The organism is Rhizobium sp. 10PS4 (genome assembly GCF_032464805.1).
Taxonomy (GTDB): domain Bacteria; phylum Pseudomonadota; class Alphaproteobacteria; order Rhizobiales; family Rhizobiaceae; genus Rhizobium; species Rhizobium laguerreae.
This window is the reverse complement of the sequence record NZ_JAWDIW010000009.1, coordinates 114,503-172,173: the sequence shown is the minus strand read 5'-3', so window position 1 is coordinate 172,173 and position 57,671 is coordinate 114,503. Positions and strand designations below refer to the sequence as shown.

At 61.1% G+C, this 57,671-nt stretch carries 49 protein-coding genes and 1 tRNA gene (2 of these 50 running past the window's edge); 26 read left to right on the top strand and 24 right to left on the bottom strand.

Translation table 11 applies throughout. The features are described 5' to 3' along the window. Nucleotides 1–3,192: the 5' portion of a pyruvate carboxylase gene (pyc, locus tag RWJ89_RS18630; RefSeq protein WP_316031242.1), read on the bottom strand. The gene continues 273 nt to the left of window position 1, outside the view; the window shows 3,192 of its 3,465 coding nt (coding positions 1–3,192); it begins with the start codon at nt 3,190–3,192; the stop codon falls past the left edge of the window. 217 nt (nt 3,193–3,409) lie between these two features. Continuing rightward, on the bottom strand, nt 3,410–4,165 hold the full coding sequence (locus RWJ89_RS18625) for a helix-turn-helix transcriptional regulator (RefSeq protein WP_316031241.1): 756 nt from the start codon (nt 4,163–4,165) through the stop codon (nt 3,410–3,412). A 318-nt stretch (nt 4,166–4,483) separates the two neighbouring features. Between RWJ89_RS18625 and RWJ89_RS18620 the strand changes: the two genes are divergently transcribed. Both RWJ89_RS18620 and RWJ89_RS18615 read left to right on the top strand, forming a co-directional pair. Beyond that, nucleotides 4,484–6,247, top strand: coding sequence for a glucan ABC transporter ATP-binding protein/ permease (locus RWJ89_RS18620; RefSeq protein WP_026265511.1), 1,764 nt, complete (start codon nt 4,484–4,486; stop codon nt 6,245–6,247). A 406-nt stretch (nt 6,248–6,653) separates the two neighbouring features. Then, nucleotides 6,654–7,007 (top strand): VOC family protein, encoded by a 354-nt coding sequence (locus RWJ89_RS18615; RefSeq protein WP_316031240.1) that lies wholly within the window; start codon nt 6,654–6,656, stop codon nt 7,005–7,007. A gap of 49 nt (nt 7,008–7,056) precedes the next feature. Here the strand turns inward: RWJ89_RS18615 and RWJ89_RS18610 are convergent, their stop codons facing one another. From RWJ89_RS18610 to RWJ89_RS18550, 13 genes are all read right to left on the bottom strand, one after another. Next, nucleotides 7,057–8,295, bottom strand: coding sequence for an OpgC family protein (locus RWJ89_RS18610; protein ID WP_131665141.1), 1,239 nt, complete (start codon nt 8,293–8,295; stop codon nt 7,057–7,059). Nucleotides 8,296–8,395: 100 nt separating this feature from the next. Beyond that, on the bottom strand, nt 8,396–16,915 hold the full coding sequence (locus RWJ89_RS18605) for a GH36-type glycosyl hydrolase domain-containing protein (RefSeq protein ID WP_316031239.1): 8,520 nt from the start codon (nt 16,913–16,915) through the stop codon (nt 8,396–8,398). Between the two features lie 640 nt (nt 16,916–17,555). Continuing rightward, entirely contained in the window at nt 17,556–17,720 is a 165-nt protein-coding gene (locus RWJ89_RS18600; RefSeq protein ID WP_316031238.1) for a hypothetical protein, read from the bottom strand. A gap of 127 nt (nt 17,721–17,847) precedes the next feature. Then, nucleotides 17,848–18,036, bottom strand: a complete 189-nt coding sequence (locus RWJ89_RS18595) for a hypothetical protein (RefSeq protein ID WP_020052143.1) — start codon at nt 18,034–18,036, stop codon at nt 17,848–17,850. Between the two features lie 162 nt (nt 18,037–18,198). Beyond that, on the bottom strand, nt 18,199–18,948 hold the full coding sequence (locus RWJ89_RS18590) for an ABC transporter ATP-binding protein (protein ID WP_221946120.1): 750 nt from the start codon (nt 18,946–18,948) through the stop codon (nt 18,199–18,201). Next, nucleotides 18,945–19,778, bottom strand: a complete 834-nt coding sequence (locus tag RWJ89_RS18585; RefSeq protein WP_020052145.1) for an ABC transporter ATP-binding protein — start codon at nt 19,776–19,778, stop codon at nt 18,945–18,947. Before RWJ89_RS18585 ends, RWJ89_RS18590 begins: the two co-directional genes overlap by 4 nt. After that, nucleotides 19,775–20,710 (bottom strand): ABC transporter permease, encoded by a 936-nt coding sequence (locus RWJ89_RS18580; RefSeq protein ID WP_025396434.1) that lies wholly within the window; start codon nt 20,708–20,710, stop codon nt 19,775–19,777. The genes RWJ89_RS18585 and RWJ89_RS18580 overlap by 4 nt, the downstream gene beginning before the upstream one ends. Further along, on the bottom strand, nt 20,707–21,774 hold the full coding sequence (locus RWJ89_RS18575; RefSeq protein WP_316031237.1) for an ABC transporter permease: 1,068 nt from the start codon (nt 21,772–21,774) through the stop codon (nt 20,707–20,709). Before RWJ89_RS18575 ends, RWJ89_RS18580 begins: the two co-directional genes overlap by 4 nt. Before the next feature lie 18 nt (nt 21,775–21,792). Beyond that, nucleotides 21,793–23,436, bottom strand: a complete 1,644-nt coding sequence (locus RWJ89_RS18570) for an ABC transporter substrate-binding protein (protein WP_131665136.1) — start codon at nt 23,434–23,436, stop codon at nt 21,793–21,795. A 37-nt stretch (nt 23,437–23,473) separates the two neighbouring features. Then, nucleotides 23,474–24,532: a dipeptidase gene (locus RWJ89_RS18565; RefSeq protein ID WP_316031236.1), complete on the bottom strand. Its 1,059-nt coding sequence runs from the start codon at nt 24,530–24,532 to the stop codon at nt 23,474–23,476. Between the two features lie 230 nt (nt 24,533–24,762). After that, entirely contained in the window at nt 24,763–25,788 is a 1,026-nt protein-coding gene (locus tag RWJ89_RS18560; RefSeq protein WP_131665134.1) for an ABC transporter permease, read from the bottom strand. A gap of 34 nt (nt 25,789–25,822) precedes the next feature. Further along, nucleotides 25,823–27,364: a sugar ABC transporter ATP-binding protein gene (locus RWJ89_RS18555; protein ID WP_168255994.1), complete on the bottom strand. Its 1,542-nt coding sequence runs from the start codon at nt 27,362–27,364 to the stop codon at nt 25,823–25,825. Nucleotides 27,365–27,432: 68 nt separating this feature from the next. Next, a complete protein-coding gene (locus RWJ89_RS18550) occupies nt 27,433–28,362 on the bottom strand; it encodes a sugar ABC transporter substrate-binding protein (RefSeq protein WP_077977970.1) in 930 nt (309 codons plus the stop codon). Nucleotides 28,363–28,737: 375 nt separating this feature from the next. On the opposite strand from RWJ89_RS18550, the gene RWJ89_RS18545 reads away from it, so the two are divergent. Then, nucleotides 28,738–29,235 (top strand): DUF1993 domain-containing protein, encoded by a 498-nt coding sequence (locus tag RWJ89_RS18545; RefSeq protein WP_316031235.1) that lies wholly within the window; start codon nt 28,738–28,740, stop codon nt 29,233–29,235. A gap of 15 nt (nt 29,236–29,250) precedes the next feature. Here the strand turns inward: RWJ89_RS18545 and RWJ89_RS18540 are convergent, their stop codons facing one another. Together RWJ89_RS18540 and galE are read right to left on the bottom strand one after the other, a co-directional pair. Further along, a complete protein-coding gene (locus tag RWJ89_RS18540; protein WP_316031234.1) occupies nt 29,251–30,795 on the bottom strand; it encodes an alkaline phosphatase family protein in 1,545 nt (514 codons plus the stop codon). Continuing rightward, on the bottom strand, nt 30,773–31,756 hold the full coding sequence (gene galE / locus RWJ89_RS18535) for a UDP-glucose 4-epimerase GalE (RefSeq protein ID WP_077977975.1): 984 nt from the start codon (nt 31,754–31,756) through the stop codon (nt 30,773–30,775). The genes RWJ89_RS18540 and galE overlap by 23 nt, the downstream gene beginning before the upstream one ends. A gap of 275 nt (nt 31,757–32,031) precedes the next feature. On the opposite strand from galE, the gene RWJ89_RS18530 reads away from it, so the two are divergent. Further along, the gene (locus tag RWJ89_RS18530) at nt 32,032–32,676 is read left to right on the top strand and encodes a ThuA domain-containing protein (protein WP_316031233.1); all 645 of its coding nucleotides are present in this window, start codon (nt 32,032–32,034) and stop codon (nt 32,674–32,676) included. 156 nt (nt 32,677–32,832) lie between these two features. After that, nucleotides 32,833–33,402 carry a GNAT family N-acetyltransferase gene (locus RWJ89_RS18525; RefSeq protein WP_316031232.1) on the top strand — a complete coding sequence of 190 codons (570 nt, stop codon included), beginning with the start codon at nt 32,833–32,835 and terminating at the stop codon, nt 33,400–33,402. Nucleotides 33,403–33,435: 33 nt separating this feature from the next. Here the strand turns inward: RWJ89_RS18525 and RWJ89_RS18520 are convergent, their stop codons facing one another. Then, nucleotides 33,436–33,690, bottom strand: a complete 255-nt coding sequence (locus RWJ89_RS18520) for a DUF2934 domain-containing protein (protein ID WP_025396445.1) — start codon at nt 33,688–33,690, stop codon at nt 33,436–33,438. A 201-nt stretch (nt 33,691–33,891) separates the two neighbouring features. Between RWJ89_RS18520 and RWJ89_RS18515 the strand changes: the two genes are divergently transcribed. From RWJ89_RS18515 to RWJ89_RS18500, 4 genes are all read left to right on the top strand, one after another. Beyond that, the gene (locus RWJ89_RS18515) at nt 33,892–35,328 is read left to right on the top strand and encodes a DUF6880 family protein (RefSeq protein WP_316031231.1); all 1,437 of its coding nucleotides are present in this window, start codon (nt 33,892–33,894) and stop codon (nt 35,326–35,328) included. A 37-nt stretch (nt 35,329–35,365) separates the two neighbouring features. Further along, on the top strand, nt 35,366–35,926 hold the full coding sequence (locus RWJ89_RS18510; RefSeq protein ID WP_316031230.1) for a DsbA family protein: 561 nt from the start codon (nt 35,366–35,368) through the stop codon (nt 35,924–35,926). 299 nt (nt 35,927–36,225) lie between these two features. Then, a complete protein-coding gene (locus tag RWJ89_RS18505; RefSeq protein ID WP_316031229.1) occupies nt 36,226–37,857 on the top strand; it encodes an ArnT family glycosyltransferase in 1,632 nt (543 codons plus the stop codon). Between the two features lie 21 nt (nt 37,858–37,878). Continuing rightward, nucleotides 37,879–38,010, top strand: a complete 132-nt coding sequence (locus tag RWJ89_RS18500) for a hypothetical protein (protein WP_316031228.1) — start codon at nt 37,879–37,881, stop codon at nt 38,008–38,010. 117 nt (nt 38,011–38,127) lie between these two features. Here RWJ89_RS18500 and RWJ89_RS18495 read toward each other — a convergent pair. After that, a tRNA-Ser gene (locus RWJ89_RS18495) sits at nt 38,128–38,217 on the bottom strand. A 305-nt stretch (nt 38,218–38,522) separates the two neighbouring features. On the opposite strand from RWJ89_RS18495, the gene rplU reads away from it, so the two are divergent. The 4 genes from rplU (at nt 38,523) to RWJ89_RS18475 (ending at nt 40,510) form a co-directional block, all read left to right on the top strand. Beyond that, complete coding sequence (rplU, locus tag RWJ89_RS18490) at nt 38,523–38,840, top strand: 50S ribosomal protein L21 (RefSeq protein WP_003543907.1); 318 nt, start codon at nt 38,523–38,525, stop codon at nt 38,838–38,840. Between the two features lie 33 nt (nt 38,841–38,873). Beyond that, nucleotides 38,874–39,143, top strand: coding sequence for a 50S ribosomal protein L27 (gene rpmA / locus RWJ89_RS18485; protein WP_003543909.1), 270 nt, complete (start codon nt 38,874–38,876; stop codon nt 39,141–39,143). Between the two features lie 126 nt (nt 39,144–39,269). After that, the gene (locus RWJ89_RS18480; RefSeq protein WP_131665123.1) at nt 39,270–39,926 is read left to right on the top strand and encodes a GNAT family N-acetyltransferase; all 657 of its coding nucleotides are present in this window, start codon (nt 39,270–39,272) and stop codon (nt 39,924–39,926) included. Next, the gene (locus RWJ89_RS18475) at nt 39,923–40,510 is read left to right on the top strand and encodes a GNAT family N-acetyltransferase (protein ID WP_316031227.1); all 588 of its coding nucleotides are present in this window, start codon (nt 39,923–39,925) and stop codon (nt 40,508–40,510) included. The genes RWJ89_RS18480 and RWJ89_RS18475 overlap by 4 nt, the downstream gene beginning before the upstream one ends. 41 nt (nt 40,511–40,551) lie before the next feature. On the opposite strand, the gene RWJ89_RS18470 is transcribed toward RWJ89_RS18475, so the two are convergent. After that, a complete protein-coding gene (locus tag RWJ89_RS18470) occupies nt 40,552–41,418 on the bottom strand; it encodes an endonuclease/exonuclease/phosphatase family protein (RefSeq protein WP_316031226.1) in 867 nt (288 codons plus the stop codon). A gap of 84 nt (nt 41,419–41,502) precedes the next feature. On the opposite strand from RWJ89_RS18470, the gene obgE reads away from it, so the two are divergent. From obgE to modC, 7 genes are all read left to right on the top strand, one after another. After that, entirely contained in the window at nt 41,503–42,591 is a 1,089-nt protein-coding gene (obgE, locus tag RWJ89_RS18465) for a GTPase ObgE (protein WP_222061746.1), read from the top strand. Next, the gene (gene proB / locus RWJ89_RS18460) at nt 42,578–43,747 is read left to right on the top strand and encodes a glutamate 5-kinase (protein ID WP_222061747.1); all 1,170 of its coding nucleotides are present in this window, start codon (nt 42,578–42,580) and stop codon (nt 43,745–43,747) included. The genes obgE and proB overlap by 14 nt, the downstream gene beginning before the upstream one ends. After that, nucleotides 43,740–45,023 carry a glutamate-5-semialdehyde dehydrogenase gene (locus RWJ89_RS18455; protein ID WP_131665119.1) on the top strand — a complete coding sequence of 428 codons (1,284 nt, stop codon included), beginning with the start codon at nt 43,740–43,742 and terminating at the stop codon, nt 45,021–45,023. The genes proB and RWJ89_RS18455 overlap by 8 nt, the downstream gene beginning before the upstream one ends. Further along, on the top strand, nt 44,998–45,660 hold the full coding sequence (locus RWJ89_RS18450; protein ID WP_316031225.1) for a nicotinate-nucleotide adenylyltransferase: 663 nt from the start codon (nt 44,998–45,000) through the stop codon (nt 45,658–45,660). Before RWJ89_RS18455 ends, RWJ89_RS18450 begins: the two co-directional genes overlap by 26 nt. Nucleotides 45,661–46,188: 528 nt before the next feature. Beyond that, nucleotides 46,189–46,980, top strand: a complete 792-nt coding sequence (modA, locus tag RWJ89_RS18445; protein ID WP_316031224.1) for a molybdate ABC transporter substrate-binding protein — start codon at nt 46,189–46,191, stop codon at nt 46,978–46,980. A 261-nt stretch (nt 46,981–47,241) separates the two neighbouring features. Continuing rightward, nucleotides 47,242–47,943: a molybdate ABC transporter permease subunit gene (gene modB / locus RWJ89_RS18440; RefSeq protein WP_316031272.1), complete on the top strand. Its 702-nt coding sequence runs from the start codon at nt 47,242–47,244 to the stop codon at nt 47,941–47,943. Further along, on the top strand, nt 47,940–49,007 hold the full coding sequence (gene modC, locus RWJ89_RS18435; RefSeq protein ID WP_168284508.1) for a molybdenum ABC transporter ATP-binding protein: 1,068 nt from the start codon (nt 47,940–47,942) through the stop codon (nt 49,005–49,007). Before modB ends, modC begins: the two co-directional genes overlap by 4 nt. Here modC and RWJ89_RS18430 read toward each other — a convergent pair whose 3' ends face one another. Continuing rightward, a complete protein-coding gene (locus tag RWJ89_RS18430) occupies nt 49,008–49,385 on the bottom strand; it encodes a winged helix-turn-helix domain-containing protein (protein ID WP_131665115.1) in 378 nt (125 codons plus the stop codon). A gap of 210 nt (nt 49,386–49,595) precedes the next feature. Between RWJ89_RS18430 and rsfS the strand changes: the two genes are divergently transcribed. The 6 genes from rsfS to RWJ89_RS18400 all read left to right on the top strand — a co-directional run bounded on the left by rsfS (nt 49,596) and on the right by RWJ89_RS18400 (nt 55,387). Next, entirely contained in the window at nt 49,596–50,039 is a 444-nt protein-coding gene (gene rsfS / locus RWJ89_RS18425; RefSeq protein ID WP_032999558.1) for a ribosome silencing factor, read from the top strand. A 118-nt stretch (nt 50,040–50,157) separates the two neighbouring features. Beyond that, nucleotides 50,158–50,640 (top strand): 23S rRNA (pseudouridine(1915)-N(3))-methyltransferase RlmH, encoded by a 483-nt coding sequence (rlmH, locus tag RWJ89_RS18420; protein ID WP_316031223.1) that lies wholly within the window; start codon nt 50,158–50,160, stop codon nt 50,638–50,640. A gap of 173 nt (nt 50,641–50,813) precedes the next feature. Continuing rightward, nucleotides 50,814–52,217 (top strand): murein hydrolase activator EnvC family protein, encoded by a 1,404-nt coding sequence (locus RWJ89_RS18415; RefSeq protein WP_316031222.1) that lies wholly within the window; start codon nt 50,814–50,816, stop codon nt 52,215–52,217. Then, entirely contained in the window at nt 52,207–53,529 is a 1,323-nt protein-coding gene (locus RWJ89_RS18410; protein ID WP_020052177.1) for a S41 family peptidase, read from the top strand. The genes RWJ89_RS18415 and RWJ89_RS18410 overlap by 11 nt, the downstream gene beginning before the upstream one ends. Nucleotides 53,530–53,605: 76 nt before the next feature. Continuing rightward, nucleotides 53,606–54,802, top strand: a complete 1,197-nt coding sequence (locus RWJ89_RS18405) for a divergent polysaccharide deacetylase family protein (RefSeq protein ID WP_316031221.1) — start codon at nt 53,606–53,608, stop codon at nt 54,800–54,802. Between the two features lie 51 nt (nt 54,803–54,853). Continuing rightward, nucleotides 54,854–55,387: an RNA pyrophosphohydrolase gene (locus tag RWJ89_RS18400; protein WP_131665111.1), complete on the top strand. Its 534-nt coding sequence runs from the start codon at nt 54,854–54,856 to the stop codon at nt 55,385–55,387. A 134-nt stretch (nt 55,388–55,521) separates the two neighbouring features. Here the strand turns inward: RWJ89_RS18400 and bfr are convergent, their stop codons facing one another. The 3 genes from bfr to RWJ89_RS18385 form a co-directional block, all read right to left on the bottom strand. After that, the gene (bfr, locus tag RWJ89_RS18395; protein ID WP_003543950.1) at nt 55,522–56,007 is read right to left on the bottom strand and encodes a bacterioferritin; all 486 of its coding nucleotides are present in this window, start codon (nt 56,005–56,007) and stop codon (nt 55,522–55,524) included. After that, nucleotides 55,973–56,371 (bottom strand): (2Fe-2S)-binding protein, encoded by a 399-nt coding sequence (locus RWJ89_RS18390; RefSeq protein WP_131665110.1) that lies wholly within the window; start codon nt 56,369–56,371, stop codon nt 55,973–55,975. Before RWJ89_RS18390 ends, bfr begins: the two co-directional genes overlap by 35 nt. A 123-nt stretch (nt 56,372–56,494) precedes the next feature. After that, nucleotides 56,495–57,671 carry the final stretch of an error-prone DNA polymerase gene (locus RWJ89_RS18385; protein ID WP_168284505.1) on the bottom strand. Its footprint extends 2,288 nt past the window's final position, so the window shows 1,177 of its 3,465 coding nt (coding positions 2,289–3,465); its start codon lies off the right edge, out of view; it ends in the stop codon at nt 56,495–56,497.

Genomic DNA, 57,671 nt, shown 5'->3' with positions numbered 1-57,671 from the left:
CGGCACCTTGATGCGGCGCGGCTGCCCGTTGAGCTCGAAGAAGATGGTCACCATGCCCTGGCTGTCGGTGGCGCTCATCGCCTGGTTGACGATGACGAGCGTCTTGCCGCGCTCGATATCGGCAAACAGTTCCTCGCCGTCCTTGAGACCGTAGAAATAGGCGGGCGTCGGCAGCACCGAGACCGGGCCGTAGGTATCGGAGGCGAGCGCGAAGTCGGTGAAGACCTTCGGATACATCAGGTAGGAAGCGAATTCGAAGTCGCTGATCTCGCGCTCGAGTTTCGTCTCGATGACTTTGCGCTCCGCATCGAGATCAGCCTCCTTGAGCAGCGAGCCGGGGCGCACGGTATAGGGCTTGTCGCCCTTCAGCGCCTTCTTCTGCAGTGCTTCGGGCCATCCCGACGGTGGCTGGCCGAGATCGCCCTTCAGCATCGAGACCACCGATTCCGGGAAGGAGACTTCCTTTTCGGGGCTGACGACGTCGGCGACCGTCAGGTCCTGGGACACCATCATCAGCGCCATGTCGCCGACGACCTTGGAAGACGGCGTCACCTTGACGATATCGCCGAACATCTGGTTGGCGTCGGCATAGGCCTGCGCCACCTGATGCCAGCGGGTCTCGAGCCCGAGCGAGCGGGCCTGTTCCTTGAGGTTGGTGAACTGACCACCAGGCATTTCGTGCAGATAGACTTCGGATGCCGGGCCCCTCAGATCGCTTTCGAAGGCGGCATATTGGTTCCGCGCCGCTTCCCAATAGAAAGAGATGCGGCGGATCCATTCCGGATCGAGGCCCGGATCACGCTCCGTGCCGCGCAGCGCCTCGACGATCGAGCCGAGACAGGGCTGCGAGGTATTGCCGGACAGCGCATCCATAGCGGCATCGACGGCATCGACGCCGGCATCGACGGCGGCAAGAACGGTCGCGGCCGCAATACCCGATGTATCATGCGTGTGGAAATGGATCGGCAGGCTGGTCGCCTCGCGTAGCGCCTTGAACAAAACCTTCGCAGCCGCAGGTTTGAGAAGGCCCGCCATATCCTTGAGCGCGATGATATGCGCCCCCGCCTTCTCGAGCTCGACCGCAAGGTCGGTGTAGTATTTCAGATCGTATTTCGGACGGGCCGAGTTCAGTATGTCGCCGGTATAGCAGATCGCCGCCTCGCAGAGCTTGTTCTCCTCGGCAATGGCATCCATCGAGACGCGCATGTTCTCGACCCAATTCAGGCAGTCGAAGACGCGGAAGAGATCGATGCCGCCCCTGGCCGCCTGGCGGACGAAATATTTGACGACATTATCGGGATAATTGGTGTAGCCCACGCCGTTGGCGCCGCGCAGCAGCATCTGCAGCAGAAGGTTCGGCGCGCCCTCGCGGATCAGCGCCAGGCGCTCCCACGGATCCTCGGTCAGAAAGCGCATGGAGACGTCAAAAGTCGCGCCGCCCCAGCATTCGAGCGACAAAAGGTTCGGCAGCGCATGCGCATAGGTGTCGGCAATGCGGGCGATGTCATAGGTGCGCATGCGGGTGGCAAGCAGCGACTGGTGGCCGTCGCGCATCGTCGTGTCGGTCAAAAGCACACGCTTTTCGTTGCGCATCCATTCGCCGAATTTCTTCGGGCCGAGCGTGTCGAGGAGTTGCTTCGTACCATCCTTGACCGCATTGCCGTTGGCGTAGGGAACCACCGGCTCGGCAGCGTTATCAAGCGGCCTCGGCCTGTCCTTGGCCTCGGGATGGCCATTGACGGTGACGTCGGCGAGATAGGTCAGCAGCTTCGTGGCGCGATCCTGGCGCTTCACCTGCTGGAACAGCTCCGGCGTCGTGTCGATGAAGCGCGTCGTGTAACTGTTGTCCCAGAACTTGGGATGGCCGATAATCGCTTCGAGGAAGGTCAGGTTGGTTGCCACGCCGCGAATGCGGAATTCGCGCAGCGCCCGGTCCATGCGGGCGATCGCTTCGGACGGATTGGGAGCCCATGCCGTGACCTTGACGAGAAGCGGATCATAAAAGCGGGTGATGATCGCACCCGAATAGGAGGTGCCGCCATCGAGGCGGATACCGAAACCGGACGCCGAGCGATAGGCGGTGATGCGGCCGTAATCCGGAATGAAATTATGCTCCGGATCTTCCGTGGTGATGCGGCACTGCAGCGCATGGCCATTGAGACGGATATCCTCCTGGCGCGGCACGCCTGATTCCGGCGTGCCGATCGCAAAGCCGTCGAGGATGTGGATCTGCGCCTTGACGATATCAATGCCGGTAACGACTTCGGTCACCGTATGCTCGACCTGAATGCGCGGATTGACCTCGATGAAGTAGAATTTACCGGTATCGGCATCCATCAGATATTCGACGGTGCCGGCACCGATATAATTGGTCGCGGCCGCGATCTTCAGCGAATAGGCGGCGAGTTCCTGGCGCTGCGCCTCCGAGAGATAGGGCGCCGGGGCGCGCTCGACGACCTTCTGGTTGCGGCGCTGGATCGAGCAGTCACGCTCGAAGAGATGCACGACATTGCCGTGCGTATCGCCGAGCACCTGGCTTTCGACGTGGCGGGCGCGCTCGACGAGCTTTTCCAGATAGACCTCGTCCTTGCCGAAGGCCGCCATCGCCTCGCGCTTGGCTTCCGTCACCTCGCGGGCGAGATCCTTTGGATCGCGGATCGCGCGCATGCCGCGCCCGCCGCCGCCCCAGGAGGCCTTCAGCATGACGGGGTAGCCGATCCCGTCCGCCATCTTCGCCACTTCGGCCATGTCCTCCGGCAACGGCCCGGTGGCCGGCACCACGGGAACGCCGACCGAGATCGCCAGGTTCCGCGCTGCGACCTTGTTGCCGAGCTGGCGCATCGTATCGGCCTTCGGGCCGATGAAGATGATGCCGGCCTTGTTGCAGGCATCGACGAATTCGGGGCTTTCCGACAGCAGGCCATAGCCGGGATGGATGGCATCGGCGCCGGAGAGTTTAGCAACGCGGATCACCTCCTCGATCGACAGATAGCTCTCGATCGGGCCCATCTCCTTGGAAAGATGCGGACCGCGGCCGACCTGGTAGCTCTCGTCCGCCTTGAAGCGGTGCAGCGCCAGCTTGTCCTCTTCCGCCCAGATCGCCACGGTTTTTATTCCAAGCTCGTTGGCCGCGCGGAACACGCGAATGGCAATTTCGGAGCGATTGGCAACGAGAATCTTGGAAATGGGCAAAACGGTCTCCTCAGACGTTCAGACGCGGGAATGCTGCACCCGCGAAGGAAATTCTTAACTTCTTGTCACAGAAAGTTCAATTTATCTTGCGACTGCGAAATGCAATTTTTCGACATGCTGAAGCAATTCCAGGAAAAGTGCGAAAGCGGCTTCCGTCCGGACTTGCGTAAAAAGTAAAAAGCAGAGCGGTTTCGCTTCGATGAGAAGCGGAATTGCTCTAACTTATCAGGCCATGACGGAAGGCAAGCGCTACCGCCTGCTGCCTGTTTTTCGCCTTCAGCTTGTCCTGCAAGCCGTTCATATACCAGTCGACGGTGTGGTTTGAGATCTTCAGCATCTTGCTGATCTCCATCGAAGTCATGCCTTCGGCGAGATAATGCAGGATTTCCATCTCGCGCCGCGTCAGCGGCGTGTCGGCCGGCAGCACGGTCTCCAGTGCCCGCGCCTCACCTTGCAGATCGAGCAACCGCCAGAAGGCCTTGCGCGCCACCGCCTCCAGCAATGCGATTTCCACCGGCGACAGCTCGATCGGCTTGCCGGCGAGGCTAAGGCTGGCGAGAATGCCGTTGCGTCCGTGGATGGGAAAGATGTAGCCATCCTCCAGTCCATGACCGAAGGCATCGACCATCATCTGCTCCATGCGGCGCTGATGTGCGTCCTTGTGGAAGGCCGCCATCGCCTCCCGCCAGCGGAAGGGCCGCTGCGCATGAGCGAGATAGCGCACCATCGGATCGATCAGCGCATATTTTTTTGCGGCATATATCTGCGGCCATTGCTCCGGCCAGCGGTCGGCAAGCGCCGCAGCCCAGGGCTCCGGATTCTGCTGCACCGGGCTCTGCGGGACATGGCGCAGCAGACCGTAATATTCGAAGCCGCAACCGCGGAGGATCTGCTGCATTTCGGTGATGACAGCTTCAGGGTTTGAGCATTCTTCCAGAATTACAAGCAATTGAATTAACGAATTAATTTTCACAAAAATGCCCCTTGCCCGGACCTGATGCCCGCATGAGGCCGTCGGCGGCTGGTCAAACTGGTCGCGAAACGGTCTTCAATAAATGCAGTCTGTAATTTAATGCTGCGCTAAACATTTCATAAAATGCAAGCGCAAATTGTCGCGAGATATAGCCGGACGGCAATTTCGGCGCCATGGCCATCTCCTAGCGCCCTGCAATAATACGATCGTATCAATCGTCACATCGGTCGAACCCTGAATACTCCGTTAATCGCCCGTTCAGGTAGCCTTTTGTAGCATCGCATCATCCCGTTTTCGCAGATGCACAAGAGGTTCGACGTGACGCTATTCAAGGTCTATGCAAGAGCTCTGCGCTATCTTGGCGCCTACAAGCTGCGCGTATCCCTGGTCGTTGTCGCAAACATTGTTCTTGCGACGATCACTATCGCGGAGCCGATCCTGTTCGGTCGTATCATCGATGCGATTTCGGGCAAGGGTGAGGTCAAGCCCATCCTCTTCATGTGGGCGACTTTCGCCGTCTTCAACACCATCGCCTTCGTTCTGGTGGCCCGCGAGGCCGACCGGCTGGCCCATGGCCGGCGGGCGACGCTGTTGACGGAAGCCTTCGGCCGCATCATTTCCATGCCGCTTGGCTGGCACCATCAGCGTGGCACCTCCAACGCGCTGCACACATTGCTGCGCGCCTGCGAGACGCTGTTCGGCCTCTGGCTGGAATTCATGCGCAACCACCTGTCGACGGTCATCGCGCTTGCCCTTCTGATACCGACCGCAATGTCGATGGACCTGCGCCTTTCCGCCGTGCTGATGGTGCTCGCCATCGCCTACTGGCTGATCGGCCGCGTCGTCATGAGCCGCACCAAGGACGGCCAGGCTTCGGTCGAGAACCATTATCATACCGTCTTCTCGCATGTCAGCGACTCGATCAGCAACGTTTCGGTCCTGCACAGCTATAACCGCATCGAGGCCGAAACCAGGGCGCTGAAATCCTTTGCCGACCGTCTGCTCGAAGCTCAGTATCCGGTGCTCGACTGGTGGGCGATCGCCAGCGCACTGAACCGCATGGCGTCGACCATCGCGATGATGGTGGTCCTGATCATCGGCACCATGCTCGTCCAGGCCGGCCAGTTGCGCGTCGGCGACGTCATCGCCTTCATCGGCTTTGCCAACCTGCTGATCGGCCGTCTCGACCTGATGCGCCAGTTCGCTACGCAGATTTTCGAGGCCCGTTCCAAACTCGAGGAATTCTATACGCTTGAAGACTCGGTGCGTGAACGTGAAGAGCCAGCCGGCAACGGAGAAATCAAGGACGTCAAGGGTGCGATCGAATTCCGCGACGTCTCCTTCGGCTTCGGCAACAGCTCACAGGGCCTGCACAATGTCTCCTTCTCGGTGAAGGCAGGCCAGACGGTCGCGATCGTCGGCCCGACCGGCGCCGGCAAGACGACGCTCGTCAACCTGCTGCAGCGTGTCTACGATGCCCAGGGCGGCAAGATCCTCGTCGATGGCACCGATATCACCAAGGTGACCCGCAAGTCGCTGCGTCGCCACATCGCCACTGTCTTCCAGGATGCGGGCCTGCTGAACCGTTCGATCAGCGACAATATCCGCCTTGGCCGCGAGGGCGCCAGTGAAGAGGAGATGCGCCGTGCGGCCGAAGCCGCCGCCGCTGCCGATTTCATCGAGACGCGTGAGGATCGCTACGATACGCATGTCGGTGAACGCGGCAACAAGCTCTCCGGCGGCGAGCGCCAGCGCATCGCGATCGCCCGCGCCATCCTCAAGGACGCGCCGATCCTGGTGCTCGACGAGGCGACCTCGGCGCTCGACGTCGAAACCGAAGCCCGCGTCAAGGCCGCGATCGACAATCTGCGTGAGAATCGCACCACCTTCATCATCGCCCACCGCCTGTCGACGGTCCGCGAAGCCGATATGGTGCTCTTCCTGGATGACGGCCGCGTCGTCGAACAGGGTAGCTTCGACGAACTCAGCCACAGCAACGGCCGCTTCGCCGCCCTGCTGCGCGCCAGCGGCATCCTGACGGACGAAGAGGTCCGCAAGTCCCACACCACCGAAGCCGCCTAATCGGTTCGGGTTTCAAGATAAAGGCCGGAAGGTAACTCCTTCCGGCCTTTTTGTTTGCTCCGATAGCGTCGTGCTGTGTGATACGCTCTTTGGTCTTTCGTGGGCTCTGCCAAAATACTTGGTCGTGCCGTGCCGCACCCCCCTCTGCCCTGCCGGGCATCTCCCCCACAGGTGGGGAGATCGGCTGGGCGCACTGGCCTCCCCCAACAATGAGCGTCCAGGATGGCGAAACGATAGATGGGCAGGAAGGTCAAGCCACTTGTGATCTCCCCACATGTGGGGGAGATGCCCGGCAGGGCAGAGGGGGGTCACACGGTACAGCCTTTCCGATCTAGGCCAGACTAATTGATCACCCCGCCGATCCTCCCTATCATCCGCCCGCCGCCGAGCATCCAGGGAGAACCGCATGAAGGTCCTGCGCATCGTCGCCAATATCCAGGCAGCGGATATCGCCCTGGCCCGGCGCTTCTATCAGGATATCCTCGGTCTTGACGTCATCATGGATCACGGCTGGATCACGACATTCGGCGCCCCGCGCTCGATGAACGTTCAGCTGAGCATTGCCAGCGAAGGCGGCTCCGGAACGCCGGTGCCCGACCTCTCGATCGAAGTCGATGACCTCGATGCTGCTTTCGCGGCGATGTCGGCCTCAGGCTTCCCGATTGAGTACGGCCCGGCCGACGAGCCATGGGGCGTCAGGCGCTTTTATGTGCGCGATCCCTTCGGCAAGTTGGTGAACATCCTCGTACATAAAAATTGAGCCGGCGGCCATCGGCCACCGACTCCTTCATGTCGGGAAAGCCCAAGCCCTATTTTCGATCGTTCTGGCGATAGGCATTAGCCGTCCCGCCAATGCGGACGGGAACGGGAATGGTGGCGGTATCGGCCACAAGTTTCCCCTTGACCTTGCCCTGCTGGCGTTTGCGCTCGAGATAATAGGCATAGGCAAATTGTATCGCGATCCCTGCAATCACGACGAGCGGACCGACCAGTTGATCCTTGTTGGTGATGTAGAGCACCACCTGGCCGATCATGGCGAGGATCGTGCCGGCCACGAAGATGTTCAGCGAATGACGGCCGAGGATCGTCAACGGATGGTCCGCAGGACGGCGCAGGATGCGTGAGAGCGCCGGGATGCTGATGACGAGATAGGTCAGCGCCAGCACATGCAGCAGCCGCGGCAGCGACAGGAAGGTCTTGTCGAACCCGGTGATAACAGTCGGCAGGCCGAGGGCCGCCAGCGAATTGCCCCAGATCCAGAGATGGCCAGTCACCCAGATGAAGGACAACATGACGTAACCGGCAGCGGCCGCAAGTAGCAGCGGATGGCGCGGGATCGTGCCGCCGCGCTTGATATGCAGCATCGAGACGATGCCGATCGAAAACAGGAACTGCCAGGAGAGCGGATTGAGGAACCAGTAGTCTTCAATCAGCATGTTGTGCGGCGCCACCTGGTAGATGCCCGCAAGCAGCCAGACCGCAGCCGATACGCCGAGCGCCAGCCAAGGGCTGCGCGCATTCAACAGCAGGATGATCGGCACCATCAGCATCAGCGCGCCGTACATCGGCAGGATATTGTTGTATCCGATCTGGTGGCCGAGCAGGAGCAGCGCCGGAATGCCTTCCTTAAGGTTCATCAGAACCGCCAGGATATTGATTTCAACCAGCAATCCCGGCCGATGGAACAGCCAGGCACCGCAGATGAAGAGCGCCAGCGTCATGAAGGTGGTGATCATATGGGCGAGATAGAGCGTGAAGGCGCGTTTTACCGCCTTGATCGCCACCGTGAGCCGGTTGCCCGGCTGGAAGCGGGAGCCATAGGCAAGGCCGACGGCAATGCCCGAGATCAGCACGAAGGCTTCGGCGGCATCGGAGAAACCAAAATTCTTCGTCGTGACATATTCGAAGATCTGTCCGGGAACATGATTGATGAAGATCATGATCAAGGCCACGCCGCGCAAGACGTCGAGCCTCGTGTCACGCACCGGCGCAGCTGCGGATAGGGAATTGCGCCCGGTGATGATGGCTTCGGTCGGCGTGCTTGCCATGGGTGTCTCCTTATTATCCGATTTGCAAACGCGACGATGGCCAAAAGGGTTCCCTTTTGGCCATCGCGAATCGCCGTGTTTTTCAGCGTGGAGAACGCTGTTATCCGAGCGGATATCCCTCTTCGGGATCGGTGACTTCGCAGCCGTTGATCGACAGAGTGTAGCCGCTGTCATTGGACGCTTTTGAGACCGAAATGCGGTATTTGCCGCCGCCTTGCTCCACCTCTGCCGCAAAACCGTCCCATTCCGACGGGAGCGACGGGCGCACATAGAGCCGGCCGCCCCTCAGCCGGATGCCGAGGATGCCCTCGACGGCGGCGCGGTAGAGCCAGCCGGCAGACCCGGTATACCAGGTCCAGCCGCCGCGCGACGCATAGGGATCATGGCCGTAGACGTCGGCCGCCACGACATAAGGTTCGACGCGGTATTGCTCCGCTGAAGCCTTGTCGAGCGCGTGGGTGATCGGATTGAGGATCTGGAAGCAGCGGAAGGCATCGTCGCCCCGCTTCAGCTCCGCCAGCGCCATCACCACCCAGGTCGCGGCATGGGTATATTGCCCGCCATTTTCACGCACACCCGGCGGATAAGCCTTGATATAGCCGGGATCCCTGGCGGAATTGACGAAAGGCGGCGTGAACAGCCGGATGATGCGGGCATCCTCGTCGACCAACTGATCGAGCACCGCATCCATCGCCGTGACGGCGCGGGCCGGATCGCCCTCGCCGGACAGAACGCTCCAGGACTGCGCGATCGAATCGATCCGGCATTCCGGACTTTCCCTGGAGCCGAGCAGTGCACCGTCGTCGAACGTGCCGCGGCGATAATAGGCCCCATCCCAGGCCGCGGTTTCGAGCGCCTTCTTCAGCTCGCTGAGATGCGCCGACCAGCGCTCCGTGCGGGGCGTGTCGCCACGCTCTTCTGCATAGGGAATGAAGGAGCGCAATGCGCCCGCCAGGAACCAGCCGAGCCAGACGCTGGTACCGCGCCCGCCGATGCCGACGCGGTTCATGCCGTCGTTCCAGTCTCCGCCGAGGAACAGCGGCAGGCCGTTTGCCCCCTTGCGGGCGATGGCGAGATCGAGCGCCAGCGCCGCGTGTTCGTAGACGCTCGCCTTATCCTCGGAAATTTCCGGCTTGTAGAATGAGTCGTGCTGGCCTTCGAGCAGTGCCGGTCCTTCCAGGAAGGCGATCTCCTCGTCGAGCACGTCTTTGTCGCCGGTGACGCTGCAATAGTGATGGATCGCGTAAGCGAGCCAGACGACGTCGTCCGAGATCAGTGTGCGCACGCCGGCACCCGTTCCGGGCAGCCACCAATGCTGTACATCGCCTTCGCGGAATTGCCGCGAAGCGGCATTCAGGATCTGCCGGCGGGCAAGCGAGGGTTCGTGCAGCACGAAGGCCAGCGTGTCCTGCAGCTGGTCGCGGAAGCCGAAGGCGCCGCTTGCCTGGTAGAAGGCGGTACGGGCCATGATGCGGCAGCCGAGGCTCTGATATGGCAGCCAGGTGTTGACGAGATTGTTCATCCCGCGATCCGGCGTCGATATCTGCAGCCTGCCGGTGAAATCCCGCCAGAAGGCGCGGTTTGCCTCGACGGTCTCGTCGAACGAAGCCTTGCGGATATCGGCGATAACAGTGCGCGCTTCTTCTTCCGTCGGCGTATCGCCGAGGAAGAAGGTGAAGTCGCGCTCCTCGCCGGCGTTAAGCTCGATGTCGATTGCAAGCGCCGCGGCCGGATCACCGTCGAGTTCCGTCACACCGGAAAGGGCGGCGGCGGAAGTGACGGCCTGCGGTGCCTGGATCGTCCCCGCCTTGCCGATGAATTCGCGTCGGCTTGCCGAAAAACTCGAAAGTGTCTCGCTCGCCGCGAAGAAGGCGGTGCGGTTGGAAAAATCGATGCTGTAGGGATTGGTGGCAAACAGCGCGCCCGTCTCCTCATCCTGGCTCGACAGGATGAAAGGCACCGTGCGTCCCGGATTGCTGCCGAGGATCCATTCAACATAACCATAGAGGCGCAGTTTGCGGCTGGTCGAACCGGTGTTGCGCAGGCGCAGGCGCTGCAGTTTCACCGGCTTTTCGCGATCGATCGTCTGCGTCAGCTCCAGCGCGATCTCGTGCTGAACACTGGAGAAGACGGAATAACCGAGCCCGTGGCGGGCTTCGAAACGAATGTCCGGCCTGCGGGAAAGCGCTGCGAACGGCGTCATGACGGCACCGCTGTCAAGATCGGTGAGATAGAACGCCTCTCCCGAACGGTTGACCACGGCATCGTTCGACCAGGAGGTCAGCTGATAGTCGCGCGAATTGACGCTCCAGGTGAAGCCCGAGCCCTCGGCCGACGCGTGGAAGCCGAAGCTGTCGTTGGAAATGACATTGATCCAGGGCTGCGGCGTCGCATGACCTCCTGGCAGCCGAACGACATATTCGCGTCCGTCGCGGGCAAAGCCGCCGATGCCGTTCCAGAAGTCGAGATCGCCTTCCTCCTCGATTACGACGGCGGGCACGACAGGTGGCGGCACCGGCGCAACACGCTTGACGGGGGCCTTGTTGCGCTCGGCCCGTTCCATCTCCTGCAACTCCTCCTTGGAGGGTGCAAACAGCGCGACGGCGCGGTTGATCTGGTCGACCACCTTGCCGTTCTTGGTATGCAGCGTGACGCGGGAAGCCGCGATCAGCGCATGATAGGTGGCTTCCTCCATCAGGTCCTTGCGAACCGCAAAGATATGCTGGCGCAACCCGTCGGCCTGGCCCATGCGGCGCACGTTTTCGCACATGGCGTCGAGCGCATGCTGCATGTCTTGCGCATAGGACGAAGCGCGTTCGTTCATGATCACCAGATCGGCGGTGACGCCGCGCGAGCGCAGATATTCCTGCGCCAGCAGCGCCTCGCGGGCGATGTCGAGATCCATGTCGTCGTTGATGCGCAGCGTGAAGATCGGGAAGTCGCCGGAAATCGCCAACGGCCAGAGCGCCGATTGCGACTGCAGGCCGGCCTCGACGGTCGCCTCGTCCTTGCGCAGTTGCATGTCGGGATAGACGAGGTAGCGTCCGAGATGCTGGAAGGCCGCCGCCTGCTGCGAGGTGACGCCGACATGGCGCATCTGCACCTGCGTGCGCGTCCAGGCCTGGACGAGCTCGTGAGTGAAGGCGTCGGGATGACGGTAGCGATTGACCGCCTTGTCGACTTCGTCGCGGCTCGGCGCCGCGATAGTCCAGAAGATCACGCTGACTTTCTTGCCGGCCGGTACGCGGACGGTGCGGCGCAGCGACATGATGGCATCAAGCATGAAGCCGTCGCTACCGGAAAGTGTTGCACCCGGATCGAAGGCCGCCGCATCGGCAAGGCTGCGGCCACGGCCGATGAACTTGCGCCGGTCGGTCTCGAATTCGGTATGGCGGGTATCCCCGGCATTGTCGACGATCAGGTGCGCGATGCTGATATTGGGCTCGTTTGGATCGCGCTTGTTGCGTTCGGCGCGAATGACGTCGCCGCGCTTGCCGATCTCTGTCTTGACGAACATGCGGGCGAATGCCGGATGCGCATTGTCGGTATCGTCGGAGGTGATCACCGGTTCGAGATAGGAGGTGACCTCGATGAAACGGTCTTCCGTACCCATGTTGAGCAGCGTGACGCGGCGGGCCTCGGCATCATGCTCGGTCGCGACGATGCACTCCACCTCGCTTGTGAGGTCACCGACCATCTTGGTGAACTGCGCCTTCTCGTCCGCGAATTCGACCTTGATCTTTTCGCCTTCGACACCCTTCGGCTCTGATGTCGCCGACCACCATTCGTTGGTGGCGGTATCGCGCAGGAAGATGAAGCTGCCCCAGCGGTCTTCGGTCGGATCGGCTTTCCAGCGGGAAACGGCAAGACCGTTCCAGCGGGAATAACCGGCGCCCGTCGCCGTCAGCATCAACGAATAATGGCCGTTCGACAGAAAGACGAGTTCGCGGTCGCGCGAAGCCGGATCGCTGATCTTCCTGATCTCCGGCCGCAGGAGATCGTCCTGGATGCTGGCCGGCGTGTCGGATTCATGCTTGCCGCTCATGACCGGAATGTCGCGCGGCGCCTTTTCCTGCAGCAGCAGTTCCGCTGCCTCGATGACGGGATCGGAGTGGAAGAGCTCGCGCAGATGGCCGTTGAAGGCGACGTTGGCGACCGCCGCGATCGACATGCCGTGATGGTGGGCATAATAATTGTAGACTACCGCGCATTTCTTGCCTTCCGGCACGCGCGTCGGCGTGAAGTCGACGGCGTCGTGGAAGCCGAACTTGCCGAGCGCACCGACCTTGCGCAGCCTCTGCAGGTTTTCGAGCGCCCCCGGCGGGTCGTACTGGGCGGCGAGCAGCGAAGCGTAAGGCGCGATGACGGCATTGTGGCCGAGACCGCGCTTCAGGCCGAGCGTCGGCACGCCGAAATTCGTGTACTGATAATTGAGATTATGGTCGCGGGCATTGAAGGCCGCTTCCGAAATGCCCCAGGGGATACCGAGCTTGCGGGCATAATTCATCTGCTCGACGACGACCAGATTGTTCGTCTGGTTGAGAATACCCCCACCGCGCTCCTGCATGACGAGCGGCGGCATCAGATATTCGAACATCGAGCCGGACCAGGAAACCAGCGCGCCGCGCGACCCCACAGGCACGACCTGGCGGCCGAGACGGTACCAGTGTTCCGTCGGCAGGTCGCCCTTGGCGATGCCGAAGAGGCTGGTCAGGCGGCATTCCGAGGCGAGAAGGTCGTAGCAGGCCTGGTCGAGTTCACCGCTTTCGACGCGATAGCCGATCGACAGCAGACGCCGCTCTGGCCGGAACAGGAAGCCGAAATCCATCGAGAAGGCGAGATCGCGCGCCTTGTCGCGCAGCGCCACCAGCCGCGGCCTCAGCGCATCGACCTTGGAAAGATCGAAGGTGCTGTCGGAAATATGCGCCTCGCAGACCTTCACCAGCGATGCCGCCCACAAGGTGACCTCTTCGCTCTGCTTCGACTTGACCTCATGGTCGAGATTGGCGGCGAGCTTCTCGATGTCGCGCGCGAGAACGGCGAGGTTGATGATGCGGATGGAGGCAAATTCGTGCTCGCGCTTGACGGCGGCGAGTGCGTTCTGGAAGCCGACGATGCGCTCCTCCAGGCGTCGGCGCAGCGGGCGCACGGTCTTGCGATCGTCGGGCAGGTCCGCCAGCACTTCGCCGAGAATGCCGGCCGTGTCGCCGACGCCGTCGAGATTGCCCTGCATATGAGCGGACGGCGCCTCGGCCCAGTTGCGGCAGGCCGACGAAATGGCGATCAGATGGCCGGCGAGATTGCCGCTGTCGACGGCCGAGACGTAACGGGGGCCAAGCGTCTGCAGCGTATCGGTGTGGTACCAGTTGAACAGGTGACCGCGGAATTTCTCCATTTTGTCGATCGTCGCGATCGTCTGCTCCAGCCGCTCGAGCGTCTCCTCGAAGGAGAACCAGCCGAAATGCCGGCCGGAAACAACGGAAAGCAGATAGACGCCGATATTGGTCGGCGAGGTGCGCGCCGCGACGATCACATGCGGCGTTTCCTGGATATTGTCCGGCGGCAGATAATTCTGCTCGGCCGTCGTGAAGGTCTCGAAATAACGCCAGGTGCGCCGGGCGATCTTGCGCAGTTCGCTCGACACGGAATCGGCGACCTCGAGCCGATCCTCGGTCTCCGCCGACTGGCTGACATACCAGGCGACAACAGGCGACAGGATCCACAGCAGCGCGAAGGGAATGCCGACGAGGAAGGCGTTGTCGCCGGGAAGGGCAGCAAAACCGAGCGCCAGCAGTGCCAGCACCGGCGCATGCCACATCGCCTTGTAATAGGAGATCAGCGTGCCCTGGCCGCCGGCCTGGACGCTGGCGGCGGTCCGCCACTGCAGCATCAGCTTGCGGCTGACGAACAGGCGGTAGAGCGAACGGCCGATCGCATCCGCCATCATGCAAGCCGAATCGGCGATGAAGACGATGCGCAGCGCAACCTGCGCATTGGCAGCGGTGATATCGGACCAGACCGTATAGAGATGGGCGCGGGCGATGATATCGCTGGTGCGCGGGATGATGCCGTTGATGAGCGACAACGTCGGCGCGACGAAGAGGCAGAAGATCAGCAGAATCTGCCAGATGAGTGCGCCGAGCGGCCCCATGAAATACCAACCGAGCACGGAGGCGAAGAACCAGGCGATCGGCGTCAGCGAGCGGCGCAGATTGTCGAACATTTTCCAGCGGCCGAGTGCCGTGACGCCGTATTTCGGATTGAACATGTAGGGGAGAAGCTGCCAGTCACCACGCGCCCAGCGATGCTGGCGCGAGGTTTCCACCTCGTAGCGGATCGGGAAATCCTCCACCAGTTCGAGATCGGTGACGAGCGCGCAACGCGCCATCGAACCTTCGAGAAGATCGTGGCTGAGCACGGAGTTCTCGTCGATCCGACCCTTCAGCGACGCTTCAAAGGCGTCGACATGGTAAAGGCCCTTGCCGGTGAAGGTGCCTTCGCCGGCGAGATCCTGATAGACGTCGGAAACGGTGAAGACGTAAGGATCGAGGCCGCGGTTGATCGAAAAGACCCGCTGGAAGACCGACGCGTCCTTGCCCGTCGTCAGCGACGGGGTGACACGCGGCTGCAGCACGCCATAGCCGCTTTCGACGCGGCCGGTTTTCGGATTGATGACCGGGCGGTTGATCGGATGATAGAGCTTGCCGACGAGCTTGGTGACGGCATCGCGCATCAGGCGCGTATCGGCATCGAGCGTCATGACATATTGCACATTGGCCGGCACGGTATTGGCGCCCGGCAGGTAGGTCGTGTCGCGGTCGCCGCGCAGAAGCATGTTCAGCTCGTGCAGCTTGCCGCGCTTGCGCTCCCAACCCATCCAGACGCCTTCCGAGGGATTGTAGAGGCGGCGGCGATGCAGCAGATAGAAACGCGTCTTGCCGTCATAGGCATAACGGGCGGAGAGATTGGCGATCTCGCGCCTGGCATAATCGAGAACCTCAAGATCGGCAGGCGTTTCCTCGGCCTCGCTGTCTGGCCAGTCGCTGAGCATCGCGAAATAGATCTCGCCACGCGGATTGGCGAGATAATGGACTTCGAGATTGCGCACGTGATCGTCGACACTGTCGCGGTTCGAGATCAGGCAGGGCACGACGAGCAGCGTGCGCGCATCTTCCGGAATGCCTTCCTTGAACTCGTAGCCGACGAGGCGCGCCGGCGTCACGAAGAAGGACAGCAAGGTGTTGAAGAGACCCGTCGCCCCCTCCGACGCCGGCACTGAGAACATGATCAGCAGCAGGGCGATTTCGACCGCCCCCATGCCGGCATTCGCCATGAACTTGCCGACGATCGCCATGGCGATGACCGTCAGCAGCATGACGGGCACGGCGATCGCCAGCCAGTTGAACCGGCGCACGGCGCGCACGAAATGCTGGATGACCGTCGGGCGATAATTCGCCCGCGCCTCGAGTTTCGGCCGCTGCGCGCCCGACAGGAAGCCGCCGACATTCGGTTCATGCGGCTGCGGCTCGTCGGAGGCCTTGGCGGCATCGGTCATGTCGAGCGCCAGCTGGGCGATTTCCATTTCCGACAGCGGCGAGCGCTTGGCCAGCTTCTCGATTTGCTTGCGATATTTGTTGCGCGAGCCGGAATCGAGGATGCCGTAATCCGAATGCTCCCAGAGCAGCTTGTCGACATGGCTGACCTGCTCGACCCAGACGGACCATTCGGCATCGTCGATCTCGCGAAGGCTGCGGATGATGTTGCCCATCGTCACGTTGCCGGAAGAGAGCCGGCTGTGTTCGGCCGTCGTCGCCTCTTCGGTGTTGCGGCCGAGCTCCTCCAGCCGCTGATCGAGCCAGGTGATCGCCAGGCTCGAGGTCTGAGAGCCGTCGCGCAGGCGATAGAGGAACTGCGTCGAGAAGGTATTGTCCTCGGCAAGCGGTTCCAGCGTCTTCAGGTAGGCGGCAGCTGCGGCTGGGTCGGTCAGGCGCACCAATTCGTCGGCCGCCTCGTTGGCGCGGCGGCGCAGGCGGCGGCTGGCTTCGACACGGCTCGAAATGCGACGAAGATTTTCCACGAGCACGTAGCGCACGAGGGACGGTAACGCCCAGAGTTCGCCGATCCTGAGCGTCTCGCTGGCCTGGAAGCCGTCGACCAGCGCCGTCAGACTTTCCTGCGAGATCGTGCTGTGGGTATGGGCGACATAGAGCCAGGCAAGCACGAGGGTGCGCGGCACCTCGACACCGCCGACGACCATGGTCGGCAATTCGCGATAGAAGCGCCGGGGAAAGTCGCGCCGCACCTCCTGGATCGCCTCTTCGACGATATAGTGATTATCCAGCAGCCATTCTGCCGCCGGCGTGATGGTATCGCCGGCCTCGACATCGGTCGCCGTGGTCCGGTAGACGCGCAGGATTTCCTTCTCGTTTTCCTTATGCCGAGCGAAGAAATCGAAGGGGGCGAAAGCCGGCAGCTTGTCGACGCCGTTGCGGGCGACCGCATCGCCCATCGCCTTGATGTCCTCGTTCGAAAGATAGGTCGAGCGGATCGAACCGTTGTGATCGATCTGCTTCGTCTCGGGTTCGCGCGGAAGGCTCGGAGAAAGATGAGAAATAGACATGGGTTCGGTTCTGGATCCAAACAAAGTTATGGCTGTTTTGCTCAGCCTTTTGCACTGCTTATCATGACTGCTACATGAACGGAGCCCTATTCTTCAAAGATCGATGAAGCTGGGTGAACGACACTCGGGCCAAGCAATGCAAACGGGCTAAGCCCTGTTCAGGACGTGACCCGACGGGATCAAGACCATCGATACCCTCTCTGCGAAAGCCATGTCGAAAATTTGGACACCCTCGGGAAAATTCAAGTCAAGCGGCATGCGCGCCGCCCCGGCGATCTTGTCTGGGCGGTGGAAATGGCGAAATGCCGGCACCTGGTTCCGGCAATGCAAGAGCTCTTCGATTTCAGAAAAACGAAAGACGCATGATTGCCCGACCATGCGCCGGCGGCGGCTTGGGCGGCTGGCGCCCCACGCTGCTTGCGCTTGAGATCGAGGCCGCCGTGGTGCGTTTTAGATGGCGTGAAAAAAGTACAGAAGAAGGATGATGGAGATCGGAATGCCGACCAACCATAACAAAATGCCTCTCGTGACCACTCTCCTTTTGACATTCGAGTGTCAGGAGAGTGCCGAGACAAATGAAATGTTCCGAAATTCTATAAAGGCGGAAACCGCCGCAGCGCCGGCATCGGCCGACGCTTGATTATCCGACGACGCCGCAAACCATGGCTACGACGAACAGGAATGCTGCGGTGAAGATCGCGCCATGGAGCATCGTCTGAAGCCTGTGGCGCGTGGTGAGCGGCTTCTTGGTCGGTACGGAACCATACTGGTTCGCGTGAGCATGCGAAATACCCAGGTCTGCCATATGTCGCCTCCGTTGTTCTCGTGCGGCCGGTTGTGCGGCTCGCGCTTATATTTTTATTTTCTCTATCAAGTAGGTAGAGATAAATTTCCGTCCAGAGCGAGCGGAAGAGAAAATTCAACCAGCCCTTTTAGCAGAGCGTGCGCCATGCCCAGATCAACGAGCGCTCGACGGCGTTCTCGTTCTGCGACGGGTTGGAGGAAGTCTCGATCAGCCGACGGTCCTTTTCCGCAGGAATGGATGCCGAAATCTGTTCCCGGCGATCGGCTCGAACAGGAGGATCGAGGTAACCCATGGTCATCCCACCGAGAAAGAACATGCATCAACCTCCATCGATCACGAAAGCTAACAATCGTTAACGGGATCATGACAGAAGCGAGGCAGCTGTCAATAGTCTAGTTGAATGGTCGTCTTTTAGGGAAGCATTATCCTTAACGCCGCCGCCGGTTTTTTCTTTTCAACGGTTTGAAAAGATTGACTTTCAGGCTTTGACGAAACCCTTGCTCGCGATCATCAAATTTCTCGTATAGTCCTCGTGAACCGCGCCTTCCGCCAGGTCCTGCGAGCTCAATCGCTCGATGACGGCGCCGTTGCGCATTACGGCGAGCCTTTCACACATATGGGTGACGACACCGAGGTCATGGCTGACCATCACGAAGGTGAGCTTGCGGTCGCGCCGGATCTCTTCCAAAAGGTTCAGCACTTCGGCCTGCACCGAGGCGTCGAGCGCCGATGTCGGCTCGTCGAGCAGCAGGATCGACGGTTCGACGATCAGCGCCCGGGCGATCGCCACGCGCTGGCGCTGGCCGCCGGAGAGCTGATGCGGATAGCGGAAACGGAAACCATTGCCGAGGCCGACCTCGTCGAGCGCGCGGGCGATGCGCTTCTCGCCGTCGGCGATGCCGTGGATTGCTAGCGGTTCGAGCAGAAGCCGGTCGATCGTCTGGCGCGGATGCAGCGATCCATAAGGGTCCTGGAAGACCATTTGCACGCGCCGGTAGAAGACTTTGCTGCGTTTCGAACCTTTCAGCGGCTCGCCATCGATGTTGATCGCGCCGCCGCTGACCGGCGCAAGTCCGGCAACGGCCCGCAGCAAGGTCGATTTTCCCGAGCCGGATTCGCCGACGAGACCAAAGGATTCGCCGCGTTCGACAGCGATGCTGACATTCTTTAAGGCATGAAAATGGTCGTAGACGACGCTGAGATCGTCGATCTCGAGAGCTGCACTCATGCCGCCCACTCCGGCTTGCGGTCGAGCACCGGCAGCGGGTGGCGGTTTGCGCCGATCTCGGGCATGCAGTTCAGCAGTCCCTGCGTATAGGGATGCTGCGCATGTTTGAGATCGGCCGCCGCCAGCTCCTCGACGATCTTTCCGGCATACATGACGATGACGCGATCGCAGAAGGAAGAGACCAGCCTCAGATCGTGGGAGACGAAGATCAGCCCCATGCCGCGCTCGGACACCAGCCTGTCCATGATCCTCAGCACGTCGAGTTGCACCGTCACGTCGAGCGCCGAGGTCGGCTCGTCCGCAATCAGCAGTTCCGGCCCGGCAATCAGCATCATGGCGATCATCGCACGCTGCCCCATGCCGCCCGAAACCTCGTGCGGATGCAGGTCGAAGACACGTTTCGGGTCGCGGATCTGCACCGCTTCCAGCATCGCGAGCGCGCGCTCGCGCGCCTCCGCCTTGCCGACCTTCTCGTGCGTGCGCAGCGTTTCGCAGATCTGCCGTCCGATCGACATGACGGGATCGAGCGAATATTTCGGATCCTGCAGGATCATGGCGATGCGCTTGCCGCGCAGCCTGCGCCTTTCGCCGGCCGAGGCATTGATAAGATCGATGCCGTTGAAATTAAGCCTGTCGGCCGTGACGATGCCGTGTTTCGGCGTCAGGCCCATGATTGCCCGTCCGGTCTGCGACTTGCCGGAACCGGATTCGCCGACGATGCCGAGCCTTTCCTTGCCGAGCGTGAAGGAGACGCCGCGCACGGCCTCGATCACGCCGGTGCGCGTGGGATAGCTGACCTTCAGCTTGTCCACCGTCAGAAGTGTCGTCATTGGCCGCTCTCCTTCGGATCGAGCGCGTCGCGCAGGCCGTCGCCGAGGAGATTGAAGCCGAGGCTGACGATGAGGATGGCGATGCCGGGCATCGCCGCGACCCACCATTGATCGAGGATGAAGCGCCGTCCCGAGGCGATCATCGCACCCCATTCCGGCAGCGGCGGCTGCGCCCCGAGGCCGAGGAAACCGAGACCGGCCGCCGTCAGGATGATGCCCGCCATGTCGAGCGTCACGCGCACGATTAGCGAGGAAATGCAGAGTGGCATGACATGGCGCACGATAATGCGAAGCGGCGAGGCGCCCATCAGCTTCACCGCCGAAATATAGTCGGAACGCCGGACCGTCAGCGTCTCGGCGCGCGCAATGCGGGCATAGGGCGGCCAGGAGGTGATGGCGATGGCGATGATCGCGTTCTGGATGCCGGGACCGAGGGCTGCGACGAAGGCGAGCGCCAGCACCAGCTTCGGAAAGGCGAGGAAGATATCGGTGATGCGCATCAGCGTCGCATCCACCCAGCCTCCGGCATAACCGGAGACCGTGCCGACAATCAGCCCGACCGGCGCCGAGATGACTGCAACGAGCACGACGACGAGCAGCGTCAATCGCGATCCGTAGATCAGCCGCGAATAGATATCACGACCCTGATCGTCCGAACCGAGCCAGAACTCGCCCGTGCCGGGCGGCAGCAGCCGAGCATTGCGCAGATCGCCGACAACGGGATTATGCGTGGCCAGCACATCGGCAAAGGCGGCGATGAAAAGCAGCGCCACGATGATCAGCAGGCCGACGACAGCGAGCCTGTTTGCCGTAAACTGCCGCCAGGTGACATAGGTGCGGCCGAGGCGGGCTTGCAGGCGCGATTGCGGCCGGTCGGAGAGCAGCCATTCGCGGCGGCTCATCGCAGGAGATGGGCTGGCATTGGCCGTCATCGGTTTCGCGTCCTCGGGTCGAGCGTCCGGTAGAGAAGATCGGACAGTAGGTTGATGCCGATGAAAACAGTACCGATGACGATCGTGCCGCCGAGCACGGCGTTCATATCGGCGTTCTGCAGCGAATTGGTGATGTAGAGCCCGATGCCCGGCCAGGAAAAGACGGTTTCCGTCAGCACCGATCCTTCGAGCAGGCCGGCATAGGAAAGTGCAATCACGGTGACGAGCGGCACGGCGGCATTGCGCAGCGCATGGCCCCAGATCACCCGCGTTTCCGAAAGCCCCTTGGCCCGCGCGGCAACGATGTATTCCTGTGAAAGCTCGTTCAGCATGAAGCTGCGCGTCATACGGCTGATATAGGCGAGCGAGAAATAGCCGAGCAGCGAGGCGGGCAGGATGATGTGGCGGAAGACATCGTAGAAGACGTCCCATTGCCCCTGCCAGGCGCTGTCGAAGAGGTAGAGGCCGGTGATCGGCGTGAACGTATATTCGAAGACGATGTCGATGCGGCCGGGGAAAGCCACCCACCGCAGTCGCGCATAGAAGATGACGAGCGAGATCAGCGCCAGCCAGAAGATCGGCACCGAATAGCCGATGAGGCCGATGACGCGCACCACCTGGTCGGCGATGCTGCCGCGGCGCACCGCGGCGAGAACGCCGAGCGGTACGCCGACGAAGGCGCCGATGAGCGTTCCGAACGTTGCGAGCTCGATGGTCGCAGGCAGGACACGGCGGATATCGACCATGACAGGATTGGTCGTCAGCACCGAATTGCCGAAATCGCCGGACAGTATACCTTTGATATAAAGGAAAAATTGCTGATAGAGCGGCAGGTTGAAGCCCATCTCCTGTCGCACCCGCTCGACGACGTGGTTGGGCGCGCGGTCGCCGAGAATGGCGAGCACGGGATCGATCGGCACGACGCGGCCGATGAAGAAGGTGACGGCCAGCAGGCCGAGATAGGTGGTGACGGCGGCAAACAGAAACCGCCCTAGCGCCTTTGCAAAGGCCCTAGCACGGCCCTTTCGGGGCCGCGCCTCCTGCGTTGCTTCGACGGTGCTCAAGCGACCAATCCTGCCGGACTATTCCTTGGCGATCGGACCGACGAAATTGGTGTCGAAGCTCGGACCCAGCTTGAAGTCCTTCAGGTTCTTGCGGTAGCCAGCCACCTCGGTCTGCTGGAAGATGAAGACGAAGGGGCTGTTTGCCAAGTACTTCTTCTGGATGTCCTGATATATGGCGGCGCGCTTGGCGGCGTCGCGCTCCAGAAGTGCTGCCTTGGCTTGCTTGTCGAGCTCCGGCGCTTCCCAGGTGTTGCGCCACGCGAGCGTCTTCACCGTGCCCGCATCGGAATTGTCGGGATTGCCGGTAAAGGTATCGGCATTGGAATGCGGATCGAAATAGTCCGAGCCCCACTGGCCGATATACATGTCATGGGTACGGGCGCGATACTTGGTCAGCGTCTGCTTGCCGTCGCCGGGGATGATTTCCATCTTCACGCCGGCCTGCGCCAGCGTCTGCTGCATGGATTCGGCGATACCGGTTACCGGCTGACTGTTGCGCACGTCCATCGTGATCGAGAAACCGTCGGGTACGCCGGCCTTGGCGAGCAGTTCCTTGGCCTTGGCGACATCGAGCTTGTAGGGATTCTCATCGAGCGCGCCGAGCTGGCCCTTCGGCAGGAAGGTCTGGTGGATCTCGCCGATCCCCTTGATCAGCGTTGCGCCGATCGCATCGTAATCGACCAGATATTTGAAGGCTTCCTGGACTTCCGGCTTCTTCAGGTTCTCGTTCTTGTTGTTCAGGCTGACATAATAGATCGTGCCCTTCGGCGCACTCGTTGTCGCGAGATCGGGATTCTTCGAAACCGCGTCGATGTCGCCCGGCTCGAGATTGCGGGCGATATCGATATCACCGGCTTCGAGCGCCAGGCGCTGGGCCGAACTTTCCTTCATGTAGCGGTAGATGACGCGGTTGAGCTTTGCCTTGTCGCCATAATAATTGTCGTTGCGCTCCAGCACGACGACTTCGTTGGCGCGCCATTCGCGCATCTTATAGGCGCCGGAGCCGGCATAGCCGGTCTTCAGCCATTCATTGCCGAAGTCGTTGTCGTATTTGTGCTCGGCATCCGGCGTCACCGCCTTCACATGCTCCAGCACCAGCTTCTTGTCGACGACGGAAGCGACGGTTGCCGTCAGGCAATTGAGCACAAAGCTCGGCGCATAGGCCTTGTCGACCGTGAAGACGAAGGTGCCGGCATCGGCAGCCTTGGCCTTTTCCGCGACGTTGTCGCCGGTCAGACCGAATTGGGTGAGGATGAAGGCCGGGCTCTTGTCGAGCTTGACGGCACGCTCGAACGACCAGGCAACGTCTTCGGCGGTGATTGGGTTGCCGGAGGCGAATTTCAGGCCTGACTTCAGCTTGAACGTATAGGTAAGGCCGTCATCGGAAACGCTCCAGCTCTCGGCCAGATCGCCCTTCACCTTGGACGTGTCGTCCATGTCGAGACGGACGAGCAGGCTGTAGCTGTTGGTAGTGATTTCGGCCGTCGAAAGCTCGAAAGCCTCGCCCGGATCCATCGTGATGATGTCGTCGATCGCGAAGCCTTCGACCAGCGTGTCCTTCGGCGTCTCGGCAAAGGCGGAGGGTGCGGCCATCATTAGGAGCGAAAGAGCGGCTCCCGCCGAAAGCAGGCGAAAATTGCGGCTGAGTTTGGTTATCATCATGGTCTGTTCCCCTGTTTTTTGATTGGATTTGAAAGGCTTAGGCGTGGTCCTCCCGCCAAGCCTGAGCCAGAATGCGAAGCCAGTTTTCACGGGCGAGTTTTGCCAGGTCGGCGTCAGCATAGCCAACCTCTCTGAGAGCGGCAATCAGCTTCTGATTACCGGCTGCATCGCCGATTTCCTCGGGAATGGTGGCCCCGTCGAAGTCCGATCCGAGCGCCACGCAGTCGATGCCGATGCGGTTCACAAGATAGTCGATGTGGCGGATCATGTCGGCAAGCGGCGTGTCGCTGTCCGAGCGGCCGTCGGCACGCAGCATGGCGGTGGCATAATTGATGCCGACGAGCCCGCGGCTTTCGCGGATCGCATCGAGCTGCCTGTCCGTCAGGTTGCGCGCGACCGGCGTCAGGGCGTGGGCATTGGAATGGCTGGCGACCAGCGGCTGGTCCGTCTTCTTCGCCACGTCCCAGAAACCTTTCTCGGTGATATGGGCAAGGTCGATCAGGATACCAAGACGATTGCATTCCCTGACCAGCGCGAAGCCGGCATCGGTCAGGCCCGGCGCCGTGTCCGGCGACATCGGGAAGGCGAAGGGCACGCCGTGACCGAAGACATTGTGCCGGCTCCAGACCGGACCGAGCGACCGCAGCCCTGCCGCATAGAACACCTCGAGCGCCGAGAGATCGGCGCCGATCGCCTCGCAGCCTTCCATATGCATGACGGCGGCGAAAATGTCGTCCGCCATGGCGCTGCGGATATCCTTCACCGTCCGGCAGAGCCGCCAGGCGCCGGCCTGGTCGAGCCGCAGCGCGATCGCCGCCATTTCATTGGCAATGGCAAGCGAAGGCAGCGGATCGAGAGGGGCCGCCATCGGCGTCACATAGCGGCCGTCGGCATCCGGATCGGCGAAGACGAGATCGCCCGAAGGAATATAGATGGCGCAGAGACCGCCTGAAAGACCGCCCTCTCTAGCCCGATGCGCATCGATATGGCCGACCGTCGTGCCGTCTGCGAATTCCGAGATCGGGTCGCTGCCGTCTTTTGAATGGGTCCAGAGTCGAAGGAGAACGTCGTTGTGACCGTCAAATACGAATTGCATCTGTCTTCCTGCGCTGCCCTACTGCATAATTCCTTAAATCGGAATCGATTTAAGAACAAAATTATGCAGCATTCAAAGTGCTACAGCGCCGCACGTCTTTTCAGACGCGCGGCGCTGTAGAGGGCGAATGAAGCGGCCAGAATAGAAAAGCTGACGGAATTCGCCACCTCTTTTTTTAGAAAATGAAACGGGAGCCGAAGCTCCCGTAAAAAATCATCGCAGGCCAGAGATCAGTGTTTGCGGCGCTTCTTCTGTCTGTAGACGTCAATGACGACAGCCGCGACGATGATGAGGCCTTTGACGATCTCCTGGTAGTAGGCGTCGATCCTGAGGAAGGTGAAGCCTGAGGTCATGACGCCGAGGATGATGGTGCCGATGACAGTGCCGGTGATGCGCCCGACACCGCCGGTGAGCGAAGTGCCGCCGATGACGGTCGCAGCGATCGCGTCGAGTTCATATCCGACGCCCATGCTGGCCTGTGCGGTTTCCGCACGTGCCGCCGTGACGATACCGGCAAGACCTGCAAGCAATCCGGCAATCACATAGACCTTGACGAGATGCGCCTCGATGTTGATGCCAGAAACACGCGCGGCCTGCGGGTTCGCGCCGATGGCATAGGTGAACTTTCCATAGCGCGTATAGCGCAGCGCAATGTGAAAGATCAGCGCAACGACCAGGAAGACTACAACCGGCCAAGCTTTCGTTCCGATGAAATGAAACTGCTCGGTGACCCCGGAAACCGGCTGTCCCTTCGTATACCACTTCGCGACACCTCTGGCCGAAACGAACATGCCAAGTGTTGCAATAAACGGCGGGATCTTCGTGTAGGCGATGAGCGCGCCGTTCGCGAGACCGGCGGCCGCCCCGATCAGCAGACCAACGACGATAGGTATGAAAGCCGGCAGGTCGGTCAGCGAGGGAAATACGGCCCGTCCCCAGGTCGAGGATTGGGCAAAGCTCGTTGCGATCATCGCCGTCATGCCGACGACCGAACCCGACGAAAGATCGATGCCGCCTGTAATGATGACCTGCGTGACGCCGACGGCGATGATGCCGATGACGGAGACCTGCAGGATCATGATCGTCAGACGCTGCGAATTCATCAGAAAGCTTTGGCCGATGAACATCCAGCCGAGCACTTCGTAGATGAGCGCGATGCCGACGAGCACGAGGAAAATGCTGAGCTCCGTCGGTATGCGCCGCCGCCTTTGCCGGGTTGCGAGCGGAGCCGCGCCCTCTGCTGCCTTGGTAGTCATGTCAAACCTCCCTTGGGCAATCGCCGTCAACGCATCACTGCGCAGCCAGCTCCATCACCTTGATCTGCGTTGCTTCATCGCGATTGAGGAAACCGGTCACGCGTCCCTCGTGCATAACCATGATGCGGTCGCTCATCCCGAGAACCTCGGGCATCTCGGACGAGATCATCACCACCGCCACACCGTCTCGCGCCATCTCCGTGACCAGCCGGTGAATTTCCGCCTTGGCGCCGACATCGATGCCGCGCGTCGGCTCGTCGAGGATGAGGATGCGCGGATTGGTGAGCAGCCAGCGCCCGATCAGCACCTTCTGCTGGTTGCCGCCCGAAAGATTTTCTACCCGCTCGTAAAGATTGGGCGTTTTCACGCGCAGCTTTTTTGCCATGTCTTCGCAAGTTGCCTCGACTGCGCCCTGCTGCACGAAGCCGCCCTTGACGTATCTGTCCTGCAGAACGGCGATCTGCATATTCTCGAGAATATCAAGGATCAGCAGACAGCCGGTGTCTTTCCGGTCTTCGGTCAGGAACGCCATCCGATTGCGGATGGCCTCGGTCGGCGAAGAAATGGTCACCGGCTTGCCGTAGAGCTCGATCGAGCCGGAGCTTGCCGGCGTCACACCAAACAGCGTTTCGGCGACATTCGACCGCCCGGAACCGACAAGACCGGCCACACCGAGAATCTCGCCGGCTCTGACCTCGAAGGAGACGTTGTTGAAGACGCCCTTCAGACACAGATCCTTGACGGAGAGCACGACCTCGCCGATCGGCACCTCTTCCTTGGGAAACATCTGGGTGATCTCGCGCCCGACCATCATGCGAATGATGTCGTCGCGGGTGACGTCGGTCGAGGCATGGGTGCCGATATATCGGCCGTCGCGGAAGACGGAGAACTCGTCGGCGATCTCGAAAAGCTCGTTCATCTTGTGGGTGATGTAGACGATGCCGATGCCTTGGGCCCTGAGGTCGCGGATAATACGGAAAAGATGCTCGACCTCACGCTCCGTCAGCGCCGAAGTCGGCTCGTCCATGATCAGCACATCGGAATTATAGGAAACCGCCTTGGCGATCTCGACCATCTGCCGGTTGGCGACCGAGAGATGCCGGACCTCGATATCGGGATCGATAGCGATATTGAGCCGAGTAAACAGATCTTCGGTCATGCGGTGCATCACGCCGTGATCGATGAAGCCGAGGCGGTTCTTCGGTTCGCGGCGAATCCAGATATTTTCGGCAACAGTCATGAACGGCATCAGGTTCAGTTCCTGATGGATCATAGCAATGCCATTCTCCAGCGCGTCGAGCGGAGATTTCAGCCGGATCTCGATCCCCTTCAGGCGAATATCGCCCTTATCGGGCGTGTAGATGCCGGCGAGGATCTTCATCAAGGTCGATTTGCCGGCGCCGTTTTCGCCCATCAGCGCATGCACGGAAGCGCGCTTCAGCCGGAACTGCACGTCGTCGAGTGCGACGACACCAGGAAATTCCTTGCGGACACCCTCGGCGCTCAAGAGATATTCCGCATTCGGGACGGCGCCGCTTGCACGAACGGCGGCCATGGTTGTCGGGCTGACGGCCATATCATCTCCTCCAGATACGGGTAGCGAAAAGGATGCGGGCAAAGCCCGCATCCTGCTTGGCACTCGTCTCAGTTCTTGGCGACGAAGTCCTTGACGTTGGCAGGCGTCACGAGCTGGAAGGGAATGTAGACCTTCTTTTCGATCTTTTCGCCCTTGGCGAGCTTGAGCGCTGCATCGAGCGAGCCCTTGCCCTGGCCGGCGGCATCCTGGAACACGGTAACGTCAAGATCGCCCGCCTGCATGGCGGCAAGCGCGTCCTGCGTGGCGTCAACACCGCCGACAACGACCTTGCTCATATCCTTGCCGGCCGCCTTCAGCGCCTGGATGGCGCCGATCGCCATTTCGTCATTGTTGGAGATCACGGCATCAAATTCGATGCCGCTGGAGAGCCAGTTGGTCATCAGGTCGGCGCCCTGGGTACGATCCCAGTTGGCCGTCTGCTCTTCGACGATCTCGATGCCTTTGCACTCATCGGTCTTGATGACGTCATGGACGTCCTGGGTCCGCATGCGCGCAGCCTGGTTGGAAAGCTCGCCCATGATGACGACAGCTTTGCCCTTGCCGCCGAGAATGCGGCAGATTTCCTTGGTTTCCAGCGTGCCGGATTCCAGCTCGTTGGAAGCGACGAAGGCCTGCTTGTCCGGCAGCGTGTCGACGTTGACCGGCTGACGGTTGACGTAAACCAGCGGAATGCCGGCATCGGCCGCGAGCTTCGACATCGCCGTGGTCGCATCGGTATCGACAGGGTTGACGATGATTGCATCGACCTTGGAGGCGATGAAATTCTGGATCTGGCTCTGCTGCTTAGAAACGTCGTTCTGCGCGTCTTCGATCTGCAGCGTCACACCGCTCAGTGTCTTTGCATAATCGGTCATGCCATTGCGCAGAACGGTCAGGAAATTGTCGTCGAATTTCGCCATCGAGACGCCGACCGTTTCTGCGTGAGCGGCCGTCGACAGGACGAGCGCCATCGCAGTGCCCAAGATAAACTTTTTCATTTTCACTTCCTCCACAAAGCGGTGCCCGGCTGCACCCTCCTCACGCCGGAGCTCCAGGCATTTGCTCTGAAGCCGCAATTCCCTGCGCCGCCTCTCCCGCGGCGCTCCGCAAAACGGAACAAACAAACCGTTCAATCTGTTCTGCGGAATATTCATTCCATTTTCTGCGAACGGCGTCAAGTATCTTTAGCGGCGACGAGATATGGATGAGAGCGCAATGCCATGCGGGCTTCACGACCGACGCCCGCATTCCCTCTGTTGTGAAAGACGAAACGAACATCCATCTATGGGAGGGTCGAAGACGGGCTCACGGCCGCAGACGCCTTCGACCTCTCGCCGCGACCCAATCATTTGAAGATTTTGGAGACAGGACAGATGTCCATTTCGATGTATCGCCTCACCGTTCCGATGTTTCAGCGCGGCCTCGCCAGCCTGAAAACCTACCTCGACAAGGCCGAAGCCTATGCGAAGGAAAAGAATATCGATCCTGCCATATTGGTCGCCGCTCGCCTGGCGCCCGACATGCTGCCGCTCTCCGGCCAATATCAGCGCGCCAGCGACACCGCCAAGTTTGCGCTCGCTCGCCTGACGGCGACCGAAGCCCCGAAATTCGAAGACAACGAAACGAAGTTCGACGACCTGCGCGAGCGCCTGGCAAAGACCGACGCCTATCTCGCCGGCTTCTCGGCGGAAGCCTTGGAAGGCACGGAAAGCCGTGAGATCACCCTGCCGGGAAAGAGTGGCATCGTGCTGCCGGGTGACGACTATATCGCCACCTTCGCCCTGCCGAACTTCTATTTCCACGTCGCGACGGCCCACGCCATCCTGCGTAGCCAGGGTGCTCCGATCGGCAAGCGCGATTATCTCGGTTGAGTGATTGAGTGAATATCAGGGCCGGTGCGTCACCGGCCCTCTTTCCGTCAGTTCGGTATAGGCGAGCGTCTGATCGAGATGGCGCGCTCGGAGCGACAGCAGCTTCTCGGCATAGTCGAGCCGTATCGCCGCATAGGCCGGATCCGCCGCGACATTGTCGAGCTCCATCGGATCGTCGGCAAGATTGAAAAGCAGCGGCGGCAATGCGGCAAAATGCACATATTTGAACCGCGCGTCGCGGATCACCGCGAGATTACATTCGTTGGACCGCAGCCGGAAATGCCGCTCGGCCTCGCCATGCGCAATGTCGCGGAAATCGAATTCCCAGAATGCCGCATCCCGCCAGCCCTCTCCGCTCCCGCCGTTGACAAACGGCATCAGCGACCGGCCATCGAGCCCGTTCTTCGCGTCGATGCCGAGCCTTTGGCAAAGTGTCGGAAAAATATCCGCAGCACTGGTGAATTTGTCGAAGACCCCACCCGCAGCACTGCTTGCGGGATCGCGTATGACAAGCGGAATATGATAGCTGCCATCGAAGAAGCCGCCCTTGCCGAGCGTCCAGTGATCGCCCGCCATTTCGGCGTGGTCGGACGTGAAGACAACAAGTGTATCGTCCCAGGCGCCCGCATCCTTGAGGGCCTGCCAGATGCGGCTGAGCTGCGCATCGACCTCTGATATCATGCCGTAATAGATCGCCCGGATCGCGGCGAAATCCTCATCGTTCCAGCCGCTGAGCGGCCCCGCTGCACCGTGGATGAAGTTGCCCTTGTCGGAGAGTGGCATGGCATAGGCGAGGTAGGGATGACTGTCCTGTTCGGCTTCGCAGGTTGCCGCTCGGGCAAAAACCGGCCCGTCCCCCGGCTTGAACATTCGGTTGAACGGCTCCGGCACGGAGAATGGCGGATGCGGACGTAAGAAAGAGACATGCGCAAACCACGGCCTGTCCTGTTCGCCCATCCAGCGGATGAACTCGCCGGCCAGGAACGCCGTCTGGGTCTCGTCGCGTGAATAGGCCGGCGCTGCATCGGAAATGTCGCCCGCTTCCACTCCGACGGGAATATGGATGTCGCGGCTGACGGCATCCGCGTGGCCACGGGACTTGAGCCAGGAGAGCCATTGTTTCTCATGCTCGGGCAGAAGCTGGCGGGCGGTAAAACCCGGCAGCACGCCTTCGTAGGTCGTCAGATGCGGGTCCCTAGCATCCATGCCGCGCGGATCGGGCGCCGTATCCGTATAGCCGAACAGCGTCGGGTCGTATCCCGCCCGCCGGGCGGCCAGCGCCAGATTGTCGAAGCGAGCATCAAGCGGCGAACCGTTGCGGCAGACGCGGTGGTTCATCTGATAGAGACCGGTATAGAGCGTGGCCCGCGCTGGTGAGCAGGGTGCCGCCCCGGCATAGTGCCGCCGGAAGAGCGTGCCTTCGCGCGCCAGCGCATCGACAGCGGGCGTCTTTACGCTGGCATGGCCGATGGCCGACAGGCAATCGCCGCGCCATTGGTCCGCCGTGATCAGCAGGATGTTCGGCCGGCGCGTCTTCTCAATGCTGGTTGGATTTTGCATGCCAGTCCCAGGCGGAGCGGATGATCTCGGACAGATCATACTGCGGCACCCAGCCGAGCACGTCGCGCGCCTTGTCGTTATTGGCGACCAGCGTATGCGAATCGCCTTCGCGGCGGCCGATATATTCGACCGGGAAAGGCCGGTTCGACACGTCCTCGATGGCGCCGAGCAATTCCTTGACCGTCGTACCGGTGCCGGTGCCAAGGTTGAGCGCGACGGAATCGCCGCCCTTCAGCAGATATTCGACGGCGCGCACATGCGCATCGGCAAGATCGAGCACATGGATATAGTCGCGCACACAGGTGCCGTCGCGGGTCTCGTAATCGCTGCCGAACACCTTGAAACCCTGACGGCGGCCGAGTGCCGCGTCGATCGCAAGGGGTATCGCATGCGTTTCCGGCTGATGCCATTCGCCGATGCGGCCCTCGAAATCGGCGCCGGCCGCATTGAAATAACGCAGCACCACCGAGCGCAAGCTCCTGTACTGGTCGTAATCGGCAAGCGCCTGTTCGACGATATATTTCGTCCGCCCGTAAGGATTGATCGGCACCTGCCGGTGCGTTTCGTCGAGCGGCACGCTCTGCGGCAGGCCGTATGTGGCGCAGGTGGAGGAGAAGACGAAGGCGTTGATGCCGGCCGCCTGTGCCGCTGAGAGCAGCGTCAACGTGCCGATCACATTGTTCTCGTAGAAGGAAACCGGATCCCTGACCGATTCGCCGACCTCGATCAGCGCCGCAAAATGCAGGATCGCCGCCGGCTTGTGCTTGGCCAGTACCTCATCCAGCCGGGCTCGATCGCGAATATCGCCTTCCTCGGCCGGCCCCCATCTGACGAACTCGCGATGGCCGTTCGAAAAATTATCGAAGACGACAGGCCGATAGCCCTTGTTCGCCAGGTCGAGGCACGTATGCGAGCCGATATAGCCGGCGCCGCCGACGACAAGAACCGTTTCACCTGCCATGCACCACCTTTATTTTCATTGAGAGATGGAAGAAACCTAGACGAGATACACGTCAATAAAAAGAAGGAACTGCGATCGGCGTCAACGGACAATACGTCAAATGCCGAAGCCACGCTCGACCGGGTGCAATCGGCCACCTGCGCAATTGTGTCGGATCAGGAAGAAACACATATTATTCGCGTGATTTGCGTGATTTGCATAGCGGCCCGATCTAAGGGGCTTGCACCACCATGTGATGATCAACGGTCCGCAGCCATCAGGCAGGGAGAGCGCAAATGAGGAAGGCATTGGTCGTTTGGGGCGGCTGGCAAGGCCATGAGCCGGAGCAATGCGCTCATATCGTCGCCGATCTGCTGCGCGAGGACGATTTTAGCGTCGAGGTGACCGGCGATCTCGGCGTGTTCGGATCGCCGACGCTGGCGAAAGCCGATCTGTTGGTGCCGATCATTACCGGCGAAAAGCTTGAGAAGGAGCATGCCGCTGGCCTCGTCGAAGCCGTGCGCGGCGGGCTCGGGCTTGCCGGCCATCACGGCGCGCTCGCCACGTCCTTCAAGGAAAGCGCGCCTTTCCGCTATGTCTCCGGCGTCACCTGGGTCGCCCACCCCGGCAACATCATCGACTTTCGCGTTGCCGTCACCCGCCAGGACGATCCCGTCATGGAGGGCATTCCCGATTTTGACTATCGTTCGGAGCAATATTATCTCCATTACGATCCGACCGTCGAAATCCTTGCGACCACCACCTTCACCGGCGCCTACGATCCGGCGGCCCGCAATGTGGTGATGCCCGTCGTCTTCAAGCGCCATTTCGGCGCCGGCCGCATCTTCTATTCCGCCCTCGGCCATGTCGCGGCCGAATTCGACCATCCCTACATGCCCCTCATCCTGCGGCGTGGCTTCAGCTGGGCCGCACGCCAGTAGCGCCAGAACGATCGCCCGCGGATGAGGATCGGCAACGATATCGGGGCGATGTCGGCGGCTAAAGAACGCGCATTTCAGGCTGGAGGGCAGCCTCGCCTATCGGCCGGCATGGGGCGGCCGCTTGCCGATAGTCTGCCCGCGCCATAATTTGCCCGGATGCAGAATCGCTTCTCTTTCTTCCCCGCAACTGCCGACCGTCTGGCCGACATAGAAGCGGTATTCGACGATTGCGCCGACGGCCGGAATTGCCGCTGCGCCTACTGGTATCTTCCGAATGCCGACTACAAGGCAGGATGGGGCGAGGGGAATCGCAACTGGTTCCGAAGCCTCGTCACCGAACCGCGCCCGCCCGGCATACTCTGCTATTGCGAAAATGAGCCGGCCGGATGGTGCGGTGTCGCACCGCGCGCCGTATTCGATCGGCTGCGCCGCTCAAAACCCTTTGCGCCGGTCGATGACAGGCCGGTCTGGTCGATCAATTGCTTCATCGTCCGCAAGCCGTTCCGGCGACAGGGATTACCGCGATTATTGCTGAAATATGCCGTCGAATTTGCAAGGACAAACGGAGCCGAATTTCTCGAGGCATACCCCGTCGACCAGGCTGCCCGTGCCTCGAACGGAGCCGAGCTCTATGCGGGAACTCTATCGATGTTTCTGGATGCCGGTTTTGCCGAAGTGGCAAGACGCCTGCCGGCAAGGCCGATCGTTCGCCTGGAATGCCGCTGAATATTTCGGCAACCCAGGGATTGATAATATGGCTTAGCGGGCCGCCTTGATCTGCCGGTCGTTCTCCAAGGCGGGAGCCGCTTCGTCATAGATCCGCATCAGCCGCCCGGCTGCCTTGAGCTTCTCGATGAGGTCGTTTCCGTCAGGCGAGGCCTTCGTCAGCTCCAGCTGCTCGAACTCCCTCAGCGCCTGCGCCCAATGGCTTTCCCCACGCCCATCCGGCCTGCCTTCCGATTCCCATAGCGAATAAGCGCGCTGGCTGACCCAGGCGTCTTTATTATGACTCATAACCAACCCCAGCGGAAAATTTGGAAGCAAATATTCGACAGGCAACAAGGTGCCAAAACCGGCTTTAGGAGTCGTTACGAGGCAGCGTTAGTTTTTAGCTAATCCGAGGTGCCGAGAGATTATTCCGTGCACACATTCCTGGACCTTGGCCTCGTACCGCCTCCAGGGTAGGGTCACCCGCAGAAGCGACAGCGATGACCGATGGCAGCCAAGACAACACTCAATGCGAAGAATCTCGAATCCCTCGGTGCGCAGCGCCTTGCCGAGCTGCTGATCGAGGTCAGCATGGGCAGCGCTGCCCACAAGCGACGGCTTCGAATGGAGCTTGCCGGCAATCACGGCAGCGACGAGGTGGCGCGTGAGGTACGAAAGCGGCTTGCCAGCATTGCCCGCGCCCGCACCGTCATCAACTGGCGCAAAGTGAAAGCGCTGAAGAACGATCTCGAAACCCAGCGCATGACGATCGCAGAAACGGTTGCCGCCGATGATCCCCAGGAAGCGTTCGAACTGATATGGCAGTTCCTCGCACTGGCGAATCCGATCTTTGAAAGATCCAGCGACAGCAGCAGTTCGCTCATCCAAAGTTTTCATCAGGCTTGCAAGGATGCTGCCGCAATCGCCGCGTCCGCCAAGATCGACTCCAATGTTCTGGCCGAGAAGGTGTTCAAAGCCGTGCAAGACGATGATCACGGCCAGTACGAGAGCCTCATTGCGGCGATGGTGCCAGCCCTCGGCAAGGATGGTCTCGATTGTCTGAAAACGCTCTTCGTCCAATGGTCCAAGGAGCCGAAAGACAAGCCGGCCAGGGATGAGCGCAAGGTCATCGGCTGGGGCAGCGCAAGTCCCCTTTACGAAGATGAGATCTACGGCACTCAGCGGGATCTGACGGTGCGCATAGCCTTGCAGGAAATTGCCGACGCCCAGGGCGATGTCGATGCCTACATCGCCCAGCAACCCGAGAACACACGCAAGGCGCCGTTGATTGCGGCCGATATCGCCACTCGCCTGATCTCGGCCGGCCGGGCGAAGGAAGCGCTTGAGATGCTGAATGAGGTCGAGACGAAAGACCGGGTCGACATGCCGTTCGAATGGCAGCTCGCGCGCGTCGAGACGCTGGAGGCCCTGGGGCGCGCAGAGGAGGCGCAGACCTATAGATGGACGTGCTTCGAGCAGTCGCTGCACGACCAGCATCTCCGCGCCTTCCTCAAGCGACTGCCGGACTTCGACGATCTAGAGGCAGAGGAGAAGGCATTCGCCCATGCCCAGGCTTTCCCGGACGTCCACCAGGCGCTTGCATTTTTCCTGCTTTGGCAGGCACCGGCAGAGGCAGCGAAACTCGTGATGAGGCGGAAGGCGGAACTGGATGGCAATCTCTACGAGCTGATGCCGCCGGCGGCCGAAGCTCTGGCGGAGAAACATCCGCTTGCGGCAACCATCCTCTTGCGCTCCATGATCGACTTCGCGCTCGAGAGCGGCCGGTCCAGCCGCTATAAGCATGCGGCGAGGCATCTTGCGGACTGCGCATTGCTTGCGCCTCATATCGATGACTTCGGCAACACAAGATCGCATGACGCCTATGTCGCGGAACTTAAGCGTCGGCACGGCAAGAAGCATGGCTTCTGGAGCCGGGTGACCTAAGTCGCTTCGATGCCTTAACCTTCAAGAGAGGAATTCCATGACGACCACTTCCTGGCATGCAGATCCGCTCACTTGGGGCAATGGACCCCGCATCTTCGAAGTCTTTCTGGAGCCGACGTGCCCCTATTCCGTCAAAACGTTCAAAAAGCTCGATGACCTGCTGAGCCAGGCCGGCGAAGACAAGATCACCGTGAAGATCCGCCTGCAGTCGCAACCTTGGCATATGTATTCGGGCGTCCTCGTCCGCTGCATCATCGCAGCCTCGACATTGGAAGGCGGCAAGGAGACTGCAAAGCAGGTGATGGCCGCTATCGCCGCCCATCGCGAGGAGTTCGAATTCGAGCGTCATGCCAGCGGCCCCAATATGGATGTGACGCCGAACCAGATCGTCGAGCGCCTGGAACGCTACAGCGGCGTCAAGCTGAAGGAAGCCTTCGCACTTCCGGATCTCGATCGGGAGATCAAATGGCACTGCAAATATGCCCGCCAGAACGGCATCCATGTCTCGCCAACCTTCATGATCGACGGGCTGGTGCAGCCCGACATGAGCAGCGGCGACGAAGTTGGAGCCTGGGTGAAGAAGGCGCTGGGCAATTGACGCTGGCCGTGTGCCAGAGACTATCAAGGTGAGCCGTCTCGCCGCTGTCCTTATCGTGTTCGCATGGGGAATGGAGTCAGTAATCAATCTGGGCTAATTGCTTTTTAAGGCATTGCTGATGAACTGCCGTCATGACAAAGCCGCCCCGCAAGCCTTCCAAGCCGCTGCTCGGTGAAGCCTACGAGCCGCTCCGCAGCCGACCGCGCCGGCGGCGAGATCCCGCTCAGCCTCATCCTCCTCTCGATCCGATGACGGCGCGTATCGCGCCGCGTCGGGGGTCGGGGAGGACACGGTTTCAAATGACGGACGACCCGGAATTGACCCGGGTCGAAGGTCAGCAATGTCAGCAGCAGACGACCGGCCGGGACATGGCTGCTCGCTACTATCTGAGCCTCGACACGGCGATCTTGCTGGGGATCCTGTTTATTGCGATCGTCTTCAGGTTCCACAAGATCACCTTGCCGCTGGTCGACGGCTTCAGCTGGCGCGAGATAAGCACCGCAATGATGGCCGACAATTTCCAGCAGCGCAGCTGGAACATCTTCTTTCCGGAGGTCAGCTGGACCGGGCCCGGGCCAAGCTATCAGGGCCGCGAGTTCCAGATCGTCAGCTATCTCACGGCCCTGCTCTACCAACTCTTCGGCTGGCACGACTGGTTCGGCCGCGTGGTTGCTGCCTTCTTCGGTCTGGTGACGGTGTTTTCGCTGCATCGGCTGACGGCGCTATGCTGGGACGAGATGCACGCCCACGCGGCGGCACTTGCCTACGCGCTGATGCCGGCGGCGATCATGATCGACAGCTCCTTTCTTCCCGATCCCGCGATGCTGGCCTTGGTCACTCTTGGCGTCTGGCTGTTCGCCAAATACTGGGCCGGCGGCAGCGGCTGGCTCTTGCCGCTCGCCACGCTCAGCTTCTCGCTCGGCGTGCTGTCAAAGCTGCCAGGCATCGCTGCCGGCGCCGTCATCTTCTACCTGATGGTCTGCTGGATTCTGGAGAAGAAGCAAAAGCAAGCAAGCTGGGTTTTCCTGTCGGGGCTTTTGAGCCTGGCCAGCATCGGCGCTTATTACATCTGGGCGATTTATCTCGGCCGCAGCTATCCGCCGTTTCATGTCGCCGGCACCGGCGGCTATATCTGGGATGACGGCTTCTGGACTTATGTCAGGGACAGATTCTACTTCAAATCCTTGTGGAACACCTCGGTCTTGTGGTTCTACGGCTATCCGTTCCTAGTGCTGCTGGCCGTCGGCTTGTGGATACCGCTCAGCCGCGCCGAAGACCCGAAGCAACGCAGCCTTTCGGCCATTCCTTATGTGTGGCTGACTGCGGCCATCATCCTCTATCTGGCGGCGGCGGGCGAGATCACCAGCAATGTGTGGAACTTCCATATCTTCCATGTGCCGATCGCGATTTTCTGCGGCCACGGCGCGCTTCTTCTGGCAACGCTTGGGTCAAAAACCGTTCTGACGCCGGCGGTGGTGCTTCGCTCGATCTTCATCGTGGCCATCGCGCTTGCCTGGTCGACCTTGCCCCTCGTCAGGACGATGAAGAAGCCAATCGCCATGAACGGCAAGCTGCTTGGCGAGGAACTGGCGCGGTTGGCGCAACCGGGCGACCTCGTCGTCGCCATTGCCCCTGAGGTCGGCGATCCCGTCGCAATCTACTACAGCAGGGCGCGCGGCTGGGTGTTCCCGCCTGGTGGAGGCGATGCGGAATGGTCGAAATTCGTTGCCGATGACGCCACTGCGATCGCGCAGCTCGAGGAACTGCGCGCGCAGGGCGCGGATCTGTTCGGCGTGGCCAAGAATGCCACCGACAAGGAGGACCGGCTGTTCATCGAGCATCATGATGGGGTTATCGACCATCTGGACAAGACCGCAACCAAGCTTGCAGATTTGAATAATTTGCTGATCTACAGGATCACCCGTCCATGAGCACCACGACAGTCAGGGGTCATGGGCCTTCGACCGCATCACGCCAGCACCTTTGCAGTGGCGACGATCGCGTTTTTCGTCACCTATGTGTTGGGTGACCGTTTCGGCGCCGGCGCCGGGCTGCAGCACGTGGTTCTGACGAACGCGGCTTGAGCCCGCGCGGCGTGTCAGCGCAGATGGTCGAGGAGGCGGCCGATCTCGACGTCCGCTTCGCCGAAAGATCGAAAGATAGCAGGAGGACGCAGACACCCATTACAGTCGAAGGCGAAATGGCGGAGAGGGTGGGATTTGAACCCACGATACCCTTGCAGGTATGCCGCATTTCGAGTGCGGTGCATTCGACCACTCTGCCACCTCTCCGCGGTCTGGTCGGCGCTTGTTCGGCGCGGGCGTTCTCATAACGGGCAAATGACAGGCTGGCAAGCCGAAAAGTCGAAGCATTCCATCCTTTTGCCTTGACACTTTTTTGCCGCTCGGCTATCTCGGCTGCGCAATAGGTTTGGAGAAATCCGCGCCTAGCTTGTCCTGCGCTTGCGCGGGGCTTCACCGGCAGGACGAGTTCGAGGATTAGACCTCTGAAATCCCTGCTTAACTTCGACTGATAAAAAGACGGCCACCTTGCTCAATCGGCGAGGAGAGCTGGAACGAACATGAAAGGACAAAAAATGTTCGCAGTCATCAAGACCGGCGGTAAACAGTACCGTGTGGCAGCCAACGACGTGCTGACCATCGAAAAGCTGGAAGCCACCGCTGGCGACTCCATTGAATTCACCGAAGTGCTCGTGATCGGCGAAGGCGCCGACGCTGCGATCGGTGCGCCCTTCGTTACCGGCGCCTCTGTCAAGGCAGAAGTCGTCGAACAGAACCGCGGCAAGAAGGTCATCGCCTTCAAGAAGCGCCGCCGTCAGAATTCGAAGCGTTCGCGCGGCCATCGTCAGCATCACACGGTCGTCCGTATCACGGACATCGTGGCTGCCAAGTAAGATCAACGGGACAAGGTTTAAAGGAGAACTCCAATGGCACACAAAAAAGCTGGCGGTTCATCGCGCAACGGTCGCGATTCTCAGTCCAAGCGCCTTGGCGTGAAGAAGTTCGGCGGCGAAGCCGTCATCGCAGGCAACATCATCGTGCGTCAGCGCGGTACTGAGTGGCATCCGGGTTCCAACGTCGGCCTCGGCAAGGATCACACGATTTTTGCGCTTACCGCCGGCAATGTGAACTACCGAACCAAGGCCAACGGTCGCGTCTACGTGTCTGTCATGCCGAAAGCGGAAGCAGCGGAATAAGCCGGTAGCGCTCAAAAACAGCCGGCGTCTCATCGACCCGGCTGGCCGTATCAGGTTCAGTCTAGAAAACAGGGGAGATGGGGCGCCATCTCCCCTTTTTCTTTACCCCTCAAGGAGGACTGAACCATGCAAGGCGAATTGTTAAGGGTAGACCAATCACGGTCTCCCCGGGAAGACCAGCGGTCTTCCACGGAGCGGCTGAGGCCGGAACGGTTAAGGACCGATTGCCCTGTCTTGTTATCGGAAAGGCTCGTCATGCGCGCGCCCCACGAAGAAGACATCGACGCCCTTGCCCATCTCGCCAACAACGCCAAAGTCGCCACCATGGTATCGCGTATGCCGCACCCTTATACCGCCGATGATGCTGCCGACTTCGTGCGTCGCACGAAAAATGGCGAGATTGGCAAGTGCGTCTATGCGATCACCAAAGCCGAAAACGGCGCCTTTATCGGCTGCTGCGGTGTTGAGCCGCAGACAGACGGCAAGACCGTCGAGATCGGCTACTGGCTGGGCGAGCCCTATTGGAACAAGAGTTATGCGACCGAGGCCTGCCATGCCCTGGTCGATATGGTGTTCAGAACCCGTCAGGACGTCGATCAGATCGATGCCCGTTGCCGGGTCATGAACGTCGCCTCGCGCCGCGTCATCCAGAAGTGCGGCTTCCAGTTCCAGGGTTCGGGGCTCGCCGCCTCGCTGGCGCTCGGCAGCAACGTGCCGGTCGAATGGTACAGGCTCGACCGCAAGACCTGGATGTCTCTCAGAAGCTGGGGGAACATCGCATGAGCACGACGGCACTGCAAAGGCCGGAGGTCAAGCCGATGATGCCCGGTCCCGCACCTGTTATCTCGACCGCCCGGCTGACGCTCCGCCCCCACAGGCTGAGCGATGCGCCTGATATCGCGGAATCGCTTTCCGATTTCGCGGTCACGCGCATGCTGTCCCGCGTACCCGCGCCGTTCGACCGGCAGGATGCTCTGGACTGGCTGATCCCGGTCACCTCGGGCACCCTGCCCGACTGGCCGCTGGCGATTACCGGCAAGGACGATGTCCATATCGGTAACGTCTCGATCGAGTTGCGCCACGGCCGCTGGCACCTCGGCTACTGGCTGAACCGCTATTACTGGCGGCGCGGCTATATGAGCGAGGCGGTGGCGGCGATCATCGAGCGCTTCTCGCGCCGCATGCCGGAGACGCCTGTTCATTCCGGCGTCTTCGCCGACAACCCGGCTTCGCTGCGATTGCAGGAGAAGCTCGGTTTCCGCATGACGGGTTGCGGCGAAATCTATTGTTTCGCCCGCAACACCATGGTGTCGCACATCGAGACCGTGCTGCAGCCGGGCTCGCTGCAGCCGCGAAAAGTGGCCTGACTGATCAAACTCGAGACGCCGCCGCATCGGCGGCGTCTCCTTCAATCGCCGATCTCGACCCATACCGGGAAATGATCGGAACCGACGGACTGCGTATCGATCCGGATGGATTTCAACCGGCTCTGCAGGCCGCAACTGACGAAGCAATAATCGAGATGCATGCGTTTGCCGTGATCTTCGGGATCCATCCAGCTGTAGCTCTCCGGAGAGTAAGCCTTCAGCGCCGCAAAGGCGTCGACCGGCGTGCCGATTCTGGCGACACGGCCGTAATATCCGCCGCCAGCACCGGCAAGCGCGCAATATTCCGGCGATTCCGGCTCCATGTTGAAATCGCCCATGATGACATAATCCTCCGGCAGCGGCGGCTCCAGCAGGTCGAATTCACCACCCCCCGTCAGCGAACCACCCTCCTGGACGAACGCATTGATATGGGCATTCAGAAATTGCAGCTGTCGGATGCGCTCGTCGGCCGAGACATGGTCGAGATGGACGGAGTAGACGCGGATCGCGCCGGCGGGTGCGTCGATCACCGCCTCGATCGCGCCGCGCTGCAGGTTGATCTTGCCGATCGTGCGGCTGCGCGGCAGAAGCAGCGTTCGGGTCGAGACGATCGGCCAGCGCGACAGCACCATGTTGCCGAACTGGAATCGTGTGCCGCGCAACGGCCGGAGCCCGTCTTCATCAGCTTCGACATGCATGTCGCAGGCTGGCCCATACACCCAGAAATAGTCGGGAAAGAGGGCTGCAATATCGGCCGCCATGTCGGCAAAACCGTTGCGGGAGAAGCCGCGGGTCACCTCCTGCAGCGCGATGACATCGGCCCCCACGAGACTCCGGGCAATGCGCGCCAGATCGTATCTGCCGTCGAGACCGAAGCCGTACTGTATGTTATAGCTCGCAAAATTCACGATAATCTTTGACCTCCGTCGGAACCGCCTATAACGAATGGGCCAAGACGGGCCGTCCAACCGCCACTGAATATTGGAAGTAAAATGAAATTTCTCGACGAAGCAAAGGTCTATATCAAGTCCGGGGACGGCGGCGGCGGCAGCGTTTCCTTCCGACGCGAGAAATTCATCGAGTTCGGCGGCCCCGATGGCGGTGACGGCGGACGCGGCGGCGACGTCTGGGTCGAGGCCGTCAACGGCCTCAACACGCTGATCGATTTTCGCTTTCAGCAGCATTTCAAGGCGACGATCGGCACCCATGGCATGGGCAGGAACCGCACCGGCGCCAACGGCAGCGACGTGACGCTAAAGGTTCCCGTGGGCACCCAGATCTTCGAGGAAGACCAGGAAACACTGATCTGCGACCTGACCGTCGAAGGCCAGCGTTACTGTCTTGCCCATGGCGGCAATGGCGGCTTCGGCAACGCCCATTTCAAAACCTCGACCAACCAGGCGCCGGATTGGGCCAATCCCGGCCTGCCCGGCGAGGAAAAGACCATCTGGCTGCGCCTGAAGCTGATCGCCGATGCCGGCCTCGTCGGCATGCCGAATGCCGGCAAGTCGACCTTCCTGGCATCAGTCACCCGTGCACGGCCGAAGATCGCCAACTATCCCTTCACCACGCTGCATCCCAACCTCGGCGTTGCCACCATCGACGAGCGCGAGTTCATCCTGGCCGACATTCCGGGCCTAATCGAAGGCGCCCATGAAGGTGTCGGCATCGGCGACCGTTTCCTCGGCCATGTCGAGCGCACCCGCGTGCTGCTCCACCTCATCTCCGCCCAGGAGGAAAAGGTCGGCAAGGCCTATAAGACGGTCAAGCACGAACTCGAAGCCTACGGAAACGAGCTGACCGACAAGGCGGAGATCGTGGCGCTGTCGCAGATCGACGTGCTCGACGATGCCGAACTGAAGAAGAAGACCAAGGAATTGGCCAAGGCCTGCGGCAAGACGCCATTCCAGATTTCGGCTGTCACCGGCAAGGGCATGACCGAGGTGCTGCGCGCGCTGCGCGACATCATCGTCGAAGCCAATACCGAGGAGAAGCCGGCCAAGATGCCGAAGCTGCGTCATCGCGACATGGTCGTCACCGATGAGGGCGAGGACAAGGGCGAGGACGATGACCAGCCGTAAGCCGCTTGGCCGCTACCGCCGCATCGTCATCAAGATCGGATCCGCGCTTCTCGTCGACCGCAAGGCCGGGCTGAAGAAATCCTGGCTCGACGCCATGTGCGCCGATATCTCGGGCCTGAAGGCCAAGGGCATCGACGTGCTCGTCGTCTCCTCGGGCGCAATCGCGCTCGGCCGCTCGGTGCTCGACCTGCCCTCAGGCGCCTTGAAGCTGGAGGAAAGCCAAGCGGCCGCCGCTGTCGGCCAGATTGCGCTGGCGCGCGCCTGGTCGGAAAGCCTGTCACGCGACGAGATTGTCGCCGGCCAGATCCTGTTGACGCTCGGCGATACCGAGGAGCGCCGCCGCTATCTCAATGCGCGCGCCACCATCAATCAGCTTTTGAAGATCGGCGCCGTGCCGATCATCAATGAAAACGACACGGTCGCCACCAGCGAGATCCGCTATGGCGACAACGACCGGCTGGCCGCCCGCGTCGCGACGATGACCGGCGCCGATCTGCTCATTCTTCTCTCCGATATCGACGGTCTCTACACCGCGCCGCCCCATCTCGATCCGAACGCAACGTTCCTCGAGACGATTGCCGAAATCACCCCCGAGATCGAGGCAATGGCCGGGGGTGCGGCCTCCGAGTTTTCGCGCGGCGGCATGCGCACCAAGATCGATGCCGGCAAGATTGCCACCGCATCAGGCTGCGCCATGATCATCGCCTCCGGCAAGACCGACAATCCTCTATCGGCAATCGAAAGCGGCGCGCGTTCCTCGTGGTTCGCGCCATCGGGCACACCCGTGACCGCCCGCAAGACCTGGATTGCCGGGCAGCTGCAGCCGGCCGGCGAACTGCATGTCGATGACGGCGCTGTCGTCGCCCTCGGGGCCGGTAAGAGCCTGCTTCCCGCTGGCGTTCGCAGCGTTTCCGGCCTCTTCAGCCGCGGCGACACGGTGGCGATCATCGGCCCGGCCGGCCGCGAGATTGCCCGCGGCCTGGTAAGCTACGATGCCGACGACGCCCGCCGGATCGCCGGCCGCAAGTCGGCGGAGATCGAGGCCATTCTCGGTTATGCCGGGCGCGCCGCCATGGTCCATCGCGACGATATGGTCATGACCGCGCAGATCGGTTCGAAATCGGAAAGGCAGAAGAAGGACGCGAGCTATGCTTGATACCGTTGCGCCGGGCCCCGACATTGACGTGCTGATGAACGACATCGGCCGCAAGGCAAAGGCTGCGGCACGACCGCTGGGCTTTGCATCCACCGAGGCGAAGAACAGCGCGTTGAACGCCATGGCCGATGCGATCCTGGCGAATAAGGCGCATATTCTTGCCGAGAACGCGAGGGATCTGAAGGACATCGAAGGCACCGAGATGCTCGCTTCCTTCGTCGACCGGCTGACGCTGAACGACAAACGCATCGCCGAAATGGCCGAGGGAATCCGCGCCATCGCCGCCCTTGCCGATCCAGTCGGCGAAGTCATCGCTGCCTGGGACCGGCCGAACGGGCTGAAAATCGAGCGCGTCCGCACGCCGCTCGGCGTCATCGGCGTGATCTTCGAAAGCCGGCCGAACGTTACGGCTGATGCCGGCGCCCTCTGCCTCAAGGCGGGCAATGCCGTCATCCTGCGTTGCGGCTCGGATTCGCGCCGTTCATCGCAGGCTATCCACGCCTGCCTGGTTGAGGGTCTGAAGGCGGCGGGACTTCCAGAGCATGCTATCCAGCTCGTGCCGGTCACCGACCGCGCCGCCGTCGGCGCCATGCTGCGCGGCTTGGACGGGGCGATCGACGTCATCGTGCCGCGCGGCGGCAAGAGCCTGGTTGCCCGCGTGCAGAGCGAGGCTCGCGTGCCGGTTTTTGCCCATCTCGAAGGCCTTTGCCACATCTATGTCGATGCCTCGGCCGATATCGAAATGGCCAAGAAGATCGTGGTCAACGCCAAGATGCGCCGCACCGGCATCTGCGGGGCGGCCGAAACCCTGCTCGTCGATGGCGCCGCGATCGGCACGCATCTGACGCCGCTGCTTGAGGTTCTGACGGAGGCCGGCTGCGAGATCCGCGCTTCGGCAACAGTGCTGAAGGTCGCACCCGGCTTGAAGCCCGCGACCGAGGAGGACTGGTCGACCGAATATCTCGACGCAATCATCTCGGTTGCCGTCGTCGACGGCATATCGGGCGCCATCGCCCATATCCAGACATATTCCTCCAACCACACCGAGGCGGTTATCGCCGAGGACCCCGCCGTCGTCGCGCGTTTCTTCACTGAAGTCGATTCGGCAATCCTGCTGCACAATGCCTCGACGCAGTTTGCCGATGGCGGCGAGTTCGGCATGGGTGCGGAAATCGGCATTGCCACCGGCAAGATGCATGCCCGCGGCCCCGTCGGCGTCGAACAGCTCACCTCTTTCAAATATCGGGTGCATGGTGCCGGACAGACGCGGCCCTGAAGTGACGACCGAGAATGTGGACCGGCACTATCTCCGCATGCCGCACAGCGAGCGCGGCATGGTCGTCGGTCTGTTCGGCGGTTCGTTCAATCCGCCGCATCAGGGTCACGCGCTCGTCGCTGAAATCGCCCTCAAGCGGCTCGGCCTCGACCAGCTCTGGTGGATGGTTACCCCGGGCAATCCGCTGAAGAGCCGCAACCAGCTCGCTCCGCTTGCCGAGCGCATTGCCGAAAGCGAGCGTGTGGCCGCCGATCCGCGCGTCAAGGTCACCGCCTTCGAACAGACGCTCGGCACCAGCTACACCGCCAATACGCTTGCCCGCGTCAAGGCGCGCAATCCACATGTGCATTTCATCTGGATCATGGGCGCCGACAGCCTGCAGACCTTTCACAAATGGCAGAAATGGCAGGAGATTACCCGCACCTTCCCGATCGCGGTGATCGACCGGCCGGGCGCGACGCTCTCCTTCCTGTCCTCGAAAATGGCCAGGACCTTCGATTTCGCCCGTGTCGACGAGGATGATGCCCGTGTTCTCTGGAAGAAACGTGCCCCGGCCTGGACCTTCATCCACGGACCGCGCTCGGGCCTGAGCTCGACGGCAATCCGCAACGGCTCGTCGCACAGCGACGCCGAATAGAGCGCCGCGCGCCCAACAAGACGCATACGCCAGCCTGATTTCAGAAGATCCCGAAAACGAGAAAGCCCGACGGGGGAGGAGATCCGTCGGGCTTATAAACTCGATCGACAACTGGGAGGAGGAGTGTTGTCGACCCTATCGAACGGCTATGGGAGGAGGAGAAGCCGTGTCGATGAGTATGTTGTAGCATATTTCGCAGGAAGATGAATATCGATTGGTGCATTGCAGCAATGCATTGTGTGCAACTCTGTGCAGCCTTGTGGCTTTGGCATTGCCGTTTTTCTTGGCAGAAATCGACGGAGCATGCTGTGCCGCCGGGCGCCCTTGCGGTTTGCCACCTGTCGCTCGGGTATTTTCATCTATGGATCTCACGCTGCCGTTCAAGCCATGCACTTCAACAATGCGTAACTATTGGGTCGTAGCGGACACCGCGATCCAATACGGTTATATTTTCATGGATATATCCCTAGCCAAGACGCCTCACCCGTTATATTCGTTGCAATATTTCGAATCCCGAGGGGAATGATCATGCAGAACCGCAGCCGATGGCTGAAACTGGCAATCGCCGCGATCGCCGCCCTCTGGCTTGGCACAGCAGCGCTTCCGGCGCCTGCCGCCGCCGCCGAAAAACTTACCGTCTTTGCGGCGGCGAGCCTCAAGGATGCGCTCGACGCCGCCAATGCCGCCTGGGCGAAGGAAAGCGGCAAGGAAGTCGTCGTATCCTATGCGGCGAGCGGCGCGCTGGCCAGACAGATCGAAAACGCCGCACCCACCGATATCTTCATCTCGGCCGACCTCGACTGGATGGACTACCTCGCCAAGAAAAACCTGATCAAGGCCGATACCCGTTTCAACCTGGTCGGCAACCGCATCGTGCTCGTTGCCGAAAAGGCCAAGGCAAAACCGGTCGAGATCAAGCAAGGCTTCGATCTCGCGGGGCTTGTGGGTGACGGCAAGCTTGCCATGGGCGAGCCGAAATCGGTTCCGGCCGGTAAATACGGCATGGCCGCGCTCGAAAAGCTCGGCGTCTGGAAATCGGTCGAAACCAAGGTCGCCGGCGTCGAAAGCGTGCGCGCCGCCCTGGCCCTCGTCTCCCGCGGCGAAGCGCCTTATGGCATCGTCTACCAGACGGATGCGGCAGCCGATAAGGGTGTCGCCGTCGTCGGCACCTTCCCCGCCGATTCTCATCCGCCGATCATCTATCCGATCGCAATCGTCGCCGAGAGCAAGAACCCGGATGCATCAGCCTATCTCGACTTCCTGAAATCCGACAAGGCTGCTGCCTTCTTCACGGCGCAGGGTTTCACCATCCTGAAGTGATTGAGGCCGGAAATGATTGCGGATTTGCACGTCAGTGCCTGACTTGAGGCTCACATCACGATGTTTCAGTCTGCTGACGCGGACCGCTAACTACTCTATCGTCATGCTCGGGCTTGTCCCGAGCATCTGCATCCGGTCGATTTTTGCATAGGCAGCAGATCCTCGGCACAAGGCCGAGGATGACGCCGAGTAAAGAGCGTGATTTGCAACAAATGGCTTGCATGTGCGAGCCTTCATTTTTGAGAGGAATAGAAGCGCTTGCTGGACGCTCTTGGCTTGAGCAATGAGGAATGGACGGCGATCCTGCTCAGCCTGCGCGTCTCGATCGTCGCCATGCTGGCAAGCCTGCCCTTCGGCATCCTCGTCGCCCTGCTGCTTGCCCGCGGCCGGTTCTGGGGCAAGTCGGTGCTGAACGGCGTCGTTCACCTGCCGCTGGTCCTGCCCCCGGTGGTCACCGGCTTTCTTCTTCTCATCCTGTTCGGCCGCCGCGGTCCGATCGGCAGCCTGCTCGACGAGTATTTCGGCATCGTCTTGTCTTTCCGCTGGACGGGCGCCGCACTGGCCTGCGCCATCATGGCTTTTCCGCTGATGGTGCGCAGCATCCGCCTGTCGATCGAGGCGGTCGACCGCAAGCTGGAAGAGGCGGCCGGAACGCTCGGCGCCGGCCCTGGCTGGATTTTCATGACGATCACCCTGCCGCTGACCCTGCCCGGCATCATCGCCGGCATGATCCTCTCTTTTGCCAAGGCGATGGGCGAATTCGGCGCGACGATCACCTTTGTCTCCAACATTCCCGGCGAAACCCAGACGCTGTCGGCGGCGATCTACACCTTTACCCAGGTGCCGGGCGGCGATGCCGGCGCGCTCCGCCTGACGCTTGTCGCCGTCATCATTTCGATGGCCGCCCTGCTCGCCTCCGAATTCCTTGCCCATCTCGCTGGCCGGAGGATCGACCCGGAATGACGCTGATCGTCGAGGCAAAACAGAGGCTCGGCGCCTTTTCGCTCGATGCCGCCTTCACCTCCGACCGTGGCGTCACCGCGCTGTTCGGCCGTTCCGGCTCCGGCAAGACCTCGATGATCCGCATCATCGCCGGCCTTGCCCGCCCGGATGAAGGCCGCGTCGTCCTCGATGGCGAGCCCCTGACCGAAACCGCAACCGGTATTCTCGTCCCGAAACATCGCCGCCGCTTCGGTTATGTCTTCCAGGAGGCGCGGCTTTTCCCGCATCTCAGCGTTCGCGCCAATCTGTTCTACGGCCGATGGTTCGCGGCGAGAACGGCGCGCGGCGAGAGCTTCGACCACATCGTCGACCTGCTCGGTATCGAGACGCTGCTCGCGCGCAGCCCCGCGAAGCTGTCCGGCGGCGAGAAGCAGCGCGTCGCCATCGGCCGCGCGCTTCTCTCCTCGCCCCGCTTGCTGTTGATGGACGAGCCGCTCGCCGCCCTCGATGATGCGCGCAAAGCCGAGATTCTGCCTTATCTGGAACGATTGCGCGACGAAACCGACATACCGATCGTCTATGTCAGCCACTCGATCGCCGAGGTGGCGCGGCTGGCAAACCAGATCGTCGTCATGCGCGACGGCAAGGTGGAAGCGACCGGCCCCGCCATCGACATATTGAGCCGCCCCTCCACCGCCTCCGACCGGCGCGAGGCCGGCGCACTGCTGGAAGGCACGGTGGAAAGCTTCGATGCGCGGCACCATCTATCGACGGTCGCGCTGAAATCCAGTCGGCTCCATATTCCGGGTGAGGCCCTTGCGCCCGGCAAATCGGTCCGCATCCGCATTCCCTCCCGCGATGTCATGCTCGCGACCGCAAGGCCCGAGGGGCTCAGCGCGCTGAATATCCTGGAAGCAAGGATAGAGGGGATGTCGTCGACCGAGGACGGAACGGTGGAAATCCGGCTCGATTGCGACGGCGATATCATTCTTTCCCGGATCACCACACTGTCCTGCGAGCGTCTGGATCTTCGACCGGGAAGGGTGGTTTTCGCCGTCATCAAGACAGTTGCCCTGGAGGCCTGATCAGTTGCGCTCGCCCTGCTGCAGGTTGCGCTTGGCCTCGAGCCAGGCGAGATCTTCGGCAAGGCTCGTGCGCATTGTCCTTTCCATCCGGCGGAAACGCCCGAGCAATTCCTCGCCGAACGGCGTCAGCGCCGCGCCGCCGCCCTTCTGCCCGCCGCGCTGCGATTCCACCACCTGTTCGTTAAACATCCGGTTCATCTCGCTGACCAGCAGCCATGCCCGCCGGTAGGACATATCCATCGCCCGCCCGGCGGCCGAGATCGATCCGGTCTGGCGGATATGCTCCAGCAGTTCCATCTTGCCATGACCGAGGCGATCCTCATCCGGGAAGCTGATTCGCAGAACGGGCACGAGTGTTTTTGCGGCTGAGTCGGTCATTGAATCTGGAGATCGTGGAATTTGCTGCACTTTACGCTGCGGCATGGAAACTGTACACCGCCCGCACGAGGCCGTCCCGAGCAGTCAAATACTTCAATTCGAACGGCAGATCGGATTTTCGGCCGTTCTGTACCTTAGCATGTCTTGAAACATTAATGGTTTGATGCCTATCTTAACCATGATCCGGTCGCGATCGGATCTGTGTTGTGCATAGTTTGTCATTCCAGGAAAGGGAAAGCACTGACAACAGTACACGCCAAGGGAAAAACGTTCGCCGTTATCCCGAAGAGTGCGGAACGTGGCGCCGATGCCGCCGCCCGTGCCCTAGAAACCGTCCTCGCCAGCCTCGAGGACTCCAAAGCTGAAGATATCGTCACCATCGACATTGCCGGAAAATCGGCGCTGGGAGACTACATGATCGTCGTCTCCGGCCGCTCGAACAGGCATGTCATGGCGATCTCGGATCACCTGCTCACCGACCTTAAGGACGACGGCCTCGGTACGGCCCGCGTCGAAGGTCAGGAAGGCGGTGATTGGGTCCTGATCGACACCGGTGACATTATCGTGCATGTGTTCCGTCCCGAAATCCGCGAGTTCTACAACATCGAAAAGATGTGGGCGGCTCCGGATATGGATGAAAAAACACGGCACTGACTGGCGAGCCGGCATTCTGTCCGGCGCCTGAGACGTGGCATTGGCTGGCCGGCAAACATCATAAGCCGGCCGGTGGCGCGGTGTGCGCCCGATGTGCCGCATGAGCGGGAGCGGATGAATGCGAATAGGTCTTTTTGCGGTGGGACGGCTGAAGTCCGGCCCGGAAAAGGATCTTACCGCTCGTTATTTCGACCGTTTCGCCAAGGCCGGCCCTGCCGTCGGCCTCGAATTGACCCGCGTTGCCGAAGTTGCCGAAAGCCGGGCCTCCAATGCGGAGACCCGCAAGCGTGAAGAGGCGGCGATGCTTCTGAAATCGCTTGCCGATGGCAGCATCCTCATTCTTCTCGATGAACGTGGCAAGGCAATCGACAGCGAAGCCTTCGCAAACCTGCTCGGCTCCTATCGCGACCAGGGCAAACGCGAGCTGACTATCGCGATCGGCGGCGCCGATGGCCTCGATCCCTCGCTTTACGACCGTGCCGACGCCACGCTGTGCCTGGGCAAGATGACCTGGCCGCATCAGCTCGTGCGCACACTGATTGCCGAACAGCTCTATCGTGCCGTCACCATCCTGTCCGGCCATCCCTACCACCGCGTCTGATGCGTCGGCGCGACACCCCGGCAAGGCGTCGCAATATCACGCAGCCGTGTTTGCTTGGCCACCCCGTTCTCCTGCAAACCTTATGGCAAAGCGCACCAAATCAGCTTAGTCTCCGCGCGATTTGAGAAAGTGCCCCAACACGCATGACGAGAGCATCCACCAGGCGACACCGCATGATCCTGCCAGCTATCGCGGCCGGCGTCGGTGTGGCGGTGATTGTCATGTCGGCAGATCCGTTCATCGTCCGGGCGCAGGATGCCGCGCCCGGGGCGGCACAATCTGCGCCGCAGCCGGCAGCCGAGCTCGCACCGCCGCCCGATCCGGCGGCCGAACTTGCCGCCAAGCGTGATCAGACCCGTGCCGAACTCGAAACCCTGTCGAAAACGATCAGCCTCTCAACCGACAAGGTGGGCGCGCTTCAGCAAAGCATTGCCGATCTCGAAAAGAGCACGGAAAGCATCCGCCAGGCACTCATCGATTCCGCTGCCCGCCGCAAGACGCTCGAAAAGCAGATCCTCGAAAGCGAGAAGAAGCTTGCCGATCTCGGCGTCAAGGAGGATGGCATCCGCCGTTCTCTGCACGAGCGCCGCGGCCTGCTGGCCGAGGTGCTGGCAGCGCTCCAGCGCATGGGCCGCAACCCGCCGCCCGCTTTGCTCGTCACCCCCGATGACGCGCTTGGCTCCGTGCGCAGCGCCATTCTGCTCGGCGCCGTCGTGCCCGGCATCCGCAAGGAGACCGACAAGCTTGCGGCAGACCTCGCAAGCCTCGCCGCATTGCAGACCGCAAGTGCTGCCGAGAAGGCCTCGCTGACCGCGACGATGACTGATGGCATCGAGGAGGAGCGGCGCATGGACCTGCTGCTTGCCGAAAACGACAAGCTCAGCCGCAGCAACGCCGCCGAACTCGAGGCCGAACGGAAACGCTCGGAGGAACTAGCAGGCAAGGCGACGAGCCTTGAAGGCCTGGTCGCCTCGATGGAATCCGAGATCGCTTCGGTGCGGGATGCCGCCGCTGCCGCCCGTCTGGCGGAGGAGAACCGCAAGCTGCTGACGGACGAGCAGCGCGCCCAGGCCAAGGCGCTTGCCGACAGCGGCGTGCCCGATAAAAACCGCATTGCGCCCGCATATCCCTTCGGAGAATTGAAGGCGAAATTGGAGGTGCCCGTTACGGGCGATATCCTGCGCCAGTTCGGCGATGCCGACGGCACCGGGCACGAGGCCATGGGAATGACGGTCGCCACCAATCCAGAGACAGTGGTGACGGCGCCTGCGGATGGTCTGGTGGTTTTCGCCGGCGCATTCCGCAGTTACGGCCAGATGATCATCCTCGACGCGGGCGATGGATACCACCTGGTTCTCTCGGGAATGGATACGATCAACACCCGTCAGGGAAAATTCGTTTTCTCCGGTGAGCCGCTTGCCGTGATGGGCGCGAAAAGAGTGGCAAGCGCAACTGCATTGGCGCTGGAAACGAACCGGCCAACGCTTTACATTGAATTTCGAAAGGACGGTAAACCGGTCGATTCCCGGCCGTGGTGGACCGCCAAAGACACTGGAAAGGCACGCAATGATTCGTAGGGCTTCTCTTGTTCTGGTCGGCGCATTGATGGGTGCGACCGCAATGAGCGTCATTTACTCGGCGAGTGTGCCGGCAGAAGCGGCCGGATCCTCGACTTACAAGGAACTTTCGGTTTTCGGAGATGTCTTCGAGCGTGTGCGTGCGCAATATGTGACGCCGCCTGCGGAAGACAAGCTGATCGAGAACGCCATCAACGGCATGCTCTCCTCGCTCGATCCTCATTCGAGCTACATGAATTCGAAGGACGCCGAGGACATGCGCACCCAGACCAAGGGTGAGTTCGGCGGCCTCGGCATCGAAGTCACGATGGAAGACGAACTCGTCAAGGTCATTACCCCGATCGATGATACGCCCGCCGCCAAGGCCGGCGTTCTCGCCGGCGACTACATCTCCGAAATCGACGGCCAGTCCGTGCGCGGCCTGAAGCTGGAAGACGCAGTCGAGAAGATGCGCGGCGCCGTCAACACGCCGATCAAGCTGACGCTGATCCGCAAGGGTGCCGACAAGCCGATCGAGCTGACGATCGTCCGTGACGTCGTCGCCGTCCAGGCAGTCAAGTCGCGTGTCGAGGACGATGTCGGTTATCTCCGCATCATCTCCTTCACCGAGAAGACCTATCCTGACATGGAAAAGGCGATCAAGAAGATCAAAGACACCGTTCCGGCTGACAAGCTGAAGGGTTATGTTCTCGATCTGCGCCTCAATCCGGGCGGTCTGCTCGATCAGGCGATCAACGTCTCCGATGCCCTGCTGCAGCGTGGCGAAGTCGTTTCGACCCGCGGCCGCAATCCGGACGAAACCCGCCGCTTCAATGCCGGCCCGGGCGACCTGACGGATGGCAAGCCGGTGATCGTGCTGATCAACGGCGGCTCGGCTTCCGCATCGGAAATCGTCGCCGGCGCTCTTCAGGATCTGCGCCGTGCCACCGTTCTCGGCACGCGCTCCTTCGGCAAGGGCTCCGTCCAGACGATCATCCCGCTCGGTGAAAACGGCGCGCTGCGCCTGACCACGGCGCTCTACTACACGCCGTCGGGCCGCTCGATCCAGGGCACCGGCATCACCCCCGACATCAAGGTCGAGGAGCCGCTGCCGGAGGAACTGCAGGGCAAGATGGTGACTGAAGGCGAATCCAGCCTGCGCGGCCACATCAAGGGCCAGAGCGAGACGGACGAAGGTTCGGGCTCCGTTGCCTATGTTCCGCCGGACCCGAAGGACGACGTTCAGCTGAACTACGCGCTCGACCTTCTGCGTGGCAAGAAGACCGATCCGGCCTTCCCGCCGAACCCGGACAAGGCCGTCGTCGCCAAGTAATCGATCAACTCAAGGCCGGGCACTCGCCCGGCCTTGACCCTTTGTGCTGTTTCCCGGTTTTGGAGCGGGCGAAAAATTGGGAACGGACCTGCATGCGCCTTTGGGCCGCAACCGCAAAACCGGCCGCCGGCGCCCAGGCATCCTGCGCCTCGGCCGTATCGCCGCCAGTCTCTGCCTTTTTGCGATAGGCGGCTTTTCCCTCTATACGGCATTTCGCGGCGATGGGCTCGAACGCGCCAAACCGCCGGCCGCCGAACAAGCGGCAAAACCACCTTCCAATACTCCGCAACCACCAGCGACAGCTGCCAACCAGGCAACGGATGGCATGCCCCGCGCGGACCCGCGCTCTGGTGCCAATGTCGAGCAGATGGTCACTGGTGACGGCTCGGTCGTCACCAAATACAGCCCCCGCCCGCGCGACGGCGGCGGACCGGTGCTGGTCGACGCCATGCAGATCGGCCAGGATCCGCGCATGGCGGCCCAGCCCAATGAAGCACTGCTCGAAGAGACGCCCTTTGGCAGGCTGCCGATTATCGGCCCCGATGGCCGGCGGCCGATGGATCAATATGCGCGCCCCTCGTCCGGCGCGCGTGGCGTCCGCATCGCCATCGTCGTCAGCGGCCTCGGGCTCAGCCAGACCGGAACGCAGCGCGCCATCGCGGAATTGCCGGAAGAGATCACTTTCGCTTTTGCCGCGAGCGGCAACAGCCTGCAGCGCTGGATGCAGGAAGCCCGCCGCGGCGGTCACGAGATCCTTTTGCAAGTGCCGCTCGAGCCTTTTGATTACCCGGCGAACGATCCAGGCCCCGAAACCCTGCTGACCTCGAAGCCGGCCGCCCGCAACATCGAAAACCTGCACAAGGCGATGGGCGAGATCACCAACTATACCGGCGTCATGAATTATCTCGGCGGCCGTTTTCTCTCTGATCCCACCGCCATGGAACCTGTCATGCGCGACATCGGCAAGCGCGGGCTGCTGTTTCTCGACGATGGCACATCGGCGCAGTCGAAGACGGCGGCGATCGCCAGGGGAACCGAACTGCCCTATGCCTTCGCCGACCTGCAGCTCGACGGCCAGCTCGATATCAACGCCGTTCTGAAGAAGCTCGACGAGCTCGAGCGCATCGCCCGCAAGAACGGCCAAGCGATCGGCGTCGCCTCGGCTTTCGATGAGAGCGTTGACGCCATCGCCAAGTGGAGCGAGGAGGCCGCGATGCGCGGCATCGAGATCGTCGGCGTCGCCGCCATTTCCAACGACCCCCGGAATCCTTGAAAAAAATTCTTGAGATGGATCCTTGAGAAGAATCCCAGAACGGAGAAGAAGATGAACCAGAGGACCGTGAAAGCCGAGGATCTGCCCTACCGCCCCTGCGTCGGCGTGATGATCCTGAACCGCGATGGCCTCGTCTGGGCCGGAAGACGCATCTCCGACGGCAATTCCGAATATGACGGCTCGCCACAGCTCTGGCAGATGCCGCAGGGAGGCATCGACAAGGGCGAGGATCCATTGGACGCCGCCTACCGCGAGCTTTACGAGGAGACCGGCATCAAGACGGTGACCCTGCTTGCCGAAGCGAGAGACTGGATCAACTATGATCTGCCGCCGGCACTGATCGGCATCGGGCTCAGGGGGAAATTCCGCGGCCAGACGCAGCGCTGGTTCGCCTTCCGCTTCGACGGCGACGACAGCGAGATCGCCATCAATCCGCCGCCTGGCGGCCACGAGCCGGAATTTGATGCCTGGGAATGGAAGCCGATGCGGCAACTGCCGGGGCTGATCGTCCCCTTCAAGCGCGCCGTCTACGACCAGGTGGTGGCCGAGTTCCAGCACTTGGAAACACTTCAATCGGAAAACTGATCACGGCAGGATGACCGCCTCCGTTTACGCTCGGCAATGATGCCTCCGAAGAATGCCGACTGCACCGATTCGCGTTCAACAGCGTCAGATCGCAAACACCGGCCGCCATAGTCGGCCGGCATCTCGTTCGAATATTATTCGGCTTCGTTGGCGGAATCGGCGTTAAGCTGGCCGTATTTGCTCTCGCCGATTTTCTCGAGCAGGTCGATCTGCGTTTCGAGGAAGTCGATGTGACCTTCCTCGTCCGCCAGCAGCTCCTCGAAAAGTTTCATGGAAACGTAATCGCCTGCGTCATGACAGATATCGCGCGACTTTTTGTAGGCCGCGCGGGCGTCGTACTCGCCGGCAAGATCGGCTTCCAGAACTTCTTTGACGTTCTGGCCGATGCGCAGAGGTGCAAGGGTCTGCAGATTGGGATGGCCTTCGAGGAAGATGATGCGCGCAACAAGCCGGTCGGCATGGTGCATCTCTTCGATGGATTCGGCGCGCTCCTTCTTGGCGAGCTTGGTATAGCCCCAGTCTTCAAGAAGACGATAATGAACCCAGTATTGGTTGACCGCACCGAGTTCGAGGAACAACGCCTCGTTAAGCCGCTCGATGACCTTTTTGTCGCCTTTCAATGTCCGCTCTCCTGTTTTCCTCATGGAATTGTTTCAAGCGGGACATGAAATCAAATATTTCGGTCTCCGTCGAGTGGCGACGGGCGTGATATTCCTCGGTTGTCTGGATAATCAGGTCGACCACGTTGGGGAAACAGCCGCAGCAGCGGCCGCGTTTTTCCATGGCGTGGTAGACCTTCGCAGGCACGATAAGCTGCCAACAGTCTTCATCGAGAAGGTTGGTGATAACCTCCCGGATTTCTTTATCGGTTATATAATTGCAGCTGCAGACAAGCACGTCTTCATTCCAAACATGACACTGACTATCGTGTTTTTTGCTAAAGAAGATGGTGGCTGTCAAGAAAAAATTCGAGTCCCGCAGCATCAAACAGCGGTGTGCGGATAAGGCCCCATGCATATCGTCCGGGATTATGCAGCGGTTTCAGGATGATGACGCCATAAGGCAAATGAAGGCGCGCCGCATGCTCTTGATCGGTGCAATGCATTTTTAATGAAAGTTGCGTCCGCGCGGCATCACCTCAGCGGTTTCCGCCGCACCCGCATGGCGGCCTGTGGCAATCATCCGCTTTTCCAACTCCGCCCTCTCCTGCGCATTCGCAAGCTTTTTCTGCCGCTGATCGGCACCCGGCCTCAGCACCTCGTCTGCCCGCTCACAGACGCCGAAACGCCGGGCCTCGCGTTGCAGGATACCGAGCGCCGGCGTCATGTCCTCGATATGCTCGACGACGGTATGGATCACCCCGCTCTGGCTTTGCAGCCTGCCGCGGATTTTCACCAGCCGGGCGCCCATCACGACCGAGCGGTATTTGTCGAACATTTTCGACCAGACGATCGCATTGGCCACGCCGGTCTCATCTTCCAGCGTCATGAAGATCACACCTTTGGCCGAACCCGGCCGCTGGCGCACCAGCACGAGGCCCGCGATCGTCACCCTTTTTCCGTTCGCGACCTTCAACAGATCGACATTGCGTGTCACACCGGCCTTGTACAATTCCTCACGCAGGAAGGAGACGGGGTGCGCCTTCAGCGACAGTGAGAGATAACGATAGTCCTCGATGACCTGCTCTCCCGGCAGCATTTCCGGCAGCTTCGCTACAGGCTCGGCCTGGAGGTCGACATGACGGACCTGCTCGAAAAGCGGCAGCTCCTCAGTAGCACTCCTCACATCCAGCGCCCGCACCGCCCAGAGCGCGTCGCGTCGTGACAGTTTGAGGGATTGGAACGCATCGGCATCCGCCAGTCGCTCGATGACCGATTTCTGCAGACCGGACCGCAGCCAGAGATCGCGCACCGAGCTGTAGCCTTCGCCTCGATGGCTGACGAGCCGTTCCATATCGTCTGTCGAAAGACCCTTGATCTGCCGGAAACCCAGCCGCACCGCATGCCGGGCCTTGATGATCTCACGCATCTTGTCGTGCCGGAAATCGACGGCATTCCGATCGAAAGCGGCCTCTTCCAGACCGCAATCCCAGTCCGATTCATTGATATCGACCGGCAGGATCTTTACCCCGTGCTCGCGTGCATCCCGCACCAGCTGCGCCGGCGCATAAAACCCCATCGGCTGGGAGTTCAGCATCGCCGCGCAGAAGACGTCGGGATAATAGGCCTTGAGCCATGAGGAGGCATAGACGAGCAGCGCGAAGGAGGCGGCATGGCTTTCCGGA

Bases quoted from the DNA above. Each gene is read 5' to 3' on its own strand.
- RWJ89_RS18615 (WP_316031240.1), top strand. From the start codon at position 6,654: ATGAAGGTCCTGCGCATCGTCGCCAATATCCAGGCAGCGGATATCGCC.
- RWJ89_RS18610 (WP_131665141.1), bottom strand. From the start codon at position 8,295: ATGGCAAGCACGCCGACCGAAGCCATCATCACCGGGCGCAATTCCCTA.
- RWJ89_RS18605 (WP_316031239.1), bottom strand. From the start codon at position 16,915: ATGTCTATTTCTCATCTTTCTCCGAGCCTTCCGCGCGAACCCGAGACG.
- RWJ89_RS18600 (WP_316031238.1), bottom strand. From the start codon at position 17,720: ATGGCAGACCTGGGTATTTCGCATGCTCACGCGAACCAGTATGGTTCC.
- RWJ89_RS18595 (WP_020052143.1), bottom strand. From the start codon at position 18,036: ATGTTCTTTCTCGGTGGGATGACCATGGGTTACCTCGATCCTCCTGTT.
- RWJ89_RS18590 (WP_221946120.1), bottom strand. From the start codon at position 18,948: ATGAGTGCAGCTCTCGAGATCGACGATCTCAGCGTCGTCTACGACCAT.
- RWJ89_RS18585 (WP_020052145.1), bottom strand. From the start codon at position 19,778: ATGACGACACTTCTGACGGTGGACAAGCTGAAGGTCAGCTATCCCACG.
- RWJ89_RS18580 (WP_025396434.1), bottom strand. From the start codon at position 20,710: ATGACGGCCAATGCCAGCCCATCTCCTGCGATGAGCCGCCGCGAATGG.
- RWJ89_RS18570 (WP_131665136.1), bottom strand. From the start codon at position 23,436: ATGATGATAACCAAACTCAGCCGCAATTTTCGCCTGCTTTCGGCGGGA.
- RWJ89_RS18565 (WP_316031236.1), bottom strand. From the start codon at position 24,532: ATGCAATTCGTATTTGACGGTCACAACGACGTTCTCCTTCGACTCTGG.
- RWJ89_RS18560 (WP_131665134.1), bottom strand. From the start codon at position 25,788: ATGACTACCAAGGCAGCAGAGGGCGCGGCTCCGCTCGCAACCCGGCAA.
- RWJ89_RS18555 (WP_168255994.1), bottom strand. From the start codon at position 27,364: ATGGCCGTCAGCCCGACAACCATGGCCGCCGTTCGTGCAAGCGGCGCC.
- RWJ89_RS18550 (WP_077977970.1), bottom strand. From the start codon at position 28,362: ATGAAAAAGTTTATCTTGGGCACTGCGATGGCGCTCGTCCTGTCGACG.
- RWJ89_RS18545 (WP_316031235.1), top strand. From the start codon at position 28,738: ATGTCCATTTCGATGTATCGCCTCACCGTTCCGATGTTTCAGCGCGGC.
- RWJ89_RS18540 (WP_316031234.1), bottom strand. From the start codon at position 30,795: ATGCAAAATCCAACCAGCATTGAGAAGACGCGCCGGCCGAACATCCTG.
- galE (WP_077977975.1), bottom strand. From the start codon at position 31,756: ATGGCAGGTGAAACGGTTCTTGTCGTCGGCGGCGCCGGCTATATCGGC.
- RWJ89_RS18530 (WP_316031233.1), top strand. From the start codon at position 32,032: ATGAGGAAGGCATTGGTCGTTTGGGGCGGCTGGCAAGGCCATGAGCCG.
- RWJ89_RS18525 (WP_316031232.1), top strand. From the start codon at position 32,833: ATGCAGAATCGCTTCTCTTTCTTCCCCGCAACTGCCGACCGTCTGGCC.
- RWJ89_RS18520 (WP_025396445.1), bottom strand. From the start codon at position 33,690: ATGAGTCATAATAAAGACGCCTGGGTCAGCCAGCGCGCTTATTCGCTA.
- RWJ89_RS18515 (WP_316031231.1), top strand. From the start codon at position 33,892: ATGGCAGCCAAGACAACACTCAATGCGAAGAATCTCGAATCCCTCGGT.
- RWJ89_RS18510 (WP_316031230.1), top strand. From the start codon at position 35,366: ATGACGACCACTTCCTGGCATGCAGATCCGCTCACTTGGGGCAATGGA.
- RWJ89_RS18505 (WP_316031229.1), top strand. From the start codon at position 36,226: ATGACGGACGACCCGGAATTGACCCGGGTCGAAGGTCAGCAATGTCAG.
- RWJ89_RS18500 (WP_316031228.1), top strand. From the start codon at position 37,879: ATGGGCCTTCGACCGCATCACGCCAGCACCTTTGCAGTGGCGACGATC.
- rplU (WP_003543907.1), top strand. From the start codon at position 38,523: ATGTTCGCAGTCATCAAGACCGGCGGTAAACAGTACCGTGTGGCAGCC.
- rpmA (WP_003543909.1), top strand. From the start codon at position 38,874: ATGGCACACAAAAAAGCTGGCGGTTCATCGCGCAACGGTCGCGATTCT.
- RWJ89_RS18480 (WP_131665123.1), top strand. From the start codon at position 39,270: ATGCAAGGCGAATTGTTAAGGGTAGACCAATCACGGTCTCCCCGGGAA.
- RWJ89_RS18475 (WP_316031227.1), top strand. From the start codon at position 39,923: ATGAGCACGACGGCACTGCAAAGGCCGGAGGTCAAGCCGATGATGCCC.
- obgE (WP_222061746.1), top strand. From the start codon at position 41,503: ATGAAATTTCTCGACGAAGCAAAGGTCTATATCAAGTCCGGGGACGGC.
- proB (WP_222061747.1), top strand. From the start codon at position 42,578: ATGACCAGCCGTAAGCCGCTTGGCCGCTACCGCCGCATCGTCATCAAG.
- RWJ89_RS18455 (WP_131665119.1), top strand. From the start codon at position 43,740: ATGCTTGATACCGTTGCGCCGGGCCCCGACATTGACGTGCTGATGAAC.
- RWJ89_RS18450 (WP_316031225.1), top strand. From the start codon at position 44,998: ATGGTGCCGGACAGACGCGGCCCTGAAGTGACGACCGAGAATGTGGAC.
- modA (WP_316031224.1), top strand. From the start codon at position 46,189: ATGCAGAACCGCAGCCGATGGCTGAAACTGGCAATCGCCGCGATCGCC.
- modC (WP_168284508.1), top strand. From the start codon at position 47,940: ATGACGCTGATCGTCGAGGCAAAACAGAGGCTCGGCGCCTTTTCGCTC.
- RWJ89_RS18430 (WP_131665115.1), bottom strand. From the start codon at position 49,385: ATGACCGACTCAGCCGCAAAAACACTCGTGCCCGTTCTGCGAATCAGC.
- rlmH (WP_316031223.1), top strand. From the start codon at position 50,158: ATGCGAATAGGTCTTTTTGCGGTGGGACGGCTGAAGTCCGGCCCGGAA.
- RWJ89_RS18415 (WP_316031222.1), top strand. From the start codon at position 50,814: ATGATCCTGCCAGCTATCGCGGCCGGCGTCGGTGTGGCGGTGATTGTC.
- RWJ89_RS18410 (WP_020052177.1), top strand. From the start codon at position 52,207: ATGATTCGTAGGGCTTCTCTTGTTCTGGTCGGCGCATTGATGGGTGCG.
- RWJ89_RS18400 (WP_131665111.1), top strand. From the start codon at position 54,854: ATGAACCAGAGGACCGTGAAAGCCGAGGATCTGCCCTACCGCCCCTGC.
- RWJ89_RS18390 (WP_131665110.1), bottom strand. From the start codon at position 56,371: ATGCTGCGGGACTCGAATTTTTTCTTGACAGCCACCATCTTCTTTAGC.